The sequence below is a fragment of the Streptomyces sp. NPDC006552 genome, assembly GCF_040611655.1.
GTDB lineage: Bacteria > Actinomycetota > Actinomycetes > Streptomycetales > Streptomycetaceae > Streptomyces.
Window position 1 is genome coordinate 1 of the sequence record NZ_JBEXOS010000049.1, and the last position, 57,039, is coordinate 57,039.

50 protein-coding genes (1 of these 50 only partly in view) are annotated in these 57,039 nt (G+C 73.8%); 28 read left to right on the forward strand and 22 right to left on the reverse strand.

What is annotated here, in order from left to right:
* The 5 genes from ABZY33_RS25160 to ABZY33_RS25180 form a co-directional block, all read left to right on the forward strand.
* On the forward strand, window positions 1–1,095 hold a 1,095-nt coding region (locus ABZY33_RS25160), incomplete at its 5' end, for a GTP-binding protein (RefSeq protein WP_356493928.1).
* Window positions 1,096–1,321: 226 nt separating this feature from the next.
* The gene (locus tag ABZY33_RS25165) at window positions 1,322–2,434 is read left to right on the forward strand and encodes an aliphatic sulfonate ABC transporter substrate-binding protein (RefSeq protein WP_356493929.1); all 1,113 of its coding nucleotides are present in this window, start codon (window positions 1,322–1,324) and stop codon (window positions 2,432–2,434) included.
* Window positions 2,435–2,478: 44 nt separating this feature from the next.
* On the forward strand, window positions 2,479–3,270 hold the full coding sequence (locus ABZY33_RS25170) for an ABC transporter ATP-binding protein (RefSeq protein WP_356493930.1): 792 nt from the start codon (window positions 2,479–2,481) through the stop codon (window positions 3,268–3,270).
* Window positions 3,257–4,183, forward strand: a complete 927-nt coding sequence (locus ABZY33_RS25175) for an ABC transporter permease (protein ID WP_356493931.1) — start codon at window positions 3,257–3,259, stop codon at window positions 4,181–4,183. The genes ABZY33_RS25170 and ABZY33_RS25175 overlap by 14 nt, the downstream gene beginning before the upstream one ends.
* An 8-nt stretch (window positions 4,184–4,191) precedes the next feature.
* Window positions 4,192–4,932: a sirohydrochlorin chelatase gene (locus ABZY33_RS25180; protein ID WP_356493932.1), complete on the forward strand. Its 741-nt coding sequence runs from the start codon at window positions 4,192–4,194 to the stop codon at window positions 4,930–4,932.
* A gap of 13 nt (window positions 4,933–4,945) precedes the next feature.
* Here ABZY33_RS25180 and ABZY33_RS25185 read toward each other — a convergent pair whose 3' ends face one another.
* Entirely contained in the window at window positions 4,946–5,926 is a 981-nt protein-coding gene (locus tag ABZY33_RS25185; protein ID WP_356493933.1) for a DUF5937 family protein, read from the reverse strand.
* Window positions 5,927–5,999: 73 nt separating this feature from the next.
* On the opposite strand from ABZY33_RS25185, the gene ABZY33_RS25190 reads away from it, so the two are divergent.
* Window positions 6,000–7,280, forward strand: coding sequence for an MFS transporter (locus ABZY33_RS25190; protein ID WP_356493934.1), 1,281 nt, complete (start codon window positions 6,000–6,002; stop codon window positions 7,278–7,280).
* 13 nt (window positions 7,281–7,293) lie between these two features.
* Here ABZY33_RS25190 and ABZY33_RS25195 read toward each other — a convergent pair whose 3' ends face one another.
* Complete coding sequence (locus ABZY33_RS25195; RefSeq protein ID WP_356493935.1) at window positions 7,294–7,887, reverse strand: TIGR03086 family metal-binding protein; 594 nt, start codon at window positions 7,885–7,887, stop codon at window positions 7,294–7,296.
* A 93-nt stretch (window positions 7,888–7,980) separates the two neighbouring features.
* Between ABZY33_RS25195 and ABZY33_RS25200 the strand changes: the two genes are divergently transcribed.
* Entirely contained in the window at window positions 7,981–8,838 is an 858-nt protein-coding gene (locus ABZY33_RS25200) for an aldo/keto reductase (protein ID WP_356493936.1), read from the forward strand.
* Window positions 8,839–8,854: 16 nt separating this feature from the next.
* On the opposite strand, the gene ABZY33_RS25205 is transcribed toward ABZY33_RS25200, so the two are convergent.
* From ABZY33_RS25205 to mgt, 3 genes are all read right to left on the reverse strand, one after another.
* Window positions 8,855–9,409, reverse strand: a complete 555-nt coding sequence (locus ABZY33_RS25205) for a DUF1697 domain-containing protein (RefSeq protein ID WP_356493937.1) — start codon at window positions 9,407–9,409, stop codon at window positions 8,855–8,857.
* 74 nt (window positions 9,410–9,483) lie between these two features.
* Complete coding sequence (locus ABZY33_RS25210) at window positions 9,484–10,692, reverse strand: S8 family serine peptidase (RefSeq protein WP_356493938.1); 1,209 nt, start codon at window positions 10,690–10,692, stop codon at window positions 9,484–9,486.
* Window positions 10,693–10,953: 261 nt separating this feature from the next.
* On the reverse strand, window positions 10,954–12,177 hold the full coding sequence (gene mgt / locus ABZY33_RS25215; RefSeq protein ID WP_356493939.1) for a macrolide-inactivating glycosyltransferase: 1,224 nt from the start codon (window positions 12,175–12,177) through the stop codon (window positions 10,954–10,956).
* Between the two features lie 175 nt (window positions 12,178–12,352).
* Here mgt and ABZY33_RS25220 point away from each other — a divergent pair, with 175 nt between their 5' ends.
* Complete coding sequence (locus ABZY33_RS25220) at window positions 12,353–13,231, forward strand: aminoglycoside phosphotransferase family protein (protein ID WP_356493940.1); 879 nt, start codon at window positions 12,353–12,355, stop codon at window positions 13,229–13,231.
* Window positions 13,232–13,283: 52 nt separating this feature from the next.
* Here the strand turns inward: ABZY33_RS25220 and ABZY33_RS25225 are convergent, their stop codons facing one another.
* The 4 genes from ABZY33_RS25225 to ABZY33_RS25240 all read right to left on the reverse strand — a co-directional run bounded on the left by ABZY33_RS25225 (window position 13,284) and on the right by ABZY33_RS25240 (window position 17,686).
* Complete coding sequence (locus ABZY33_RS25225; protein WP_356493941.1) at window positions 13,284–14,024, reverse strand: 3'-5' exonuclease; 741 nt, start codon at window positions 14,022–14,024, stop codon at window positions 13,284–13,286.
* Between the two features lie 100 nt (window positions 14,025–14,124).
* Window positions 14,125–15,393 (reverse strand): SAV2148 family HEPN domain-containing protein, encoded by a 1,269-nt coding sequence (locus tag ABZY33_RS25230; RefSeq protein ID WP_356493942.1) that lies wholly within the window; start codon window positions 15,391–15,393, stop codon window positions 14,125–14,127.
* 114 nt (window positions 15,394–15,507) lie between these two features.
* Window positions 15,508–16,836, reverse strand: coding sequence for a copper amine oxidase (locus ABZY33_RS25235; protein ID WP_356493943.1), 1,329 nt, complete (start codon window positions 16,834–16,836; stop codon window positions 15,508–15,510).
* A 58-nt stretch (window positions 16,837–16,894) separates the two neighbouring features.
* A complete protein-coding gene (locus ABZY33_RS25240; RefSeq protein ID WP_356493944.1) occupies window positions 16,895–17,686 on the reverse strand; it encodes a Tat pathway signal sequence domain protein in 792 nt (263 codons plus the stop codon).
* A gap of 160 nt (window positions 17,687–17,846) precedes the next feature.
* Between ABZY33_RS25240 and glgX the strand changes: the two genes are divergently transcribed.
* Window positions 17,847–19,964 carry a glycogen debranching protein GlgX gene (gene glgX / locus ABZY33_RS25245; RefSeq protein ID WP_356493945.1) on the forward strand — a complete coding sequence of 706 codons (2,118 nt, stop codon included), beginning with the start codon at window positions 17,847–17,849 and terminating at the stop codon, window positions 19,962–19,964.
* Here glgX and ABZY33_RS25250 read toward each other — a convergent pair.
* Window positions 19,939–21,204: an MFS transporter gene (locus ABZY33_RS25250; RefSeq protein WP_356493946.1), complete on the reverse strand. Its 1,266-nt coding sequence runs from the start codon at window positions 21,202–21,204 to the stop codon at window positions 19,939–19,941. The genes glgX and ABZY33_RS25250 overlap by 26 nt on opposite strands.
* Window positions 21,205–21,285: 81 nt before the next feature.
* On the opposite strand from ABZY33_RS25250, the gene treY reads away from it, so the two are divergent.
* Both treY and ABZY33_RS25260 read left to right on the forward strand, forming a co-directional pair.
* Entirely contained in the window at window positions 21,286–23,697 is a 2,412-nt protein-coding gene (gene treY, locus ABZY33_RS25255; protein WP_356493947.1) for a malto-oligosyltrehalose synthase, read from the forward strand.
* A 158-nt stretch (window positions 23,698–23,855) separates the two neighbouring features.
* A complete protein-coding gene (locus ABZY33_RS25260) occupies window positions 23,856–25,097 on the forward strand; it encodes a M14 family zinc carboxypeptidase (protein ID WP_356493948.1) in 1,242 nt (413 codons plus the stop codon).
* 19 nt (window positions 25,098–25,116) lie between these two features.
* Here the strand turns inward: ABZY33_RS25260 and ABZY33_RS25265 are convergent, their stop codons facing one another.
* A complete protein-coding gene (locus ABZY33_RS25265) occupies window positions 25,117–25,668 on the reverse strand; it encodes a DUF1707 and FHA domain-containing protein (protein WP_356493949.1) in 552 nt (183 codons plus the stop codon).
* 182 nt (window positions 25,669–25,850) lie between these two features.
* Here ABZY33_RS25265 and treZ point away from each other — a divergent pair, with 182 nt between their 5' ends.
* Window positions 25,851–27,596 carry a malto-oligosyltrehalose trehalohydrolase gene (treZ, locus tag ABZY33_RS25270; protein WP_356493950.1) on the forward strand — a complete coding sequence of 582 codons (1,746 nt, stop codon included), beginning with the start codon at window positions 25,851–25,853 and terminating at the stop codon, window positions 27,594–27,596.
* Window positions 27,597–28,126: 530 nt separating this feature from the next.
* On the opposite strand, the gene ABZY33_RS25275 is transcribed toward treZ, so the two are convergent.
* Entirely contained in the window at window positions 28,127–29,251 is a 1,125-nt protein-coding gene (locus ABZY33_RS25275; RefSeq protein ID WP_356493951.1) for an aminopeptidase P family protein, read from the reverse strand.
* A gap of 260 nt (window positions 29,252–29,511) precedes the next feature.
* Here ABZY33_RS25275 and ABZY33_RS25280 point away from each other — a divergent pair, with 260 nt between their 5' ends.
* The gene (locus ABZY33_RS25280) at window positions 29,512–30,264 is read left to right on the forward strand and encodes a phosphodiesterase (protein ID WP_356493952.1); all 753 of its coding nucleotides are present in this window, start codon (window positions 29,512–29,514) and stop codon (window positions 30,262–30,264) included.
* A gap of 128 nt (window positions 30,265–30,392) precedes the next feature.
* On the opposite strand, the gene ABZY33_RS25285 is transcribed toward ABZY33_RS25280, so the two are convergent.
* From ABZY33_RS25285 to ABZY33_RS25300, 4 genes are all read right to left on the reverse strand, one after another.
* Window positions 30,393–31,034, reverse strand: a complete 642-nt coding sequence (locus ABZY33_RS25285) for a PDZ domain-containing protein (RefSeq protein WP_356493953.1) — start codon at window positions 31,032–31,034, stop codon at window positions 30,393–30,395.
* Between the two features lie 121 nt (window positions 31,035–31,155).
* A complete protein-coding gene (gene phsA, locus ABZY33_RS25290) occupies window positions 31,156–32,961 on the reverse strand; it encodes an O-aminophenol oxidase PhsA (protein WP_356493979.1) in 1,806 nt (601 codons plus the stop codon).
* 210 nt (window positions 32,962–33,171) lie between these two features.
* Window positions 33,172–35,412 (reverse strand): germacradienol/geosmin synthase Cyc2, encoded by a 2,241-nt coding sequence (gene cyc2, locus ABZY33_RS25295; protein ID WP_356493954.1) that lies wholly within the window; start codon window positions 35,410–35,412, stop codon window positions 33,172–33,174.
* 127 nt (window positions 35,413–35,539) lie between these two features.
* On the reverse strand, window positions 35,540–36,376 hold the full coding sequence (locus tag ABZY33_RS25300) for a pentapeptide repeat-containing protein (RefSeq protein ID WP_356493955.1): 837 nt from the start codon (window positions 36,374–36,376) through the stop codon (window positions 35,540–35,542).
* 104 nt (window positions 36,377–36,480) lie between these two features.
* Here ABZY33_RS25300 and ABZY33_RS25305 point away from each other — a divergent pair, with 104 nt between their 5' ends.
* A complete protein-coding gene (locus tag ABZY33_RS25305; protein ID WP_356493956.1) occupies window positions 36,481–37,263 on the forward strand; it encodes an alpha/beta hydrolase in 783 nt (260 codons plus the stop codon).
* Here ABZY33_RS25305 and msrB read toward each other — a convergent pair.
* The 4 genes from msrB to ABZY33_RS25325 form a co-directional block, all read right to left on the reverse strand.
* Complete coding sequence (gene msrB, locus ABZY33_RS25310) at window positions 37,260–37,667, reverse strand: peptide-methionine (R)-S-oxide reductase MsrB (RefSeq protein WP_356493957.1); 408 nt, start codon at window positions 37,665–37,667, stop codon at window positions 37,260–37,262. The genes ABZY33_RS25305 and msrB overlap by 4 nt on opposite strands.
* Before the next feature lie 14 nt (window positions 37,668–37,681).
* The gene (murC, locus tag ABZY33_RS25315) at window positions 37,682–39,088 is read right to left on the reverse strand and encodes a UDP-N-acetylmuramate--L-alanine ligase (protein ID WP_356493958.1); all 1,407 of its coding nucleotides are present in this window, start codon (window positions 39,086–39,088) and stop codon (window positions 37,682–37,684) included.
* Window positions 39,089–39,229: 141 nt separating this feature from the next.
* Complete coding sequence (locus ABZY33_RS25320) at window positions 39,230–39,703, reverse strand: indole-3-glycerol phosphate synthase (protein WP_356493959.1); 474 nt, start codon at window positions 39,701–39,703, stop codon at window positions 39,230–39,232.
* Between the two features lie 133 nt (window positions 39,704–39,836).
* Complete coding sequence (locus ABZY33_RS25325; protein WP_356493960.1) at window positions 39,837–40,658, reverse strand: pyrimidine reductase family protein; 822 nt, start codon at window positions 40,656–40,658, stop codon at window positions 39,837–39,839.
* Window positions 40,659–40,695: 37 nt separating this feature from the next.
* Here ABZY33_RS25325 and zapE point away from each other — a divergent pair, with 37 nt between their 5' ends.
* The 12 genes from zapE to ABZY33_RS25385 all read left to right on the forward strand — a co-directional run bounded on the left by zapE (window position 40,696) and on the right by ABZY33_RS25385 (window position 52,174).
* Window positions 40,696–41,811: a cell division protein ZapE gene (zapE, locus tag ABZY33_RS25330; RefSeq protein ID WP_356493961.1), complete on the forward strand. Its 1,116-nt coding sequence runs from the start codon at window positions 40,696–40,698 to the stop codon at window positions 41,809–41,811.
* Window positions 41,812–41,927: 116 nt separating this feature from the next.
* On the forward strand, window positions 41,928–43,304 hold the full coding sequence (locus ABZY33_RS25335) for an alkaline phosphatase PhoX (RefSeq protein ID WP_356493962.1): 1,377 nt from the start codon (window positions 41,928–41,930) through the stop codon (window positions 43,302–43,304).
* Window positions 43,305–43,407: 103 nt separating this feature from the next.
* Complete coding sequence (locus tag ABZY33_RS25340) at window positions 43,408–44,316, forward strand: ABC transporter substrate-binding protein (protein ID WP_356493963.1); 909 nt, start codon at window positions 43,408–43,410, stop codon at window positions 44,314–44,316.
* Between the two features lie 30 nt (window positions 44,317–44,346).
* A complete protein-coding gene (locus ABZY33_RS25345; RefSeq protein WP_356493980.1) occupies window positions 44,347–45,219 on the forward strand; it encodes a polysaccharide deacetylase family protein in 873 nt (290 codons plus the stop codon).
* Window positions 45,220–45,235: 16 nt separating this feature from the next.
* Window positions 45,236–45,382: a hypothetical protein gene (locus ABZY33_RS25350; protein WP_356493964.1), complete on the forward strand. Its 147-nt coding sequence runs from the start codon at window positions 45,236–45,238 to the stop codon at window positions 45,380–45,382.
* A 60-nt stretch (window positions 45,383–45,442) separates the two neighbouring features.
* Entirely contained in the window at window positions 45,443–46,219 is a 777-nt protein-coding gene (locus tag ABZY33_RS25355; protein ID WP_356493965.1) for a peptidyl-tRNA hydrolase, read from the forward strand.
* An 80-nt stretch (window positions 46,220–46,299) separates the two neighbouring features.
* Window positions 46,300–46,953: a TetR/AcrR family transcriptional regulator gene (locus ABZY33_RS25360; RefSeq protein WP_356493966.1), complete on the forward strand. Its 654-nt coding sequence runs from the start codon at window positions 46,300–46,302 to the stop codon at window positions 46,951–46,953.
* 105 nt (window positions 46,954–47,058) lie between these two features.
* Window positions 47,059–47,502: a hypothetical protein gene (locus ABZY33_RS25365; protein WP_356493967.1), complete on the forward strand. Its 444-nt coding sequence runs from the start codon at window positions 47,059–47,061 to the stop codon at window positions 47,500–47,502.
* Entirely contained in the window at window positions 47,499–48,122 is a 624-nt protein-coding gene (locus ABZY33_RS25370) for a TIGR03086 family metal-binding protein (RefSeq protein ID WP_356493968.1), read from the forward strand. Before ABZY33_RS25365 ends, ABZY33_RS25370 begins: the two co-directional genes overlap by 4 nt.
* Before the next feature lie 96 nt (window positions 48,123–48,218).
* Entirely contained in the window at window positions 48,219–49,535 is a 1,317-nt protein-coding gene (locus ABZY33_RS25375) for a DUF692 domain-containing protein (RefSeq protein ID WP_356493969.1), read from the forward strand.
* A gap of 142 nt (window positions 49,536–49,677) precedes the next feature.
* Entirely contained in the window at window positions 49,678–50,439 is a 762-nt protein-coding gene (locus ABZY33_RS25380) for a TIGR04222 domain-containing membrane protein (protein WP_356493970.1), read from the forward strand.
* Between the two features lie 145 nt (window positions 50,440–50,584).
* A complete protein-coding gene (locus ABZY33_RS25385; protein ID WP_356493971.1) occupies window positions 50,585–52,174 on the forward strand; it encodes an alpha/beta hydrolase in 1,590 nt (529 codons plus the stop codon).
* A gap of 62 nt (window positions 52,175–52,236) precedes the next feature.
* Here the strand turns inward: ABZY33_RS25385 and hemQ are convergent, their stop codons facing one another.
* Entirely contained in the window at window positions 52,237–52,974 is a 738-nt protein-coding gene (hemQ, locus tag ABZY33_RS25390) for a hydrogen peroxide-dependent heme synthase (protein WP_356493972.1), read from the reverse strand.
* A gap of 4 nt (window positions 52,975–52,978) precedes the next feature.
* Entirely contained in the window at window positions 52,979–54,574 is a 1,596-nt protein-coding gene (gene hemG / locus ABZY33_RS25395; RefSeq protein WP_356493973.1) for a protoporphyrinogen oxidase, read from the reverse strand.
* 143 nt (window positions 54,575–54,717) lie between these two features.
* Between hemG and ABZY33_RS25400 the strand changes: the two genes are divergently transcribed.
* Window positions 54,718–55,674, forward strand: coding sequence for a DUF4349 domain-containing protein (locus tag ABZY33_RS25400; RefSeq protein ID WP_356493974.1), 957 nt, complete (start codon window positions 54,718–54,720; stop codon window positions 55,672–55,674).
* A 28-nt stretch (window positions 55,675–55,702) separates the two neighbouring features.
* Window positions 55,703–57,039, forward strand: the 5' portion of a protein-coding gene (locus tag ABZY33_RS25405) for an FAD-dependent oxidoreductase (protein WP_356493975.1). 61 nt of this gene lie beyond the right edge of the window; 1,337 of the gene's 1,398 nt are visible here — the first part of the coding sequence; the start codon lies at window positions 55,703–55,705; its stop codon lies beyond the right edge, outside the window.

Below are 57,039 nucleotides of genomic sequence, written 5' to 3' on the forward strand. Positions count from 1 at the left end.
TACTTCGCCACCCCGCGCCGCCGCTTCATCCTCGCCGACACCCCCGGCCACGTGCAGTACACCCGGAACATGGTCACCGGCGCCTCCACCGCCGACCTCGCCGTGGTCCTCGTCGACGCCCGCAACGGCGTCATCGAGCAGACCCGCCGGCACGCGGCCGTCGCCGCCCTGCTGCGCGTGCCGCACGTCGTCCTCGCCGTCAACAAGATGGACCTCGTCGACTACCAGGAGAGCGCCTTCGCGGCGATCGCCGAGGAGTTCACCGCGTACGCGGGCCACCTCGGCGTCCCCGAGATCACCGCCATCCCGATCTCGGCGCTCGCCGGCGACAACGTCGTGGAGCCGTCCGCGAACATGGACTGGTACGGCGGCCCGACCGTCCTGGAGCACCTGGAGACGGTGCCGGTCAGCCACGACCTCACCGGCTGCCACGCCCGCCTGCCCGTGCAGTACGTGATCCGGCCGCAGACCGCGGAGCACCCCGACTACCGGGGGTACGCGGGCCAGATCGCCGCGGGCACCTTCCGCGTCGGCGAGCCCGTCACCGTGCTGCCGTCCGGGCGCACCTCGAAGGTCGCCGGGATCGACCTGCTGGGCCGGGCCGTCGACGTGGCGTGGACGCCGCAGTCCGTCACCCTCCTCCTGGAGGACGACATCGACGTCTCGCGCGGCGACCTGATCGTGCCGAGCGGTGACGCGCCGGCCACGTCGCAGGACATCGAGGCGACCGTCTGCCACGTCGCCGACGCCCCCCTCGCGGTCGGCCAGCGGGTGCTGCTCAAGCACACCACCCGCACCGTCAAGGCGATCGTCAAGGAGATCCCGTCGCGGCTCACGCTCGACGACCTCTCCCAGCACGCCGAGCCGGGGCAGCTCGTCGCCAACGACATCGGCCGCGTCAAGGTCCGCACCGCCGAGCCGCTCGCGCTCGACCGCTACGCGGACTCCCGGCGCACCGGCTCCTTCCTGCTGATCGACCCGGCGGACGGGACGACGCTCGCGGCGGGGATGGCCGGCGAGGCGTTCGCCGCCGCCGAGACGCCGGTCACCGCGGCCGTCGAGGCCGCCGGGGAAGACGCAGGCTGGGACTTCTGACATGAACTTCATCGACTACTACGGGACGTTCGCGAAGGAGGGCGGCCGCGTCGGCAGCGGCGCCCTCGGCAGCGGGCAGGGCGGGGTCGGGCGATGTGCGTGCTGACGTCCGCGCACTGCCTGCGCGCCCGCACCCCCCGCACCGTCCGTCGAAGACGGAGACCTGCCGACCTCCCGGCCACGCCCTGACCGCGTGACCGCCGGGCCGACGAGAGGAAAGCCTCCCGTGCCTGCCAACCGCTCCACCCTCGCCCGCCGCGGCCTCGCCGCCGTCGCCGCGCTGCCGCTCCTCGCGCTCGCCGCGACGGCCTGCGGCTACGGCTCCGACAGTGACGACAGCTCCCAGGAGCACGTCTCCGCCAAGGGCAAGGCCCTCTCCGCGGACACCGTCCGCATCGGTTACTTCGGGAACCTCACCCACGGCACCGCCCTCGTCGGCAACCAGAAGGGCTTCTTCCAGCAGGAGCTCAAGGGCACCCAGGCCAAGTACCAGGTCTTCAACGCGGGACCGTCCGAGATCGAGGCGCTCAACGGCGGCTCCATCGACATCGGCTGGATCGGCCCCTCCCCCGCCATCAACGGCTACACCAAGTCGCAGAGCAAGTCGCTGCGGATCATCGGCGGTTCGGCCTCCGGCGGCGTGAAGCTCGTCGTCGACCCGAAGAAGATCAAGTCCCTGGACGACGTCAAGGGCAAGAAGATCGCCACCCCCCAGCTCGGCAACACCCAGGACGTCGCGTTCCTGAACTGGATCGCGGAGCGGGGCTGGAAGGTCGACGCCGCCTCCGGCAAGGGCGACGTGTCCGTGGTCCGCACGGACAACAAGATCACCCCCGACGCCTACAAGTCGGGCTCCGTGGACGGCGCGTGGGTGCCCGAGCCCACCGCGTCCAAGCTGGTCGCCGAGGGCGGCAAGGTGCTGCTCGACGAGGCCGACCTGTGGCCCGGCAAGAAGTTCGTGATCACGAACATCATCGTGAAGCAGTCGTTCCTCAAGGAGCACCCGGACGTCGTCGAGGCCGTGCTGCGCGGCTCGGTGAAGACCAACGCGTGGATCAAGGCCCACCCGGACGAGGCGAAGGCCGCCGCCAACAAGCAGCTGGAGCAGGACTCCGGCAAGCCGCTGCCGGCGAACGTGCTCGACCCGGCGTGGAAGTCCATCGACTTCACCGACGACCCGCTGGCCTCGACCCTGAACTCCGAGGCGGACCACGCGGTGAAGGCGGGGCTGCTGCAGAAGCCCGACCTGGCCGGCATCTACGACCTGAAGCCGCTCAACAAGGTGCTCGCCGCCACCGGCGGCAGCAAGGTCGACGACGCCGGTCTCGGCGTCAAGTAACCCGCACCGAAGCCGAGTCCACAGCATCCCAGGAGGTGACGACCATGGCGACGACTCTCGCCAAGGCGGGTGACTCCGCCGCCGTGACGGGCGGCCGGACGGCCCGCATCGAGCACGTCTCGAAGTCCTTCGCCACACCGGCCGGCCCCCAGCTCGTCCTGGACGACATCACGCTCGATGTCGCGCCGGGCGAGTTCGTCACCCTCCTGGGGGCCTCCGGCTGCGGCAAGTCGACCCTGCTCAATCTGGTGGCCGGGCTCGACCGGCCGTCGGCGGGCACCATCGCGACGGACGGGCGCCCCGCCCTGATGTTCCAGGAGCACGCCCTGTTCCCGTGGCTGACCGCGGGCAAGAACATCGAACTGGCCCTGAAACTGCGGGGCGTGGCCAAGGCCGAGCGGCGCACCCGCGCCGAGGAGCTGCTCGACCTGGTCCGGCTGCACGGCGCGTACGGCAAGCGCGTGCACGAGCTGTCCGGTGGCATGCGCCAGCGGGTGGCGCTCGCGCGGGCCCTCGCCCAGGACGCCGGGCTGCTGCTGATGGACGAGCCGTTCGCGGCGCTCGACGCGATCACCCGCGACGTGCTCCACGACGAGCTGACCCGCATCTGGCGCGAGACGAACGTCTCCGTCCTGTTCGTCACGCACAACGTGCGCGAGGCGGTGCGGCTCGCCGAGCGGGTGGTGCTCCTGTCCTCACGGCCCGGCCGCATCGCCCATGAGTGGACGGTGGACATCCCGCAGCCGCGCCGCATCGAGGACGCCGAGGTGGCCGAGCTCTCCGTCGAGATCACCGAACAACTGCGTGGGGAGATCCGCCGCCATGGCAAGGACTGAACCGACGGCCACGGTCGAGGCGGCCGGGCCCGGCGGCCGGCCGGCGGTCGCCAAGGACGACCTGGCGGGCCTGGAGGCCGGGCTCGACGCGCTGGAGCGGGTCGACACCGGCCGGGTCCCGTTCCGCCGGACGTTCCGCGAGAAGATCCTGCCGCCGCTGACGGCGGTCCTCGTGGTGCTCGTGCTCTGGCAGGCGCTGGTCTCCTTCAAGGTCGTCGACGACCCGGCGAAGCTGCCCGCGCCGTCGGCGGTCTGGGACGAGGTGCGCACGGCCTGGCTCCAGGGCGAGCTGCTCGGCTACATCTGGACGAGCGTCTCGCGCGGCCTGCTCGGCTTCCTCTTCGCGCTGGTCATCGGCACACCGCTGGGCCTGCTCGTGGCGCGGGTGAAGTTCGTGCGCGCGGCGATCGGCCCGATCCTCTCCGGCCTCCAGTCGCTGCCCTCGGTGGCCTGGGTCCCGCCGGCCGTGCTGTGGCTGGGCCTGAACAACTCGATGATGTACGCGGTCATCCTGCTCGGCGCGGTCCCCTCGATCGCCAACGGTCTGGTCTCCGGCGTCGACCAGGTGCCGCCGCTGTTCCTGCGCGCGGGCCGCACTCTGGGGGCGACCGGGGTCCGGGGCCTGTGGCACGTGGTCCTGCCCGCGGCGCTGCCCGGGTATCTGGCCGGGCTCAAGCAGGGCTGGGCGTTCTCCTGGCGATCCCTGATGGCGGCGGAGATCATCGCGTCCTCGCCGGACCTGGGCGTCGGCCTCGGCCAGCTCCTGGAGAACGGCCGCAACGCCTCGTCCATGCCCCTGGTGTTCCTGGCGATCCTGCTCATCCTGATCGTCGGCATCGTCATCGACCTGCTGGTCTTCAGCCCGCTGGAGCGGCGCGTCCTGCGCGGCCGCGGCCTCCTCGTCAAGAACTGAGCCGTCCCATGCACACGCCCCCCGTCCTGCTGGTCATCGCCCACGGCAGCCGCGATCCGCGGCACGCCGCGACGGTGCACGCCCTCGTGCGCGAGGCGCGGGCACAGCGGCCGGGCGTGCGGGTGGAGACGGCCTTCCTGGACTTCAGCGTCCCCTCTGTACCAGGGGTGCTGGAGTCCCTGGCGGCGGAGGGCGTCCGCGATGTCGTCGCCCTGCCCCTCCTGCTGACCCGGGCGTTCCACGCGAAGTCCGACATCCCGTCGGTGCTGCGCGCGGCCCCGCCCTCGCTGCGCATCCGTCAGGCCGGCGTCCTCGGCCCGTCGCCGTTGCTGCTGACGGCGCTCGACCGGCGCCTGTACGAGGCCGGGCTGACCCCGGCCGACAAGCCCACGACCGGGGTCGTGCTGGCCTCGGCGGGCTCCTCCGACCCGGAGGCGATCGCAGTGATCGCTGATATCGCGCGGGAGTGGCGGCACACCGGTTGGTGCGCCGTGCGGCCTGCGTTCGCCTCCGCTCGCCTGCCCCGCACCGAGGACGCCGTCCGGGAGCTGCGCGCACTGGGCTGCGCCCGCGTCGCGGTCGCCCCCTACGTCCTGGCCCCCGGCCGCCTCCCCGACCGCATCGCACGGGGCGCGGCCGGCGCGGACGTCCTCTCCGCCGTGCTCGGCCCCGCGCCCGAGGTGGCGCGGGTGCTGTTGCGGCGCTATCAGGAGGCGCTGGTACGGGAGTTGGCGACGGCGAGCGCCTGAGGGACCGCCTGGTTCAGCCGCACAACCGCTCCCCCAGCTCGCTGCGCCGGTAGCGCACACTGCGTCCGCTCCGGGTGCGCAGCAGCAGCCCCGCGTCGTAGAGGATCGCGAGGTGCTGGCTGACCGCGCCGGGGGTGACCGCGAGTCGGTGGGCGAGTTCCGTGGTGGAGGCGGGGTCCGCCAGGAGGTGCAGGATGCGGGCGCGGGCCGGGCCGAGCAGGCGGGCCAGGGCCTCGTCGGAGACCGGGGGCGGGGTCTCGGAGATCGTGGCCCGGCCGCGCGCGGGGTAGGACAGGAGCGGGGGCAGGCCGGGGTCGATCATGGTGTGGGCGCCCAGGGCGAAGAGCGTGGGGACGAGGACGAGCCCCCGGCCGCCGATGCGGATGTCGGCCTCGGGCCACGGGTGCCGGTCGAACTTCTTGACCAGGGTGAGGACGTCACCGCTCCAGCTCAGCCGCGGGTCGAGGCTCGTGAAGAGGCCGCCCGCGCCCTCCTCGGCCAGAACCTTGCCGCGGTGGGCGAGGTCGGCCTCCAGGACGGCGTGCACCCGCGGCCACCAGTCCGGGGCCAGGCACGCGGACCAGTAGGCGTCCAGGGCGCCGACGATGCGGGCGAGGAAGGCGGCCGGGTCGGCGAGACCCTGGCGGACCAGGTCCGGCAGCGGAGCCGCGCCGTACGCGGCGGCGAACGCGGGGGCCAGCTCCCGCGGCGGGGTCCGGCCGAGCGCGGTGAGCTGCTGGGCGAAGCCGGGGCGCGGCCGGTCCGGACGCGGGGTGAGGAAGTCCGGGATCCACTGCCGCGGCGCGATGAGCGCGGTGAGCAGTTCGGTGTCCTGGCGCCGGAAGGCCGGGCCGAGGCGGCGCAGCCAGGGCCGCTGGTGCGGGTAGCGGGCCGGATCGCGCCAGCAGCGCAGCGAGTACACGGCTTCCTGGAGAGGCGAGTAGGCGAACGACGTCCGGGCCAGATCGCCGACGACGAACCGGAACTCGATCACCCCGGCCCCCTCACTGTTCAGCCGTACGCTAAAGGATTGTCGCAGCGGTCCGTCACCCCGGTTCCCTGTGGGTATGACCACTTCGCCGCCCCGGACACACTCCACCGCCGCCCCGGCCGCCACCCGGTTCGCCGGACTGCTGCCCGCCGGTCCGCTGCTGCTGCGGCTGTCGCTGCTCACGCTCCTCAACGCGTTCGGGCGCGGCCTGTTCTTCCCGGTCAGCGTCCTGTACTTCACCCGGGTCGTCGGGCTCGGCGCGACGCCGGTGGGGGTGGGCCTGACCGTCGCGGGCCTCTTCGGCATCGCGGCGGGGGTGCCCGCGGGCCGGGCCTCGGACCGGTGGGGGCGCCGGCCGGTGCTGACCGGGCTGTGGGTCGCGTGCGGGGTGGTACTGGCGGCGTACACGGTCGTCGGTTCGTACGCCGCGTTCCTGGCGACGGCGATCGGTTACGCCGCGCTGAGCCAGGCGAGCATGGGCGTGCGCAACGCGCTGTACGCCGATGTGCTGCCGGCGGGGACGCGGGTGGAGGGCCGGGCGCATCTGCGGATGGTGACCAACGTGGGGATGGGGCTGGGCGGCGCGTTCGGCGCGCTGGCGCTCCAGGTGGACAGCCGGGCCGGGTACACGGCGTTGATCCTCGCCGACGCGGTCGCGTTCGCCGTGTCCGGCATGCTCGTGCACCGGCTGCCGGACGGCGCGACGGCCCGGCCCGTCGCCGACGCGCCGCACGGGAACCGGCTGCGGGCGGTGCGCGATCTGCCGTATCTGGCGGTGACCTGCCTCAATGCCGTACTGGCCCTGCAGTACGGCCTGTTGGACGTCGGCCTGCCGCTGTGGATCGTGCAGCACACGCAGGCGCCGCGCTGGTCGGCAGCGGTGATCATGATCCTCAACTGCGCGCTGGTGGCCCTGCTCCAGGTGCGGGCCACGCGTGGGGTGGAGGATCTGCCGGGCGCGGTACGGGCGATGCGCCACTCGGGGCTGCTGCTCGCACTGGCGTGCGCGGTGTTCGCGTGCACGGCGGGGCTGTCACCGCTGTGGGGGCTCGTGGTCCTGCTGGTGGGCGCGGTGGTGCAGGTGTCGGCCGAGGTGCTGTCGGCAGCGGGCGGCTGGACCGTCGGGTACGGGCTGGCCGATGCCGGCGCGCAGGGCGTCTACCAGGGCGTGTTCCACTCCGGTCAGGCGGCGGCGACGATGGCCGCGCCGGCCCTGGTGACCGCGACGGCCATCGACCACGGGGCGGCGGGCTGGGCCGTGCTCGGGGTGCTGTTCGTCGCGGCCGGGCTCGGGGTCGGCCCCGCCGTGCGCCGGGCGCGGCGGGATGCCTGGCGGGGGGAGCCCCGCGCCGCCTGAATCCGGGGCCGGTTCACCGGGGTGTGCGGTGCGGGTCCCGTCCGCTCAGGGCGAGTGCCCGCTCGTACACCGGCGCGCCGGGCGCCACCTCGACGGGGGCGGCGAACCCCTCGTACTGCCGGTACAGCTCGGCGTTCTCCGCCACGACGTGGAGCAGCAGCGCCGCGGCGCCGTCCGTGACATGGAACTCCTGGCCGGTGGCGCGGGCCACGTCCCAGCCGTGCAGGACGAGTTCGGTCCACAGGAGGGCGGCGACCTCGGGCGCGGGCTGCGCCGCGTGCCCGAGGTCGATGGTTCCTTCCCAGGCGTCCGGCGCGGCCCAGGCGGCGACGGCCCGGTCGAGGCCGGCCGCGTACCGGGCGGCCCAGTCCGCCTCGGCGGTGACGTCCCGCTCGGTCAGCGCCGCGGGGAGTTGGAGCCGGCGGGCGCGGTGCTCCAGCCCGTGGGAGCTGTACGCCACCCAGTGGCTGACCAGGGTCCGCACCGTCCACTCCCCGCAGCCGGACGGCGCGTCGAGCCCCCCGGGTCCGACGCCGGCGGCGACGCGGGCCGCTTCGGCGGCGGCTTCGACGAGGTGCGGGTACACGGTGTCCATACGTTCTTCCATGGCCCCGACGCTAGGCCGCGGCCCGTCGCCTCTTCTTGAACGAACGCGACACCGCGCGCACCCGGCACGAGTGGCGTCGGCTACCGTCGCCGCATGACGCTCCCCGCCCCGCAGGAAACGTTCCGCATCGGCTCCGACCTGCCCGTACGCCGTCTCGGGTACGGGACCGTACGGCTGACCGGGCCCGGCTGCTGGGGTCCGCGGGGCAGCGACGCGGAGGCGATCGCGGTGGTGCGGCGGGCGGTGGAGCTGGGCGTGACGCTCATCGACACCGCCGACAACTACGGCCCGGACATCGCGGAGGAGCGCGTCGCCGCGGCCCTGCACCCGTACGCCGACGACTTGGTGATCGCCACGAAGGGCGGTGTCGTCCGGGACTCCGCCGAGAGCTGGCACGTCGAGGGGCGGCCCGAGCGGCTGCGTGCGATGTGCGAGGCGAGCCTGCGGCGGCTGCGGCTCGAGCGGATCGACCTGTACCAGTTGCACCGCCTCGACCCCGGGGTGCCGATGGCCGAACAGCTCGGCGCGCTCAAGGAGTTGCGGGACGCGGGCAAGATCCGGCACGTGGGCCTCGACTCGGTGACCGCCGCGCAGCTGCGGGCGGCTCTCGACCTCGACATCGTCCCGATCGTCTCGGTCCAGAACCGCTACAACGTCCTCGACCGCGCCTCCGAGCCGCTGCTCGCCCTCTGCGCGGAGCGCGGCATCGCGTTCCTGCCCTGGTTCCCCCTGGGCAACGGGACGCTCGCCGCCGACCCGGTGTGCGCGGACATCGCCACCGCGCACGGCGCGTCCCCGTCCCAGATCGCCCTGGCCTGGCTGCTCCACCACGCACCGGTGCTCTGCCCGACCCCGGGGACGGGGTCGCCCGCCCACCTGAGCGAGAACATGGGCGCTCAGGCGATCCGGCTGACACCGGGCGACCTGTCCCGGCTGGACGCGCTGGGGTGACTGACCGGGCAGCGGCTTACGCGCCCTCGGTCCACTCCACCAGCTTCACCACGGTGTTCCAGTTCCGGCTGGTCGCGATGAGCCCCTTGGTCAGCGCCGGCCGGTTCAGCTGAACGGCGAGTTTCGACGTGCCGAGCCCGGCGGGCGCGTAGAGGTACAGCGCGCGGTCCCCGAGCCGGAAGTCCTCCGGCGCGAACGCCGCCGCGTCCACGGCGGCGAACCGCTCCACCGGCACCGGCTCCGAGAAGTACGTGACATGCAGCTGCTTGCCCGCGAGGTCGGCGGCCGGGAACGGGCACGCGTCCCTGACCGCCTTCAGATACGTGTGCTCCCGGACGAGCACGTCGACCGGGAAGCCGAACTCCCCGGCGAGGGCGTCCGCGACCTCCCGTGCCAGCGACGCCTCGTCACCGCGGTCCGCCGCGAAGGTGACGTTGCCGCTCTGCAGATAGGTACGTACGTCGGTGAGGCCGAGCCCCTCGACCAGGGGCCGCAGCCGGGCCATGGGGACCTTCTTGTGGCCGCCGACGTTGATGCCGCGCAGCAGGGCCGCGTATCTCGTGATCGCCATCCGCACACGATAAGGCGGCCGCCGTGCCCCGTGGGGGCGGGCACGGCGGCCGCCGGTCAGGGAGGGCCGGGAGGCTACTCGACGATCTTCAGGAGCTTGTTCGCGGTGCCCGCGGAGGCGTTCGCGATGGCGTCAGGGGTAGCTCCGCCGGTGAGCGCCTCGGCGACGTCGGCCGGGGCCGCGTCGGGGTGGCCGCCGAGGTAGACGGCGGCGGCACCGACCACGTGCGGGGTCGCCATCGACGTACCGGAGATGGTGTGGGTGGCGTCGTCGCCGGTGTTCCAGTCGGAGGTGATGTCCGAGCCGGGGGCGTAGAGGTCGACGGCGGACCCGTAGTTGGAGAAGTCGGACTGCTCGTCGTCCTGGGTGGAGGAGGCGACCGTGATGGCCTCGGGGACGCGGGCCGGGCTGGAGGTGGCGGCGTCCGCCGACTCGTTGCCGGCCGCGACCGCGTAGGTGACGCCAGAGGCGATCGACTTCTGCACCGCCGCGTCGAGCGCTTCGTCGACGCCGCCGCCCAGCGACATGTTGGCGACCGAGGGTCCCTGGTGGTTCTTGGTCACCCAGTCGATACCGGCGACGACCTGCTCCGTGGTGCCCGAGCCCTCGTTGTCGAGGACGCGGACGGCGACGATCTTCGCCTTCTTGGCGACGCCGTGCGCGGTGCCCGCGATGGTGCCGGCCACGTGCGTGCCGTGCCCGTTGCCGTCGTCGGCGCTCTCGTCGTTGTCGACGGCGTCGAAGCCGTAGGAGGCGCGGCCGCCGAAGTCCTGGTGGCTGATGCGGACACCGGTGTCGATGACGTACGCGGTGGCGCCCCCGCCCGCGCTGTCCGGGTAGGTGTACTTCCCGTCGCCCGCGGTGGCTGTCTGGTCGATGCGGTCCAGGCCCCAGGAGGGCGGGTTGTCCTGGACGGCGTCGATGTGGAACTTCTTGTTCTGGACGACCTTGCCGACCGAGTCGTCGGCGGCGAGCTGCTTCGCCTCGGTCTGCGAGAGGCCGTTGACCGAGAAGCCGTTGACGGCGGAGCCGTAGTTCCGCCTGAAGGTGCCGCCGTAGCTCTTGGCCAGGTCCTTCTTGGCGGCGGCGGAGGTCTTGCGGTCGAGCAGCACGATGTAGCTGCCGGACACGGCGCCCTGGACGCCGAGGCCGTAGACCTTGCCCTGGGCGGGGGCCGCGGCGCCGGCGAAGCCGCCGGTGAAGACCGTCACGCCGACCGCCGTCGCCGCCGTGGCTATCGCCGCGGTCAGCTTCATGGTGCGGGCACGCTGGTGAACTGCCATGAAGAGGGGGCTCCTCGTGGTGATTGTGGGGGGATGAGTTCTACGCGCGTGGGGGCGCGTTTTCTCGTGCTGCCCCCGGCAATCTCCGGAAGATCTCCGGGGGTTGAGACGAAACCCTGACCGATTGACGCGACCAGATCAAGACCTACATACACCTGTGACTTGTTCAACAAGGTTCTGTAATAACAAAACGGACGGAGCGCCTGATAGGCGGTCCGTCCGTCGCTGCTCCGAGTCGGGCAAGGGGCGACCGTCGTCGTCCTAGCGGGCCGGCAGTTCGGCCTCGATGAGGTCGGCCGCCCGCCGCGTGCCGCCCTCGCCCGCCATCTCGTGCCGGATCGCGGCGAGGCGGCGCGCCACCTCCGGGTCGTCGACGAGGTCGAGGACCGCCGCGCGGAGCCGCTCGGCGGTCGCCTCCTCCATCGGGACGTGCCGGGCGACTCCGAGCCCCTCCAGCATGTCGGCGTTGCCGAACTGGTCGACGGCCTGCGGGACGGCGACCATGGGAGTGGCGGTGGCAAGACCTTCCTGACTGCCGCCCGCACCGGCGTGCGTGATGAACGCGTCCGCCTTCATCAGGACCGCCAACTGGGGTACCCACTGGTGCACTTCGACGTTGCCGGGCACGTCACCGAGATCCTCGGCCGTGACGTGCTTGCCGACCTGGAGCACGACGTGCCAGCCGGGCAGGTCCCCGAAGGCCGCGACACACGCGCGGTAGAAGCCGGGCTGCTTGGTGAAGGAGGAGCCGAGCGAGACGAGCAGCACGCGCTCGGCGCCGGCCGGGCGCTCCCAGTCACCCTGCGCGGACCGGTCGCCCTGGCAGGCCCCGACGAAGGTGTACGTCTTCTCGTCGACCCGGTCGGCGTGCGGCTGGAGCGCCCTGGGGATGAGCACGAGCGAGCGGTCGGGGCGTCCCCAGAACTCGTCGGCGGTCTTCGTCACCCCGTTCTCCCGGAGCCAGGCGGTGAACTGGGCGAAGTACGCCTGGCCGCGCGGGGTGCTGCGGGGCTCGGCCCACATCGGCTCGGCGACCTCCTCCTCGTACCCCTGCCAGGCCACGAGGTTGGGCGAGAGGGAGATCGCGGGGACGCCCCAGCGGTGGGCGAGGACACCGGCCGGGTACGAGGTGATGTCGTGCAGGACGAGGTCGGGCACGCCCGCACCGCCGTCCCCTTCGTAGGCTTCGATGAGCTGGGGCAGCGCCTGGATCGCGTCGTTCAGGAACGGCTCGACGTTGTCGAGGAGCGTGGTCCCCCAGGCCGCCGGGTCGTCGTCGGGGCCGGGCAGCGTGGTGCGGTAGCGGACCGGCTCGGCGCCGGTCTCGGCGACCTTCGCCGCGAAGAGGTGCGGGATCGCGTACGTGACGCGGTGCCCCCGGGCCACGAGCTCCCGGATCACCTCCAGGCTCGGGTTCACGTGCCCGTGGGCGGCGATGGAGAACATGGCGATATGGGCGGGGCGGCACGCTTTCTGGTTCGTCACGTCGCGAGACTAAGCGAGACGATACGTCTCGTGCAAGTCATTATCGGTCGCTGAGGCGTGGGGCGCCGCGAGCAACCGCAGGGGTGGACGGAGAGGCGAGGCGCAGGCGGGCCCGGACGGCATCAGCAGGGGTGGGAGACTGGCCGGGTACGGGCAGGGACGCGGGAGGTCAGTGATGGATGAAGGACGGGCACGGGACGTGCTGGCCCGGGCGGGGGTCGTGGCGCGGCCGGCGGACGGCGCCGAGCTGCTCGCGCTCGGGGAGAACGCGGTCTTCGCGGCGGGCGACCTCGTCGTCAAGGTGGGCCGCTCCACCGCGCTGGCGCCCGAACTGCTGGACCGGGCCCGCCGCGAACTGGCCGTCGCCGCCTACCTCGCCGAGCACGGTGTGCCGGCCGTACGGGCGGCGCGGGCCGAACCGCTGGTCGTCGACGGGCATCCGGTGACGGTGTGGCACCGCGTCCCCGCGTCGGTGCGGCCCGCCGAACCGCGCGACCTGGCACAGCTGTTGAAGCGCGTGCACGCGCTGCCCGCCCCGGCCGCCTTCCCGCTGCCCCGGCGGGAGTTGCTGGGCGGCGTCGAGCGCTGGCTGCGGCTCGCCGGCGACGCGATCGATCCGGCGGACGCGGCGTACCTGCGCGAGCGACGCGACGGGTTCGCCGCGGCGGCCGCCGCGCTGACCCCGCGGCTCGCCCCCGGCCCGATCCACGGGGACGCGCTGCCCCGCAATGTGCACATCGGGCCCGAAGGGCCGGTCCTCGTCGACCTGGAGACCTTCTCCTCGGACCTGCGCGAGCACGATCTGGTGGTCATGGCGCTGTCGCGGGACCGCTACGGGCTGCCCGCGGCGGCGTACGACGGGTTCGTCGCGGAGTACGGGTGGGACGTGCGGGAGTGGGAGGGGTGCGCGGTGCTGCGCGGGGCGCGGGAGACCGCGTCCTGTGCGTGGGTCGCGCAGCACGCGCCCGGCAACCCGGCCGCCCTGGCGGAGTTCCGGCGGCGGGTCGGCTCGCTGCGGGACGGGGACGCCTCGGTCCGGTGGTACCCGTTCTGAGCGCGGCCACCTCCCCGCCGCGCGCCCGGGGCGTCGCCCCGGGTCCCGGCCCTCAGACGCCGGACGGGCTGGACCGGTCGGCTCCGACGACGGCGCGTATCGGCCACGCCGGGTCCACCACCGCCTGGGCCTCTCCCTTCCCGCGCAGGAAGCGCTGGAAGTCCGCCGCCCACGCGGCGTACCACTCCACCTGACGGCGGTGCAGCTCCGCCGGGCCGAGGGAGGCGATCTTCGCGTGGCGGTCGCCTATCGCGCGGGCGAGCAGCGCCGCGGCCAGAGCGTCCGCGGAGGCGTCGTGCGCGGCGTCGAGCGGGACACCGTACTCGGTGCAGACCGCCTCCAGATTGCGCTTCCCGCGGCGGTAGCGGTCGGCGGTGCGGTCGATCGTGTACGGGTCGATGACCGGGGCCGGCTCCCGGCCGCCCAGCCGCTCGCGCAGTGACGGGCGCCCGTACCGGGCCAGTTCGGCGGAGAGCAGGGTCAGGTCGAACGCCGCGTTGTACGCGACCACGGGGACGCCCGTGCGCCAGTACCCGACCAGGACCTCGGCGAGGGCCTCGGCGACCCGGTCCGCCGGTTCGCCGTCCGCGCGCGCCCGCTCGGTGCTGATGCCGTGGACCGCGACGGCCTCGTCCGGAATCGGTACGCCGGGGTCGGCGAGCCACTGCCGGCGGCCCAGGACGGCGCCGTCCCTGACCTCGATGACGGCGCCGGTGACGATGCGCGCCTCGCGCGGATCGGTCCCCGTCGTCTCCAGATCGAAGCCGACCATCAGCTCCTGGTGCCAGGCCATGGCAGCCCCCTTCTCGTGGTGCGTTCCCCCAGTGACCACACCCTCGCACGCGCCACTGACAATCCGGTCCGGCCCCGGTCCCGGGCGGCCACGGCGCCCGCTACGAGACCGGCCGGGCGTCCGCCCAGGCCTGTTCGAACTCGTCCCGGTATGTCACGAACAGCCCGTTCTCGCCCGTCTCGGGCGAGCTGTTCGCCCGGACCACCCGGCCGCCGCCGCGCAGCACGAGGACCGGCGCCTCCATCCCCCGGGAGCGGCGCAGATAGGACTGGACGACCGCGACGCCGTCGGAGCCGTCGCCGTCGACGAGGTAGGCGGTGAAGCGGGGCGTCTCGTCGAAGACCTGGATCTCGAACGCGCCGGGGTCGCGGAGCCGGGTCCGTACCCGCCGCATGTGCAGGATGTTCATCTCGACGGCGCGGCTCAACTCGCCGCGCTTGAGCCCCAGTTCCCGCTCGCGCCGTTTCACCGAGCTGGACGCCGGGTTCAGGAAGAGGAGCCGGGTGCGGCACCCCGACTCGGCGAGCCGCATCAGGCGGCGTCCCGAGAAGTTCTGGACGAGCAGGTTCAGGCCTATCCCGATCGCGTCCAGGCGCCGGGCGCCGCCGAAAAGGTCCTCGGCCGGGAACTGCCGCAGCAGCCGGACACGGTCCGCGTGCACGCCCACCACGTCCGCGAACCGGTCGCCGACCAGGTGCTCGACGGCGTCGATCGGCAGCCGCCGGGCGGAGGGGACGTCGGAGCCCGCGCCGAGCATCTCCAGGAGGCGGGCGGAGGCGCGCTCGGCCTGGGCGAGGACCGTCTCGTTCAGGGCGCGGTTGCGGGAGACCACATTGCGGGTGACCTCCAGCTCGTCCAGGGCGAGCTCGACGTCGCGGCGGTCGTCGAAGTACGGCTCGAAGCACGGCCAGTGCTGCACCATCAGCTCCCGCAGCTGCGGGAGCGTGAGGAAGGAGAGCACGTTGTCGTCGGCCGGGTCCAGGAGATACCCCTTGCGGCGGCTGACCTCGCGTACGGCGACGGCCCGCTGCACCCACTCCTGCCCGGCGGGCCCCGCGGCGGCGACGACCCAGTCGTCGCCGTGCACGGGCGCGTAGACGGGCCGCAGCACGGCGGCGACCACGGCCCGCAGCCGCTGCTCCACCAGATTCAGCCAGATGTAGGCGCGCCCGGCTCGCTGGGCGCGCGTACGGACCTCGCGCCAGGCGTCGGCGCCCCAGTCCAGCTCCGGTCCGATCTGCGATCCCGCGTCCACGGGACGGGCCAGCGACACCGCTCCGGGCGGGATGTCCGTGGCGGCCGCCGCGGAACCCTCCTGACCCTCGTGACCGTCGCCACCAGGGGGCAGCTCAAGACCTCCCGAGCTCACCCGCTCCGCACCGCCTTCCGCTCCCCCGAGTCCGTCGGACACTCCCCCAGCAACGATCAAGGAAGGGTACTCCGGGAGCGGCGGGCGGTGCAGCCCGATGGGACGGAGAGTTTCTCAACTGCCGTTTCTGGGAACCCCGTTCTGGTCCGCCAGGTCGGCGGGAGTGAGCGGGCTCATAGCGGTCACGTCCCTGGGGGCCAGCGAGAAGCCCTGCCAGTGGACCGGCATGGGCTGCTGGTCCTCGTCCCGGGCGATGTGGTGGAACCCCACGTTGACCCAGGTGATCGGGTGCTTCAGCGTCTGGCCGCCGACCCACTTGTCCACGCTGGTCCCGCCGCAGTTCGCGGCCGGGTTGTTGCTCGCGTACTGCTCGCACTTCTTGTACTCGGTGAAGTACACGTCGTGCTTGGTGAAGGAGCGGCCGGGGAACGTGGTCGAGCGGCCGGGCACGAACTCGTAGGAGCGGGGGTGGCCGTCCTTGTTCTTGCCGGCGGTGGAGAGCACGCGCCACCAGCGCAGGTTCTTGACGTCCCCGGCGAGCTCCTTGGTGACGGGGATCCGGGTGGTCTTGGTGGTGGGCACGCCGTTCCCGCGGGGCGCGGTCACCTTGGAGTCGTACTGCTCGACCTTGCTCTTGTTCGAGCCGTCGAGGCCGAAGTCGAGCCGCCAGAAGACGTTGTGGCTGTGGCTCTCGGCGTAGGCGCTCGCTCCCTTGCCGATGGGCCAGCCGCGGCCGTCGGTGCCGTCGTAGTCGTACGGCGAGAGGCTGCCGGTGGCGCCGACGTTCGAGGTGATGGTGCCGTCGGAGGAGAAGCGCCACTCGGTGATGTACTCGTACCAGGACGCCTTGTTGACGGTGTAGACCAGCAGGTCCTTGCCCTGGGCGCTGTACAGCTTGCCGCTGCCGCCGGTCGAGGCGTCGTCGTTCAGGCGGTACGCGTGCCCGCGCGCACGCGTGGTGGCGCACAGCCCCTGCACGTTGCCGCGGTCGGGGACCTTGACGGTCTTGATGGTGCCGCCCGGGCACTCCGCCGGGCGCAGGTTCTGCAGTGCCTGACCGAAGTCGGTGCCCGTGATGTCGTCGTACTCGGCCTCCCCGTCGTCGTAGGGGACATGGACCTGCGCGAGGCGGGCACTGGTGAGGACACGGATCGGCTTGGGCTCGCTCTTCGGCTGGTAGCTCACGTCGTCCAGGACGAGACCGGAGAGGGTGTTGTAGTGCCAGCACATGCGCCAGGTGGTACCGCCGTCGAGGGTCTGCTCGATCTGGTACGCGGCGGAACAGGCGGGTGCGGCGGCGGCCGGCGCCCGGTCGGGGGCCGTGGGAGCGGCCGTGGCGGAAGGGGCGGTGGCGAGGACGGTGCCGAGCAGCGCGGTGACCGCGAGGCCCGAGAGGGCGGCGGCGGGCCGGGTGCGGGCGCGCCGGGCTCTGTTGACGTGCATACGGAAGGGCTCCCTTGTGCAGAAGGAGTACGTGGCGGAGTGGAGTGCGCGGCGCCGGTCAGGCGAGGCGGCCCACGGTGCGGTCGCTGAGGTCGACCACGAGGGCGCGGGTGTCGATCCAGGGGCCGCTGCGGACCTTGGCGATGACGCGCAGGCAGCGGTGGTCCCCGCAGGCGGTGAGCCCGGCGGGGACCTTCGTCACGGTCTCCTTGCGGAACACCATGCCGCTCAGCTCCAGCTGTCCGACGCCGGTGAGCGCCTTGCCGGTGGCGTCCCGGTAGTCGGCGCGCAGCCCCGCGCCGAGGTGGTCGGCTATCAAGAGCTGGGCCGCCTGCGCCAGTTCGTCCTGGCTGGGTGGTGGCTGCACACCCCGGTCGGTCCGGGTCTCCTCCACCTTGCCGGTGGCCAGGTTGACCGTCTTGGTGATGACGGCGTCGCTCTTGTAGTCGTAGGAGACGACGTCCGCGCGGCGCTGCGCCGCTGCCGCGCCGGTCAGGCGCGGGTCGATCTCCGTCAGGTTCGTCGACAGGTGCTGCGGGCCGCGGTCGCCCGCCACGTCCCTGGCATCCCTGCGCAGAGCGCTGTTCGCGACGGCCAGCTGCTCGGCCCGCTCCGTCTCGGCCTCGGTCAGCGGGTCACGGCCGATGCCCGTGGCGCCCTCCGCGGGCGCCGCCTCGACCTTCCCCGCGGGCGCCACCGCGTCCTGCTGCGCCGCTCCCGCCCTGGCCGCGTCCCCCGCGCCCCCTGCGCCGTCCGGCAGGCTCGCGCCCACCGCGACGGCGGCCCCGGTGACCGCGAGGGCCACCGTGGCCACCAGCTTCCCGAGATGGCGTCTTGCTAGCTCTCGCACATCTTCCCCCTGCTTCCCCGGCAGTCCCACGCGCGGGCATGCCGGATTTACGTGGTCGTCCTGTAAGAGGGGTCCAACTCGTGGGTGGTTCCGTCACTTTCGGGGAGAGACTCAACCGTGTCGCCCGGAGCACCGGGCCGGAAGTGGAAGAGTCGTCAGCATGCAGGTGTGGCCTGGACAGGCGTATCCACTCGGCGCCACGTACGACGGTGCCGGAACGAACTTCGCGGTCTTCTCGGAAGCCGCGGACCGTATCGAGTTGTGTCTTTTGCACGACGACGGCTCGGAGACCGCGGTCGAGCTGCGGGAGTCGGACGCGTTCGTCCGGCATGCCTACCTCCCGGGCATCATGCCCGGGCAGCGGTACGGCTACCGTGCGCACGGCCCCTACGAACCCGCGCGCGGGCTGCGCTGCAACTCGGCGAAGCTGCTCCTCGATCCCTACGCGCGCGCCATCAGCGGGCGTATCGACTGGACCGAGGCGGTGTACGGCTACCCGTTCGGGTCGCCGGACGAGCGCAACGACCTCGACTCGGCGCCGCACATGATGGCCTCGGTCGTGGTCAACCCGTACTTCGACTGGGGCGACGACCGCCCGCCGCGTACGGAGTACCACGAGACGGTGCTCTACGAGGCGCACGTCAAGGGCCTGACGATGCGCCACCCGGCGCTGCCGGAGGAGCTGCGCGGCACGTATGCGGCGCTGGCGCACCCGGCGATCATCGAGCACCTGACCGAACTGGGGGTCACGGCGCTGGAGCTGATGCCGGTCCACCAGTTCGTCAACGACCACCGGCTGGTCGAGATGGGCCTCAACAACTACTGGGGCTACAACACGATCGGCTTCTTCGCCCCGCACAACACGTATGCGTCCTGGGGCGACCGGGGCGAGCAGGTCCTGGAGTTCAAGTCGGCGGTGCGGGCGCTGCACCAGGCGGGCATCGAGGTCATCCTCGACGTCGTCTACAACCACACGGCGGAGGGCAACCACCTGGGCCCGACACTCTCCTACAAGGGCCTCGACAACGCCTCGTACTACCGGCTGACCGAGGATCCGCGCTACTACATGGACACCACGGGGACCGGGAACTCGCTGCTCATGCGGTCCCCGCACGTCCTCCAGATGATCATGGACTCGCTCCGCTACTGGGTGGAGGAGATGCACGTCGACGGGTTCCGTTTCGACCTGGCCGCCACGCTGGCGCGCCAGTTCCACGAGGTGGACCGGCTGTCGTCCTTCTTCGACCTGGTGCAGCAGGACCCGGTGGTCTCCCGGGTGAAGCTGATCGCGGAGCCGTGGGACGTCGGCGAGGGCGGCTACCAGGTGGGGAACTTCCCGCCGCTGTGGACCGAGTGGAACGGCAAGTACCGCGACACCGTACGGGACCTGTGGCGCGGGGAGCCGCGTACCCTCGCCGAGTTCGCGGGCCGGCTCACCGGGTCCTCCGACCTCTACCAGGACGACGGCCGCCGGCCGCTCGCCTCCATAAACTTCGTGACCTGCCACGACGGCTTCACCCTGCACGACCTGGTCGCGTACAACGACAAGCACAACGACGCCAACGGGGAGGAGAACCGAGACGGCGAGAGCCACAACCGGTCGTGGAACTGCGGCGCCGAGGGCGACACGGACGATCCCGAGGTGCTCGCCCTGCGGGCGCGCCAGATGCGCAACTTCGTCGCCACGCTGATGCTGTCGCAGGGCGTGCCGATGCTCAGCCACGGCGACGAGTTCGCCCGCACCCAGGGCGGCAACAACAACGCCTACTGCCAGGACAACGAGGTGGCGTGGTTGCGCTGGGCGGACCCGGACGAGGCGCCCGAGCCGTTCCTGGAGTTCACCCGCGCGATGGTGCGGCTCCGCCGTGACCACCCCGTCTTCCGCAGGCGCCGCTTCTTCCACGGCCGCCCCGTGGAGGGCACGCACCACGAGCTGACGGACATCGCCTGGTTCACTCCGGAGGGCGAGGAGATGACGCAGCACGACTGGGGCGAGGCGCAGGCCGGCGCTCTGTCGGTGTTCCTGAACGGCAACGCCATCTCCGAGCCGGGCCCGCGCGGCGAGCGCATCATGGACGACTCGTTCCTGCTGCTGTTCAACGCCTCCCCGGACGAGCTGGAGTTCGTGGTGCCGGTCGATCACGGCCGGCAGTGGGAGCCGGTCGTCGACACCGCGCTGCCGACCGGGCTGCCCTCGGGCGACACGCAGAAGGTGCAGGCGGGCGACCGGCTGCCGCTGATCGGCCGGAGCCTCACGGTGCTGCGACGGCCCGCGTAGCCCCCTGCGGGGCCCGTACGCGCAGCGCGACCAGGAAGGCCAGGGCCGCCGCCGCGCTGCCCACCGCGAACGCGGTGGCGGGCCCGTGGGCCTCGGCGAGCCGCCCCGCCACGGCGAGGGTGACCGCCTGCCCGCCGACGAACGCGCTCGCCGCGGCCGACATGCCCTCGGCGAGCCGTTCGCGCGGCACGGCACGCTCGGTGAGGCCGAAACCGGTGATCAGGTTCGGCGCGAACAGGGCGCCGAACACGGTCACGACGCCGTAGAGCAGCGGCATGGTGTGGGTGACGGTCAGCGGGAGGGAGAGCAGCGCGGCGGCGGCGGTGGCGACGCGCCAGCGGGCGGGCAGCGTAAAGCGTTCCGGCACCGCCGCCGTCGCCAGGCCGACGGCGGCGCTCATGACGCCCATGGCGGCGTAGACGAGGCCCGCCTGGTCCTCGTGGCCCAGCTCCTGGGTGAGCGCGGTGATGCCGGCGCCGCAGCCGCCCAGCAGGACGCCGAGCAGGACGAGGCCGACGCGTACGAGGCGCACCTGGCGCGGCATCGGGGCCCGCTCGCTCCGCGCGCGGGGGCGGGCACCGGCCGCGGCCCGCGGGACGGCCGCCGCCGTGGGGTGCAGCGCGAATCCGGTGCCGCAGACCGCGACCAGGAGGGCGGCCGCCCCGAACGCGTAGGCCGGATGGGCCACTACGGAGGCGAGGCCGATGAGGGCGGGACCGAGCACGAAGGAGAGTTCGTCCATGGTCGACTCCAGCGACAGGACGGCGTTCACCACCCGTTCGCCGGCGCCGTGGCCGGCTTCCGCGCGGCGCACCAGAGCGACCCCGCGGGCGCGGGCCAGCGGCCCGACGCCGGGGACGGTGGCGCCCGCCAGGACGCCGAGCGCGGCCAGCAAGGGCGTGGGCAGTCCGTACAGCGCGCCCAGCGTGTAGACGGCGATGGCGGCCGCGTTGAGCAGCGCGAAGGCAAGGACGACCGGGCGCTGGCCGCGCCGGTCGGCGAGGCGTCCCACGCACGGCCCCATGGCGACCTGGCCGAGCGCGAGGGCGCAGGCGACGGTGCCGCCGGTGGCGAGCGAGCCGCTGGTCCGGGTCACCAGCAGGACGCTGCCGAACTGGATCACCGCGACCGGCAGCCTCCCCAGGAAGGAGACGACCGGCAGGAGCCGGCCGGTCACGGCAATCACCTGGCGGTACGTGTCGAGGGTGCTGGGCGCCTTCGTGGTGGCTGAGCTGGTCATCGTGCGACGCTAGCGACGCGCGGCGCGCCGCCCGCATGCGGTGAACGCACGAAAGGCGGCGGTGGGGGTAAGTAGATTCGCATGACGCCTCTTGCCCCGACGGCCACCTACCGGCTCCAGCTGCAGCCCGATCTCGGCTTCGCCCAGGCCGCGGCCGCCGTCCCGTACCTGGCCTCCCTGGGGGTCTCCCACCTGCATCTGTCGCCGGTCCTGGAGGCCGTGCCCGGCTCGACGCACGGCTACGACGTGGTGGACTGCGCGCGCGTGCGCGACGAACTCGGCGGCGAGGACGGGCTGCGGGCGCTCGCCCGTACGGCGCGCGAGCACGGCCTCGGCCTCGTCGTGGACATCGTGCCCAACCACATGGCCGCGTCCGTCCGCCACAACCGACCGCTCTACGAAGTGCTGCGCGAGGGACCCTCGTCCCCGTATGCGCGCTGGTTCGACATCGACTGGGACGCGCAGGACGGCCGGGTGCTGCTGCCCCTCCTGGGCGGGCCCCTCGGTGACGAACTGCCCCACCTGAAGGTGGAGGGGGAGGTACTGCGCTACTACGACCACACGTTCCCGCTGCGCGAGGGCACCGCCGGACTGCCGCTCCCCCAGTTGCTGGACGCCCAGTGGTACCGCCTGGCCTGGTGGCGGCTGGCCAGGACGGAGCTGAACTACCGCCGCTTCTTCACCATCTCCGACCTGATCGGGGTCCGCGTGGAGGACCCCGAGGTCTTCGCCGCCACCCACGCCACCGTGCTGCGCCTGCTGCGGGAGGGCGTCGTCGACGGCCTGCGGATCGACCACCCGGACGGGCTCGCCGATCCGGGCGCCTACCTGCGGCGGCTGCACGAGGCGACGGGCGGCCGGTGGACCGTCGTCGAGAAGATCCTGGAGGACGGCGAGCACCTGCCCGCCGCCTGGCCGGTGGCCGGCACCACCGGGTACGACGCCCTGCGCCACATCGACGGCCTGTTCACCGACCCGGCCGGGGCCGACGAACTCCTCGGCCACTTCCGGCGGTTCACGGACGTCGGCGCCGACCTGGGCGGCGCGTGGGCGCCGACCGCCCGCCGCGCCGCCCACCGGGTCGTCGGCCACGAGCTGGCCACCGAGGTGGAGCGGCTGACCCGGGAGGCGGCCGCGCTGTGCGCCCGGGAGCCGGAGCTGCGCGACCACGCCCCCTGGGCGCTGCGCACGGCGCTGTGCGAGCTGCTGGTGCGCGTCCCGGTGTACCGGCCGTACGTGAGCGGGGGCGCCGATCCGGAGACGGTCCTGACCGCTTCCGCCGCCGCCGCCGCGAAAGCCGCGTTCACGGTGGCCGAGGAGGCCCGCGCCGTCGACGCCGTACGGGACCTGGCGCTCGGCCGGCGCGGTGACGGGCCCCGGTACGCGGCGTTCCGGGCGCGGTTCGCGCAGACCGCGTCGGCACTGCGGGCCAAGTCCGTCGAGGACAAGGCGTTCTACCGGTACACGCCGCTCCTGTCGGCCCTGGAGGTGGGCGGCTGCCCGCACGACCCGGCGGTCTCCGCCGAGTCGTTCCACGCGTACTGCGCACGGATGCAGCGCGACTGGCCGGCCACGTCGACCGTGCTGTCGACGCACGACACCAAGCGCAGCGCGGACGTCCGGGCGGGTGTCTCGGTCCTCACGCAGTGCCCCGGCCGGTGGGAGGAGCTGCTGTCCCGGGTGCGGGAGCGGACGGCGCACGACGGTACGGGTGCTCCCGGTCCGCAGCTGGCGTGGGCGGCCTGGCAGACCGTGGCCGGACTCGGCCCGGCGGAGCCGGAGCGGCTTCAGGGAGCACTGCTCAAGCACGCGCGCGAGGCGGGCCTCTTCACCACATGGACGGAGCAGGACGCCGCCTACGAGGACGCGGTGCGGGCCTTCGTGGCGTCCGGTCCGTGCGGCCCGCCCGGCGACGAGGTGCTGCGCTTCATGACGGACCTCGCCGTTCACGTACGGGCGAACATCCTCGGTGCCGCGCTGGTCCACCTGACCATGCCGGGCGTGCCGGACCTCTACCAGGGGACCGAGCACGAGTACCGCGCCTTGGTGGACCCGGACAACCGCGCTCCCGCCCGCTTCGACGCGCGCGAGCGCGGCCCGCTCTCCGAGGAGAAGGCGGCGCTCACCCGGGCGGCCCTGGGGCTGCGGCGGGAGCACCCGGAGTGGTTCGGCGGCGGGGCGACCTACGAACCGCTGGCCGCCACGGGTGCGGCCCGGGAGCACTGTGTGGCGTACGCGCGCTCGGGCCGGGTGGTCGCGGCGGCGACCCGGCTGTCGCTACGGCTGGACGAGGCGGGCGGGTGGCGGGGGACGACGCTCGGGCTGCCCGCGGGCGAGTGGACCGATGTCCTCGGCCCGGGGCAGCGGTTCAGCGGCGACGCGCGCGTGGCGGACCTCTTCGGCGAGCTGCCGGTGGCGCTGCTGGTCCGCACGGACTCCCCCGGCGCGGACGGCGGCGCGGACGGGCGGGAAGGGCTCCGGACGGCCGGCTGAACGCCTGGCGGGGCGGGCCGGGGCCGGTCACCGGACCGGCTCGCCCCGCGCGCGCGGAGCGCGGTCCGCACCGGCGGCGCGGCACGCTACGGGCCTTCTTGACAGGTGCCGCCGGGCGTGGGGTACTGCGGGTGCTGACGCCAGGAGCACCAACGGGGGTGAGTCATCTGACGGAGCAGCGCTACCCCACCTCGGCCGAACAGGCCCAGGCGGCGCGGGAGCTGGCGACTCACCGTCCTGACCTGTGCCGGCTACGCCAGGTCGGCACGTCGCGTGGGGGGCGCCCCCTGCACCTGCTGTCCGTCGGACACGACCGGCGCGCCGTCCTCGTCGTCGCGGGCGCGCACTCCAATGAGCCGACGGGCGGCTCGACCGTGCTCCACCTCGCCGAACGCGCTCTGCTGGAGCCGGGGTTGCTGGCGGACCGCTCCTGGCACTTCCTGCTGTGCGCGGACCCGGACGGCGCGTCGCTGCACCGCACCCCCGCCCCGCGCACGCTGCTCGACTACCACCGGCACTTCTTCCGCCCCGCGGGCCCCGAGCAGCCGGAGTGGGCGCCTTCGGTGCTGCCCCCCGACCGGCTGCCGCCGGAGACCACGACCCTGACCGGCGTCATCGACGACCTGCGGCCCTACCTCCAGGTCTCGCTGCACGGCACGGAACTGGGCGGCAGCTGGGTGCAGTTGACCCGGGACATACCGGGGCTCGCGGAGGCGTTCGCCAAGTCGGCCGCGGAACTGCACATACCGGTGGAGACCGGCGCGTCGGACGCGGCCGGGTGGCCGACGTCCGGGCCCGGCGTCCATGTGATGCCCGATCCGGACGTGCAGGCGGCCTTTCCCAGCCTGCCCGACGACGCCCGGCACTCCACCTGGCACCACGCGCACCGCTACGGCGGCTCCACGGCCATCGTGGAGGTGCCGATGTGGGCCAGCGACCTGGTCGACGATCCGGCGCCGCATCCGGCCCCCGAGCACGCCATGCGGCGCATCGCGGCGCGGCTGAGCGGGGACACCCGTCTCGTGGAGGTGATCCTCGCCGAGACGCTGCCCCGGCTGCCCGACACCACGGGGCCGCTGCTGCGGGCGGCCCGCTGGGCGCTGAGCCTGGTGCCGGGGCTCGCCGACGACTGGATGCGGCCGCCGCCCCCGGACGCGACGATGGCGTACGTGGGCAGCATCGACGCGTTCGCGCGGCGCCTGCCGCTGCGCGCGGCGGCGATGCTGCTGCGGGTCCTGGAGGAGGCCGGGGACCCGGCGGCGCCCGCCCTGGACGCGCTCGTCACCCGCTGGTGCGAGGTGTACGCGGACCGGTTCGGGGCGCGCTGGGTGCCGGTCGCCCACCAGATCGAGCACCAGGCCCGTACGACGATCGCGGCGGTCCGGTACGCCCGGGGCTGACCCCGGCCGGGGGACGCGGTCAGTCGGCGGAGAGCCGGAACGCCATGTGCCCGAAGGCGACCTGGTCGCCGTCCCGCACGACGGCGACGCCGATCACCCTGCGGCCGTTCACGGACGTGCCGTTGGTGGAGCCCAGGTCGCGCAGCACCCACAGGCCGCCCTGGCGGCTCAGCTCGGCGTGCACCCGGGAGACCGTGTCGTGGCTGAGCCGCAGCCCGTTGGCCGGGTCGCGGCCGATGCGCAGCGGGTAGGGCCGCTCCTGTGCGGGCAGCAGCAGCTTCGGCAGCCGCTCCACGGTCCAGGCCCTGCGCAGCCGCACGGTGAAACCGGAGACCGCGCCCACGGCGCCGAGCACCGCGCGCGACCACGGATTCTCGTGGCGCAGATCGGCGGTGAGCGCGTCGAGTTCGCCGGAGCTGCGGGCGGCGAACGCCAGCTCCATGCGGCGCACGAACGTGTCGTGCGAGAGCCGTCCGACCGCGGCGCCGTCCCTGAGCACCTTCAGCGCACGGTCCCGCTCGGCGTCGGACAGCCGCGCCGGGTACGTGTGGTGTTCAAAAGAGGACGTCACCCTTGTGATTGTCGGGCAGCGCGGCCGGGGTGTCCAGAAAGCGGCCCGGCCGGACCGACGTCACGGGCCGCGCGAAATCCCGACCCAGTAGTGGCGATTTCCCGGCGGAACGATCACTCCTGGCGCAGGATGGGAGGCGTCGTCACTGTCGGCAGACACCCGGCCACGAGGGGGAACCGTCCGTGCAATTCGAGGTGTGGGCACCACAGGCAGAGCAGGTCACGCTCCATTGCGACGGCGCCACGCGCGCGTTGCGGCGCGACCCGGACCGCGACGGCTGGTGGTCGGGGCAGGCCGAGGCGCAGGACGGCGCGCGGTACGGGTACGCGCTCGACGGCGGCCCGGTCCTGCCCGACCCCCGCTCGCTCCGCCAGCCGGACGGGCCCGACGGGCTCAGCGCGGTCGTCGACCACGACCGGTACGCGTGGCAGCACGAGTGGGCGGGCCGCGATCTGGCCGGAGCGGTCCTCTACGAGCTGCACGTGGGCACGTACACGCGGGAGGGCACGCTCGACGCGGCCGCCGAGCGCCTCGGCCACCTGGCCACTCTCGGGGTCACCCATGTCGAGCTGATGCCGCTGTGCCCCGTCCCGGGCCGGCACGGCTGGGGGTACGACGGCGTCAGCCTGTGGGCCGTGCACGAGCCGTACGGCGGCCCCGAGGCGCTGAAGCGCTTTGTCGACGCGGCGCACGGACTCGGGCTCGGCGTGGTGCTCGACGTCGTCCACAACCACCTGGGCCCGTCGGGCAACTACCTGCCCGCGTTCGGCCCGTACTTCACCGACACGCACCACACGCCGTGGGGCAGCGCCGTGAACCTGGACGCACCCGGCTCGGACGAGACGCGCGCCTATCTGCTGGGCAGCGCGCTGGCCTGGCTGCGCGACTACCGGCTCGACGGGCTGCGCCTCGACGCGATCCACGAGCTGCACGACCGGCGCGCCCTGCCCTTCCTGGAGGAGCTGTCGGCGGCCGTGGACGGGCTCGCTGAGCGCCTCGGCCGGCCGCTCTTCCTGATCGGCGAGTCCGATCTGGGCGACCCGCGCGTCGTCACGCCCCGCGGCGAGGGCGGTCTCGGCCTCCAGGCCCAGTGGAACGACGACGTCCACCACGCCGTGCACGCGGCCGTCTCCGGTGAAAGCAGCGGCTACTACGCCGACTTCGCCCGCGAACCGATGGCCGCCGTCGCCAAGACGCTGATGCACGGCTTCTTCCACGACGGCACGTACTCGTCCTTCCGGGGGCGCCACCACGGCCGGCCCCTTGACCGGACCCGCACCCCCGCGCACCGGCTGCTCGCCTATACGCAGACCCACGACCAGGTCGGCAACCGCGCGCAGGGCGACCGGCTCGCCGCCACCGTCTCGCCGGGGCTGCTCGCGTGTGCGGCGACGCTGGTCCTGACGAGTCCGTTCACGCCGATGCTCTTCATGGGCGAGGAGTGGGCGGCGAGCACCCCGTGGCAGTACTTCACCGACCACACCGATCCGGAGCTCGCCGAGGCCGTCCGCAAGGGCAGGCGGCGGGAGTTCGCGGCGCACGGCTGGTCCGAGCAGGACATTCCCGACCCGCAGGACCCCGCCACGCGCGAGCGGTCCTGTCTCGACTGGGCGGAGGCCGAGACGGGGGACCACGCGCGCGTACTGGCCTGGTACCGCGAGCTGATCGCCCTGCGGCACGCCCGCAGTGACCTCCAGGACGCGGATCTGGCGGCGGTCAAGGTGGCCTACGACGAGGAGGCCCGCTGGATCGCCTACCGGCGGGGGGATCTGCGGGTTGCGGTGAACCTCTCGCCCCGGCCGGTGTCCATTCCGCTGGGGCGGCCGGTGTCTCAGGTGCTGGTGGCTTGGGAGCCGGTGCGGTTGCCTCTGGCGGACGGGGTGTTGAGTGTGCCGGGTGAGTCGTGCGTGGTGGCTGTTGCGCCTTGAGGGGCCTCTGTATATGTACGGCTGCACGGGGCGCGGGGGGTGCGCAGTTCCCCGCGCCCCTGGGTGGTTGCTCGTCTGCGGCTCGGTGGGGGTTGGTCGCGCAGTTCCCCGCGCCCCTAGGTAATTGGTTGTCTGCGGCCCGGTGGGGGCTGAGCGCGCCGTTCCCCGCGCCCCTGGGCCGTTGGTTGTCTGCGGCCCGGTGGGGACTGGTTGCGCAGTTCCCCGCGCCCCTGGGTAGTTGGTTGTCTGCGGCCCGGTGGGAGCTGAGCGCGCCGTTCCCCGCGCCCCTAGGTAGTTGGTTGTCTGCGGCCCGGTGGGGGCTGAGCGCGCCGTTCCCCGCGCCCCTGGCGGGGGCGCTTCGGTGAGATGGCGCACGAAGTGCGCATCTCAGGGGCGCGGGGAACTGCGCGAGAACCCCCACCACCCGCAGCCGACCAACGGCCCAGGGGCGCGGGGAACTGCGCGACCAGCCACGACGCGAGGCGCACCCTCAAGACGGCTGCACCCGGCAGACGGGTCGGCATGGTCGCTCAGCCCACGATCGCCAGGTCCCGCGCGGTGGAGTTGAGGCGCCGGCCGCCGTCCTCGGTGACGGTGACGATGTCCTCGATCCGGACGCCGAAGCGGCCGGGCAGGTAGATACCGGGCTCCACCGAGAAGCACATGCCCGGCACGAGCGGCTGCTCCTCGCCCTCGATCATGTACGGCGGTTCGTGCGTGGTGACGCCGATGCCGTGGCCGGTGCGGTGGATGAAGTACTGGCCGTACCCGGCGTCGTCGATGACCGCGCGGGCGACGCGGTCGACGTCCTGGCAGGCGATCCCGGGCCGGACGGCGTCGCAGGCCGCGCTCTGGGCCTCGCGCACGACGGCGTGGACGCGGCGCTCCTCGTCGGTGGGTTCGCCGACGTGCACGGTGCGGGTGGTGTCGGAGCCGTAGCCGTGCTTGAGGCCGCCGAAGTCCAGGACGACCATGTCGCCGTCCTGGATGACGCGCTCGCCCGCCTCGTGGTGCGGGTTGGCGCCGTTCGGGCCGGAGCCGACGACCGTGAAATCGACCTGCGAGTGCCCGAACTGCCGCAGCAGCGCGGCGAGTTCGCGGGCGATGTCGCTCTCCTTGCGCCCGCCGAAGGCGACCTTCTTGATCTCCTCGTACGTGGCGTCGGCGGCGGCGCCGGCGGCCGCGAGCCGCTCCAGTTCGGCCGCGTCCTTGACGCCGCGCAGCATAGGCAGCGCCTCGGTCAGGGAGACGTACGAGGTGGCGGGCAGGGTGCGCTGGAGGCCGAGCAGATGCATGGCCCAGGCGTTGTCGCTGACGCCGAACCGGCCGTGCGCGTCGAGCAGCGGGGCGGTGATCTCGTACGGGTTCTTGCCGTCGGTCCAGTCGCGCAGGGTCAGCGCGGCGGCGCCCGCGGCCCCGGCGGCGTCCGGTGCCTCCAGTGTCGGCACGACGAGGGTCGGCTCCTGGTCCGCGGCGAGCACCAGGAGGGTGAGCCGCTCGGTGTCCACCGGCGCGTACCCGGTGAGCCAGACCAGGTCCGGTCCTGGCGCCACGAGCACCCCGGCGAGCCCGGCGTCGGCCGCGGACCCGGCGGCCCGTTCCATGCGGGCCCGGTAGTCGGCGGCGGTGAAGGGCGCGGGGGTGCCGGTCGTCATGGCCTGGCCTCCAGGTCGTGGGGCGGGATCGCGTCGGCCGAGCGGCGGGCGAGCGCGTACGGACAAGGACAAGGGTGATCGTATGGACAAGGGGGAGGGGAGGTCTACGGCAGCATCCTGCCCAGCCGCCCGCCCGGCCGTGAGTCCGCGTTCTTAATGGTCGGGCATTGCGGAACCATTACAGCCGGTGCTTTGATCGTCGTCACGCGTGCGGGCCCGGTCCCGCCCCGGCCGGTCACTTCCCGAAGGACATACTGCCCATGCTCGTGCTGGCCCAGATCAGCGATCTGCACCTGGACGGGACCCCCCGTGCCACCGAGCGCGCCCGGCGCGTCATGGACCACCTGCGCGCGCTGCCCGGGCCGGTGGACGCGCTCCTGGTCACCGGCGACATCGCGGACCACGGGAGCGAGCGGGAGTACGAGGAGGCGGCCGGGCTGCTCGGACTGCACGATCCGGCGACGCCGTTCCCCGTCCTGACCTGCCCCGGCAACCACGACAGCCGGCTCCCCTACCGCACGGCCCTGCTCCGCGAGCCGGCCGCCGCGGGGCCGGTCAACCGGGCGCACCGGGTCGGCGGCGCGGCCGTGCTGATGTGCGACTCCAGCATCCCCGGCGCGGACAAGGGCGCGCTCGACGACGAGACGTACGCCTGGATCGAGGAACAGCTCGACGCGCTCGGTGGTGAGACCCCCGCACTGCTCGCCTTCCACCATCCGCCGCTGGCCCTGCACCACCCGCTGCCCGACCGGTACCAGCTGGGCCGGCCCCAGGCGCTGGCCCGGCTGCTGGCGCGGCGGCCGGAGGTGGTGGCGGTGCTCACGGGCCACGCGCACACGCCGGCCGCCACGACCTTCGCCGGGCGGCCGCTGATCTCGGGGCCCGGCGTGACGTGGACGCTGCGGCTGCCCTGGGAGGGCGAGCAGGTCGCGGACCGGGAGGCGCCGGTGGGGCTCGCCTTCCACATCCTGGACGACGAGCAACGGCTGACGACGCACTTCCGTACGGTCTGAAACTCCGTACGGTCTGAACTCCATACGGTCTGAAACTCCGAACAGTCTGAACTCCATACGGTCCGAAACTCCGAACGGTATGAATTCCGTACGGTATGGACTCCGTACGGTCCGAACCGGGTCCCAGTTCAGGTCAGTACACCCGGCAGCGCCGACAACTGCTGCCGGGTGCCGCCGGCGTGACGCACCGTCATGGGCACACGGTGCCCCGGGCGGGCCTTGGCCACCAGGGTCGCCAGATCGCCCGCCGACGCGACCCGCTCCGCGCCCAGCCGCAGCAGGACGTCCCCGCGCACGAGTCCGGCCGCATAGCCGGGACCGGGGACGTGCACGGCGACGACGAGCGCACCGGGGCCGCCGGGCGCGTCGACCACCTCCACCCCGAGACTGCCCCGCAGGGCGGCCGGTGCCGCCGTGCCGCTGGGCCGTACGGCGGGTGGCGCGGCGGGCCGGGACGGAGCTTGCGGCGAGGTTCCGGCCGCCGTCTGCTGGCGCAGCTCGGCCAGCTTGCTCATGCCGATGACGGTGGCCCCGACCGTGCCGAGGCCCACCCCGGCCAGGACCAGGACGAGCGCGCAGGCGAGCCCGGACACCAGGCCGAGCAGCCGCCTGCCGCGGCGCCGCGCGGCGTGCGGACGGCGCACGGGCCGGGAGGCGCGGCCGGGCCGCCGCCCCGCCGGACCCGGCGGGGCGGCTTCGGTCGCGCCCCCGGGCTCCGGCGGAGCCGGCGTGCCCGGCATGGGTTTGGCTCGCAACGCGGTCTGTTCCATCGCCCGCCGCCTCCGGTCGCTCGGTGCAGGTACCGGGCACAGCCCTACCCGCCCCGCTCCCCCGCGACGAACCACGAACGAGTGAGAGTACGGCGGACCACCCGACTCCCCCGGTCGCCCGTCAGGCCGCGTGGCCCCCGTGGCCGCCGCCGTGCCCGGCCCCGTGGTCGAACTTGAGGGCCTCTTCCGGCAGCACGACGAACGGCCGCATCATGCCCATGTCCTCGTGTTCGAGAAGGTGGCAGTGGTACATGAACCGGCCGTACGCGCCGTCGAACCTGCCCATGACGCGCAGCATCTGCCCGGGCAGGGCACGGAAGACGTCCTTGTACCCCTGCTCGTTCGGCGGCAGCGGGACGACCGTGGCCGGGTCGTACCTGACCGGGTCGACCGTGCCGCCCACCGTCACGTCGAAGCCGGCGGCGTCGTACGTGTCGCGGCCGAGGATCTGGAAGTCGGCCAGATGGATGTGCATGGGGTGCACGACGGGCGGGTTCACCGCGAGGTTGAGGAAGCTCCACTGCTCGTAGCTGCCCTCGGCGACGGTGAAGCCGAGGCCGTCGTTGAAGGTCCGGGCGATCCGCCGGTACGTCTTCAAGGCGCCCTTGTCGTCGACGACTTGGATGACGCCCTCGGCGGGGAGCTGGACGGTGGCGGGGTCCTCGACCTCCGCCATCTCCCAGATCTCCGGGTGACCGCCGCCGCCCTTGGTCGCGGGCGAGGTCAGCACGACCAGCCGGTGCCCGTGCCCGATGTCGTGCGTCAGCTTCCGGAAGGAACCGGACACCACGGCGGGCAGCGTGAACGGGTCGGCGACGCAGTCGTCACCCACCCGGAACTCCAGCACGTGCGGATAGGGCACGTTGCCCGGCACGTCCGGCACGCCCGGCGCCTGGTTCGGCCCCTTGTTGACCAGGCGCACCCGCCGTCCGGCGAGCGCCCCGAAGTCGATGAGGAGGTCCATCCGCTCGGCCGGGGCTACGGTGAGCGCCGGCAGCGCCGCGTCGAAGTCGACCGGCACGGGGCGCGGCAGGAGCCCGCCGTCGCTGCCGATCTGGTGGAGCACGCCCGGCACCGGGCGGCCGTCCTCGTCGACCAGGACCAGATCGAAGATGCGCGCGTTCGAGGCGTTGACCAGGCGGAAGCGGTGCCAGGCCGGATCGACCTCGGCGTACGGCCAGATGCGTCCGTTGACCGTCGTGTACGGGCCGGTGAACGGCAGCGTCACGGGCTTGCCGGTCTCCGCGTTCTTCGGGTCGACGACGACCGTCTTGTGCAGCAGCCTTCCGTTGAGCGCGCCGTCGGCGTCGGTGTCCAGGTTCCGGTCGGCGAGGAGCAGCGGGATCTCGCGCTCGCCGCCGGGCAGTTGGAGCGCGTCCTCCTCGTCGTCGCGGATCAGGTACGTGCCGTAGAGCCCCGCCTGCACGTTCCACCGGGTGATATTCATGGCGTGGTCGTGGTACCACCACTGGACGGCCTGGTGGTCGTTCGGGTACTCGGCGAGCTGGGCGTCGCCGCTCCCCACCGCGTTGTCCGCCCAGCCGTCGTTGCCGCCGCCGGTCTGCGCGCCGTGCAGGTGGGTCACGGTCCAGGCGGGCAGGGCGGCCACGTCCGCGCTGGGCGGCACGGAGTCGCGGCCCGGGCGCGTGCTCGGGTTCGGTGCCGCGACCGGCACCTCCACCGCCGTCACCGGGTACTCGCTGCCCTTCGGGATGCGGTTCGTCCAGGCGATCCGGACCCGCTGTCCGCGGCGCACCTCGATGGTCGGGCCCGGCACGCAGCCGTCGTAGCCCCACATCAGGGTCGGCGGGAGCTGCGGGTGCAGCCGCTGCCACGTGGGCCGCAGCGCGATCTCCGTCTCCGTGCGGACGTCGTCGGTGCCGGGCCGCAGCACCGGCGGCACGGTCAGCGGCGCGACGTACGGCACCAGCTCCCCCGGCCCGGTGGTCCGGCTGCGGCCCCGGCCGCGCGCCGCCGCGAGCGAGGCGAGCGGCGCGCCCGCCGTGTCCGGCGTGTCCGACGGATCTGGTGCGTCCGCTGCTTGCGTGTTGTGTTCGATGGTCTCGGTCAAGGTAAGAACACCCCCGTGTGTTCTCGTCATGTCCCCGTGAGGGCAGCCGGTCTCCGGCCGTCTGCCCTAAGAGATGCCGAGCGCGCCGGACAGGTTGCCTGAAGGCCGCATTCCGGACGCGGAGGGTTCGGGGACGGGCCGGGGGCCGGGGGCCGAGGGGATACGGTCCGGTACGAAGCCGTGGGCGCGGCTCGCCAGATAACCGGCGCGGTAACGGTCCACGTTCCGGTGCCAGTTGAGGATGCCGGCCAGCCAGTTCCGCAACTCCTCGACATAGCCGTCCAGGACGGCGCGGGCCTCGCTGCGGAGCTTGAAGTCCTCGTAGAGCACCGGGAGTTCGTGCGCGACGATGTGCTCGAACTGGCGCAGGCGCTGCGTCATCAGGTCGTGCACGATGCCCAGTGCCCGCGGGTAGTCGATGCCGAAGAAGTTCTGCACGACGAGGATCGCGTTGTGGATCTCCCCCTCGTACTCGATCTCCTTCTGGTACGAGAACACGTCGTTGATCAGCATGCCGTAGTCGATGGCCGCGTTCTCCAGGGCCCGGACGGGGCCCGAGCGGTACACCTCGCGCGGTACGGCGGGGCCGTGGCCCATCCGGCACAGGCTCATGGTCAGGTCGGAGCCGAAGGTGGCGCGCCGCATCTCCAGGTAGTCGACGGGGTCGGGGATGCGGTTCTGGAGCTGGTTCAGCACCTCCCACACCCAGCTCTCCGTCATGACGTCCACCGACGCGCGCAGCTCGGCCCGCTGACGCCGCGACATGCCCGCGGTGGTGCGCGCCCACAGGTCGATGAGGCCGCGCTCCATGGCGTTGGCCGGGGGCGGGACGGTCTCGTCCGCCAGGGGCATGCAGGCCGATAGGCGCGCGGTGCAGTGCCGGGCGGCGGCGAGGTCGCGCCGGTGCCCGAAGACCAGCGGGTAGTAGTCGTCCCCGTACGTGCCCCAGGCGAGCCATCGCGCGCTCAGGTCGAGGGCCTCGGGCGTACCGTCCGGGTCGAGTCCGGCGGAGCAGAGCGCCAGGTCGGCCGCGGCGAGCCGGTCCTCGTCCCAGACGCCTTCGGAGAGCATGCCCATCCGCTGCGTCCAGGGCACGAGGTTCTCTCGCGCGCGCTCGAGCGCCGGATTCAGCCGCAGCTCGAAGGGGAGCGCGAAGTCCGGCAGCAGGGACGGCCCGGTCTTCTGGAACGGCACGTGCGTGTAGGCCCGCAGCCGTTCCGCCCCCACCGAGTCGAGCAGGGCGCGCACGTCGGCGGAGGCGGTGCCGGGGCCGGTCGGGCCGTGCAGCGGTGAGCGCTCCTCGACCGCCCCCTCGTTCATGTACCGGCTGGAGCGCAGGTGCCACTCGTGGCCGCCGGACTGCCAGTCCTGGAGCCCGCGCGTGTACGCGGCGACGGCCGCGACCTCGTCCGGCGTCAGCCCCGCGTCCACGGCGAGCGCGGGCACCTCGGTGAACGCGGTGTGCTCGAACTGGTGCAGCCGCGAGGTGAGCACGGAGTTGACGATCTCCGCCGCCTCCTGGGTCGTACAGCCGAAGAAGGTCTCCAGCACCAGGACGCCGTTGGAGAGTTCGCCCTCGTCCTGGACCTCGCGCTCGTAGGAGAAGAGGTCGTTGCGCAGGTGCACGGCGTCGGAGAACGTCTCCATCAGCACGCGCAGCGGGCGTGACCGGGCGACGGAGGCGGGGACCTCGGCGGTCGCGTACTCCACGAGCCCCGCGGACCAGGGCGCCCCGCCGACCTTCCGGCGCATCTCGATGTACTCGACGGGGTTGGCGATGCGTCCCTCGTTGATGTTGGAGAGTTCCCACATCGACTCGTTGAGGAGGTGCTCGGTGGCCTCGGCGAAGCGGCGGCGCCAGTCGGCGGACATCGCGGGCACCGTGCGCCGCCACAGGTCGGCGAGGCCCGCCTCGACGGGGTTCTCCGGCTCGGGGACCGCGGTGGCGAGGTCCATGGGCATGAACAGCGGCAGCCGCGCGAGGTGGGCCCGGCCCGCCTCCCGGTCGTTCGTGCGCTTGAACATGTCGAGGAAGTGGTCGTCGAAGAAGAAGACCCAGACGTACCAGTCGGTGACCAGGGAGAGGGCGGGGCCGTCGCAGTCGGGGTGCGTGTACGCGCACAGCAGTCCGTAGTCGTGGGCGTCGAGATCGCGTTGCTCCCAGACGCCGCTGCCCTCCAGCATGCCCATGGCGCGGGCCCACTCGCCGGAGTGGGCCCGCGCCTCGTCGAGGTGCGGGTTGAGCCGCGCCTGGTACGGCATGTAGAAGCGCGGCAGCTGGAAGGGGTGTGAGGACTGCTCAGTCATGTGCGCGGACCTACCCGTGCCGCTCCCCGGTCATCCGCCGGGCGGCCCGTGATCGTCCCATCGCGTGAACGACGACGGAACCGGCCCCGCGCGGGGCGAAACCCTGCTCACGCGCCGGGCGCGAGGGTCACGCCACCCAGTGCGCGGGCCGGGTCAGCCCCGGCGGCAGCTTGGTGGCCGCGTCGCCGCGGGCCGCGTTGACCTGGGCCTGGGTGAGGAAGACGGCCCCGGTGAGATCGGCGCCGGCGAGCCGCGCGTCCCGCAGGTCCGCCCCGATCAGGTCGGCCGCGCGCAGGTCGGCGCCGGTCAGGTCGGCGGCGACGAGGAGCGCCCCGCGCAGGGTGGCGCCGCGCAGGTCGGCGGCGCGCAGCCGGGCGCCGACCAGGTCCGCGCCGCGGTGGTTCTTCTTGCGGCCGGGCACCTTGGCGCGCACCAGGTCGCTCGCCTTCAGCAGCAGGGTGTTCACCTCAGCGCGGATCGCGGGCACGTCGGCCCCGAGCAGGGCGTCGGCGTCCGCGCGGGTGAGTCGCTCGATGGCGTCGAGCGCGCGCCGGGCCTCGGCGTGCACGGGCCCGGCCGCGGGCAGCCGGAGCACCTCGGTCAGGTACCAGAGCAGTTCGTGCAGTTGCCGCATGGCGGGGAAGACCTCGTACATCGCCCGCGCGGTCCCGGGGCGCTCGCGCCAGCTGACACCCTCGAAGGTGACCTGTGAGATCTTCTGGCCGGCGCCGAAGCAGTCGAAGACGGTGCAGCCCTTGTAGCCCTCGTCGCGCAGCTTCGTGTGGATGCCGCAGCGGAAGTCGTCCTGGAGGTTGTGGCAGGGGCTGCCCGCGCTCTTGTTCCGCGCGAAGTCCTGCGACTTGGCGAACGGCAGCGCGACGCAGCACAGCCCGAAGCAGTCGCCGCAGTCGGCGCGCAGATCCGGGCGGTCGGGCACGGCGGGGGAGGCATCGGGCGCAGTCACGCCCCCATTGTCGCCGATCGCCCGGGCAGGCCCCCTTGTGGCGGACGCGGGGCCGCGCCACCGTGGACGCAACCCCCCGCCCCGCCCCATCCCCGGGAGTCGACGTGGTCTCCACCTATCCGCTGCCCCATGAGCTGCACGGAGACGGCCCGCACAAGGTGATCGCGGTGCACGGCTGGTTCGCCGACCGGTCGGCGTACGCCCCGGTCGTCGCGGACCTGGACCGGTTCTCCTTCACGTACGCGCTGGTGGACCTGCGCGGCTACGGGGAGGCGAAGGAGACTCCGGGGGCGTACACGACGGCGGAGGGCGCGGCCGACGTGCTGGCGCTCGCGGACCGGCTCGGCTGGGAGCGCTTCTCCCTCATCGGGCACTCGATGGGGGCGAGCGTGGCGCAGCGGGTCCTGGCATCGGCCGGGCACCGGGTGCGGCGGATCGTGGGCGTCTCACCGGTCCCGGCGTCGGGGCTGGCGCTGCCGCCGCGACAGTGGGAGCTGTTCGCGACGGCGGACACCGAGCCGGCGCACCGCCGCACCATCCTCGACCTCACCACCGGCGGGGTCCGCCCGGACGCGTGGCTGGACCGGATGGTGGCGCGGTCCCTGGCGTGCAGCGACGCCAAGGCGTTCCGCGCCTGGCTCGACTCGTGGACCGGCGACGACTTCCACCGCGACCTGGACGGCTGCGGAACGCCCGCGCTCGCGGTGACCGGCCGGCTCGACCCGGCGCTGCCGGCGGAGCTGATCCGCGCCACGTGGCTGCACTGGTTCCCCCGCGGCGAACTGGTCGACCTGCCGGTCTGCGGCCACTACGCGATGGACGAGGCGCCGCTCGCGCTGATCCGGGTGGTGGAGGACTTCCTCCGGGCGGACCGGCCCGCCGTCTAGCCCGCGTCCGGCTCCAGGCGCAGCGACACCGAGTTGATGCAGTACCGCTGGTCGGTCGGGGTCGCGTAGCCCTCGCCCTCGAAGACGTGGCCGAGGTGCGAGCCGCACCGCGCGCAGCGGACCTCGGTGCGGACCATGCCGTGCGAGCGGTCCTCGATCAGTTCGACGGCGGCGGAGTCCTTCGGGTCGTAGAAGGAGGGCCAGCCGCAGTGGGACTCGAACTTCTCGGTGGAGGTGAACAGCTCGGCGCCGCACGCCCGGCAGCCGTAGACGCCCTTGGTCTTGGTGTCGGTGTACTCACCGGTGAAGGCGGGCTCGGTGCCGGCCTGGCGCAGTACCGCGTACTCCGCCGGGTTCAGCTCCGCGCGCCACTGCTCGTCCGGCTTCTCGACGTCGTACGACATGGAGACACTCCCTTTCAGCGCTGTGCGAGGTGGTCCAGGATGCGCGGGCCGAGGTCCGTGACGTCGCCCGCGCCCATGGTGAGAACGAGATCACCGGGCTTGGCCATTCCCGCGACGGCCTCGACCGCCGCCGTCTTGTCCTGGGCCGGCTGCACGTCGGCGCCCGCGGCGCGGGCCGCGTCGACGATCAGGGCGCTGGTGATGCCGGGGATCGGGTCCTCGCGGGCCGGGTAGATGTCGAGGACGACCGAGGCGTCCGCGAGCTTCAGGGCCTCGCCCATCTCGCGGCCCAGCTCCTGGGTGCGGGAGAAGAGGTGCGGCTGGAAGAGGACCAGCAGCCGGGAGTCGTCGGCCGCGGCGCGCATCGCCTCCAGGTCGGCCGTCATCTCCGTGGGGTGGTGGGCGTAGGAGTCGATGACCTGTACGCCGTTCGCCTCGCCCTTGAGCTGGAGGCGGCGCTTGACACCCGTGTACGACTTGATCGCGCCGGCCAGGTTCCGGGAGGGGATGCCGAGCGCGACGCCCGCGGCGAGCGCGGCGACCGCGTTGTGCGCGTAGTGGCGGCCGGGGACCGAGACGGTGAAGGTGAGCAGTTTGCCGTCGAGGAGGACCGTCACCTCGCTGGTCAGGCCGCGCGGCGTGACCTTGTGGATGCGGATGTCCGCGCCACTCGACTCGCCGTAGGTGACCACCTTGAGGGAGGTGGTGTCGCGGATGCGGCGGGTCAGCTCGACCGCGCCGGGCTGGTCGGCGGCGATGACCAGGGTGCCGCCGGGGACGATCTTCGAGGTGAAGATCTCGAAGGAGTCGTAGATCTCGTCCATCGACGCGTAGTTGGCGTGGTGGTCGAGTTCGACGTTGAGGATGATCGCGACTTCGGGGCGGTACTTGTGGAAGCTGCGGTCGGACTCGTCGGCCTCGGCGACGAAGATGTCGCCCGCGCCGTGCAGCGCGTTCGAGCCGGGGGCGTCCAGGTCGCCGCCGATCGCGTACGAGGGGTCGAGGCCGAGCGAGGAGAGCGCCACGGCCAGCATCGACGTGGTCGTGGTCTTGCCGTGGGTGCCGGCCACCGCGATGGGGCGCAGACCGTCCATGAGGGCGGCGAGCGCGTCGGAGCGGTGCACGACGGGGATGCCGAGTTCGGCGGCGCGGCGCAGCTCGGGGTTGTCCTCGCGGATCGCGGAGGAGACGACGACGCAGGTGGCCTCGGGCGACAGGTGCGCGGCGTCGTGCCCGATGTGGACCGTGGCGCCGAGCGCGCGCAGCGCCTCGGCCGTGGCGGACTCCCGCGCGTCGCTGCCCGCGACCCGCGCGCCGCGCTGGGCGAGGATCTTGGCGATGCCCGACATTCCGGCGCCGCCGATGCCGATGAAGTGGGGTCGGTCCATGGCGGCGGTAGAAGTGGGCAGGCCGGGTGCCATACGTGTCTCTCCCCTGGGGTTCTTCGGGTGCTGCGGTCCGCGGTCACGGCGACCGCGGGCGGGGGCCAGCCTATGGCCTCCGTCCCGCCCGTCCCGCATCCGCGCCCGCGTCCCGTCCGGCCGCGGCGGGAGCGCCCGGCGTCACGCCTTGCTGTGCGAGAACAGCTTCAGCACCGGCACGCCCACCTTGTGCCGGGCGCGCGAGGCCCAGTCGCGGTGGAAGAACTCCTCGACGTAGTGCGGGTCGGTCAGGACGATCACCTCGTCGGCCCGGACCTCGTCGACGAGCGCCTTGAGCGCGTCGAGCGGGTGGTTCTCGATGAGCCGGCCCTCGGCGGCGCAGCCGGCCTGGTGCAGCGCGGTGAGGGAGACGCCGAGCGCCTGCTCCGCGGGGGCCCTGGCCTCGTCCCCCTCGGGCACCTCGTCCTCGCGGGCCGCCTCGTCCAGCTCGCCCAGGGCGACATCGTCGACGGCCCGCAGCAGGCGGTCCGCCTGGTCGCCGCGGGGCTGGAGCAGGACGTGGAAGGAGACCTCCTCGTCGCCGTGGAGGGTGGTGACGAACTCCACGTCGGCGGAGGTCAGAGCCTTCTCGATCATCAATACGCTCGTGAACACGACGGGCGCCCTTCTTCTGCTGCCGCGGGCCGTCCTGCATCCGGCCCTGGGGTCCTGCGGAAACCATCCTGCCCCGTGCCCGCACGGGGGTCCGCAGGATTTAGTCTGCCCAGCGAGGGCTAAACGGAACGGGTCATTCCACTCCGTGTCGGGGCCGACGGTACCGGGAGAAGAGGAAACCGTCCTCCTCCAGCAGCGACGCCAGCTCGAACCGGGCCGGCAGGGCGAGCCCCGGCCCCCCGGCGATGCGCTGCGCGCTCCCCGACGTGAGCAGCGGCGACAGCGTCAGACAGAGCTCGTCGAGCACCTGTGCCGCCACGAACTGGCCCAGGAGCCGCGGCCCGCCCTCGGTGAGCAGCCGCGTCAGCCCCCGCTCGGCGAGCGCCGCCACCGCCCGCTCCGGCTCCACCCCGGTGCCCTCCCCCGCGATCAGCACCTCGGCCCCGGCCGCGCGCGCCGCCGCCATCCGCTCCGCCGGCGCGGCCGCACCGGTGAGGACGTAGGTCGGGACCAGCGGCTCGGTGAAGAGCGGCAGCGTGAAGTCGAGGTCGAGGCGGGCGCTGAGCACCGCGATGGAGGGGGCGGGGCCCTGCCCGGCCGCCTCGCGGCGCGCGGCGAAGCCGTCCCGGGCGCGGGCCGGCCGGTACCCCTCCTGGCGGACCGTCTCGGCGCCGACCACCACGGCGTCCGCGAGCGCCCGCAGCGTGCCGAAGATCCGCATGTCGGCGGGGCTGGAGATGGGCTGGGAGCGGCCGTCGTGCTGGGCGGCGCCGTCGAGCGTGGAGACCATGTTGGCGCGCAGCCAGACCGGCGCCGCCGACCGGTCCGGATAGCCGTAGGCGGCGGCGAGCTCGTCGAGGCTCCACTCCCGGCCCGGGGGCCCCGCGGCCGCGTCCCGGCCCTCCCGGCCCTCGTGATCTGCTGTTTCGTACGTCACAGGGAACAGGCGTCGCATGACGAGCAGTGTGGCACGGCCACTAAGCTGGTGAGTTGTGTCGTCCTCCCCCGTAGCCCCCGGCTCCCGCCCGACGGGCAGCAGCCCCATAGCCGAAGCGGCGCCCCCGTCGCTGTGCGCCCGCGAACCGCACGTCCCCGCGGAGCGCCTGGTCGCCGAGATGGTGCCGCCGCCGCGGTTCAGCGCCGCCCGGTTCGACACGTACATTCCGGACCCGGACCAGCCGAGCCAGACACAGGCCGTGCAGGTCCTCAGCTCCTTCGCCGCCGGGCTCGGCGGGGCGGGGGCCGGCGGCGCGGGCAAGAAGCGGGGCCTGTTCGGCTTCGGGAAGAAGGCCGCCGCCCCGGCCGGTCCGCGCGGCGTCTATCTGGACGGCGGGTACGGCGTCGGCAAGACCCACCTCCTCGCCTCCCTGTGGCACGCCACCCCGGCCGCGCCCGAGCGGAAGGCGTTCGGCACGTTCGTCGAGCTGACGAACCTGGTCGGTGCCCTCGGCTTCCAGCAGACCGTGCGCACACTGAGCGAACACCGGCTGCTGTGCATCGACGAGTTCGAGCTCGACGACCCGGGCGACACCGTCCTCGTCTCCACGCTGCTGGGCCGGCTGGTCGAGGCGGGTGTCGCGCTCGCCGCCACCTCGAACACGCTCCCCGGCAAGCTCGGCGAGGGGCGGTTCGCCGCCGCGGACTTCCTCCGCGAGATCCAGGGCCTGTCCGCCCACTTCCGGCCGGTGCGTATCGACGGCGAGGACTACCGGCACCGCGGCCTGCCCGAGGCGCCCGCGCCGTTCTCGGACGAGCAGGTCACCGAGGCCGCGTACGCCACCGAGGGCGCCTCGCTCGACGCCTTCCCGCAGCTGCTCGACCACCTGGCCCGGGTGCACCCGAGCCGGTACGGCGCGCTGACGGACGAGCTGAGCGCGGTCTGCCTGACCGGCGTCTGCGCCGTGCCCGACCAGTCCACCGCCCTGCGCCTGGTGGTCCTCGCCGACCGGCTCTACGACCGGGAGATCCCGGTGCTCGCCTCGGGGCAGCCGTTCGACGGCCTGTTCAGCGAGGAGATGCTGAACGGCGGTTACCGGAAGAAGTACTTCCGGGCGATCTCGCGCCTCACCGCGCTGGCCCGCGACGCCAAGGAGCTCGTCCGGCCGTAGCCGCGCGCGCCGCCGGCGGCGCGGCCCGCCGACGCTCCGCGCCTGGTTCCCGCGCCACGGCGCAGGTGATAGACACACCGGGTCACAGTTCCTGTCCGCCAGCAGGAGGTTGCCCCATGTCCGAGACACGGCTGTCCGCGACACGACGTCAGATGCTCGCCCGTTCCGGCGCGTTGGGGGTGGGCATCGCCTTCGCCGGTTCCCTCTCCGAGCTGTTCGCGGGCTCCGCGGCCGCGCACGGCCGCGCCGGCTACGGCCCCCTGGTCCCCGATCCGGCCGGCCTGCTCGATCTGCCGAAAGGTTTCCGCTACCGGGTGCTCTCCCGTGAGGGCGACCCGCTGCGCTCCGGTGAGGGGCCGGTGCCCAGCAACCACGACGGCATGGCCGCCTTCGCCGGCCGGCAGGGCCGCGTCCACCTCGTGCGCAACCACGAGAACCGCGTCACCGGCAAGATCGCGGTCCCGACCGTCGACGGGCTCACCTACGACCCGATGGGCAAGGGCGGCTGTACGGCGCTCACCGTCGACCGGCACGGCGAGGTGCTCACCGAGCGGGTCGCCATCGCCGGTACGGCCGTCAACTGCGCGGGCGGCCACACCCCCTGGGGCACCTGGCTGACCTGCGAGGAGACCGAGGACCGGGCCGGCACGAACGGGTACACCAAGGACCACGGCTTCATCTTCGAGGTCGATCCCGTCGATCCGCACCGCTCGGGGGCGGTACCGCTCACCGCCATGGGCCGCTTCCAGCACGAGGCGATCGCCGTCGACCCGCGGCGCGGCGTCGTCTACGAGACCGAGGACGCGTTCGACAAGCCGTTCGGCCTCTTCTACCGGTTCCTGCCGCAGAAGCCGCACGGCGGTCTCGGCTCGCTGCGCGCGGGCGGCCGGCTCCAGGCGATGCGGGTGCCCGGCGTGCCCGACCTGTCGGTGGTCCAGGAGACCGGGGCGACCTTCACGGGCATCGAGTGGGCCGACGTCCCCGATCCGCTCGCCGCCGGGACCCCCATCCGCAACCAGGACTTCGGGCCGCGGGGCATCACCCATGCCCAGAAGCTGGAGGGGTGCTACTGGGGCGGGTCGTGCGTGTACTTCGTGTCGTCGTACGCGCGCAGCCGGGAGGGGTCCGCCGCCGACCACTACGGGCAGATCTGGCGCTACGACCCGGCGGCGCGCCGGCTCACCCTGGTCATCGTCTTCGGCCCCGGCACGGACGTGCAGCTGCCCGGCGAGGAGCCCGACAACATCTGCCTCGCGCCCAGCGGCGGCCTGATGGTGTGCGAGGACGGCGAGGGCGCGCAGCACGTCTTCGGCGTGACCAGGAAGGGCGAGGTGTACGCGATGGCGCGGGGCCGGCAGAACATCGGGACGCGGGAGGAGCCCGCCTGGGGCGAGTTCGCCGGGGTCACGTTCGCGCCGGACGGCGAGACCATGTACGTGAACTGCTACACGCCGGGGACGACGTTCGCGGTGACCGGCCCCTGGCACCGCTGACGCGGTCCTGACGACGCCGCCCGGACCGGCCGGCCGGGGCCCGTGGCCCAGCTGACCGGTTTCGGGCGGCGTGGTGCGCGGCCGCCCTGGGCAGGGTCCCGGCATGGACGAACGACCGCACACCGCATGGGAGTTCACCGACGACCGCGGCCACCGCGCCGCGGCGCCCCGGGCGCCGCGGCGGGTAGTCGCCTACATACAAGCCGCCGCGAGCCTGTGGGACCTCGGGATACGCCCGGTGGGGATCTTCGGCTCGTACCACGACGGGGAGAGCCCCGATCTCGCCAAGGCCGGGGCGTTGCCCCTGGATGACGTCGCATACCTGGGGGCCGGGGCGGGGCTCGGGCTCGACGACGTGCTCGCGGCGCGGCCGGATCTCGTCGTGGCACTGACGTACGGCGGCGGGCAGGTGTACGGGGTCGAGCCGGACGTGGCGAAACATCTGGAGGAGCACGTCCCGGTCGTCGTGCTCGACGTGGGGCAGGGCCGGAGCCTGTCCGCCGTACGGGAGCGGATGGCGGAGCTGGGCCGATCGCTCGGCGCGGTACAAGAGCCGTCGGCGCTGCGGGAACTGGCTCGGGCGGAACAGGAGTTGACCGCCGCGGCCGCAGCGGCGAGCAGGGTGCGGGTGCTGGCGCTCTCGCCCGGCGGGCCGGACACCGTGCACCTCGCGCGGCCCGCGAAGTGGCCCGACCTGAGCGCCCTGACCGGGCTCGGGGTGCGCACCGTGGAGCCGCCCGAGGGGCCCGGCGCGAACTGGTCCACCGGCTCCTGGGCCGACGCGGCCGCGCTGGCGCCGGACGTGGTCCTGGTGGACGCCCGGGCCAACGCGGCGCCGCCGGAGCAGTACGCGGACGACGCGCGCTGGGCGGCCGTGGCCGAGCGGGCCGTGGTGCTGCCGTGGAACCCGGAGCTCGCGGCCGGCGCCACCGCGCACGCGGCGTTCTTCGCCCAGGTGGCGGAGGTGCTGCGACAGCGAGGGGGTGACAGCCCTCCCCGCCTGCCCGATTAATCCCATTTTCCGGATTATCGTCACGGCGTGATCCGCACCTCTCGCCACGTCCTCCACCGCACCGCACTGACCTGCGCCCTGGCCGCCCTCGCCGTCGGCGCCGCCGCCTGCTCCGACGGCGGCGCCGCGCCCCCGCACCCCGGGCGGACGCACCGGCCCGCCGCGAGCCGGCCGGCCGCCGCGCCGACGGAGCCGCCCACGCTCGCCCCGGGCCCTGCCGGGCTGACCCCGGTCTTCACGAGCGCCCCGCGGGCCCGGGGCCGCACCGTCGCGCTCACCTTCGACGCCGACATGACCGCCGACGAGGGCGCCCGCGCCGCTTCCGGCGAGCACTTCGACAACCCGCCGCTCATCGCGGCCCTGCGGTCGCTGCGGGTGCCGGCCACCGTCTTCATGACCGGGCGCTGGGCCGAGCAGTACCCGGCGCAGGCCAGGGACATCGGCGCGGACCCGCTCTTCGAGGTCGCCAACCACTCCTACAGCCACTACGCCTTCACCGGTGACTGCTACGGGCTGCCCACCGTGGCGCCCGGACGGATGCGGGCCGACGTCGAGCGGGCGTTCGCCGCGTTCCGCGCGGCGGGGGTCGCCCACGTGGTGCCGTACTTCCGCTTCCCGGGCGGCTGTTACGACCGGCGGGCACTGCGGGCCCTCGCCCCGGCCGCCGTCACCGCCGTGCAGTGGTCCGTGGTGAGCGGTGACGCGTTCGCGACGGACGCGGGCGCGGTGACGCGGCAGGTCCTCGACGGGGTCCGGCCGGGGTCGGTCGTCGTCCTGCACTGCACCCGCAGTGCGGCGCCGACGACGGAGCGGGTGGTCCGGGCCGTGGTGCCGGCGCTGCGCGCGAAGGGCTTCCGGTTCGTCCGGGTCTCCGCACTGCTCGGGGCGGCCGGCCGGGCGTGACCGTACGCTGGCCGGCATGGAGAACACCGAGGAGGCAGGGGCCGAGGTCGCCGCGTGCGTGCTGTGCCGCCGGCCCACCGAGTATCCCGAGTCCACCAAGGGCGTGACGCTCTGCCCGGTCTGCGAGTGGCAGGAAGCGCAGCGCCAGGCCTGTTCCGGCTGAGCGGTCACCGGCGGGACGCGAGGGCGCGGGGGCGGGCCGGGCTGCTGGCAGACTGGACGGGTGACCAGCGACGACACCCCTACGCCCCGGACCTCCTCCCCGGCGGCGGCCGAGGCCGACAGCCCGTTCCGTGAGACGCGCACCGCGCGCGACGAGGCACCGCAGTTCGTGCTGCCGCTCGTGGTGCGCATCGAGCGGGCCGACCCGCCGGCCCGCACGGACGCCCTGGAGACGGCGGCGCGGGCGGTGCTCGTACTGCTGTCCGACGAGCGGGCGCTCGGCGAGGGCGCGTGGGCCGCCGCCGTGCGGGACTGGCAGGACGCCCGGATCCGCAAGGTGGTGCGGCGGGCGCGGGGCGCGGAGTGGCGCCGCGCGCAGACCCTCGACGGCATCACGGTCACCGGACGCGGCGGCGCCGAGGTGCGCGTCTTCCCGCCGGTGCCGCTCGACGGCTGGCCCAAGGACCTGGCGAAGCTCCAGGTCTCCGGCACGGACCTGGACGACCCCGCGCCGCCGCCCGCCCCGGACCCCGCCGCGCCGGTGCTGTGGCTCAACCCCGGGCTGGAGATGACGGCGGGCAAGGCGATGGCGCAGGCCGGGCACGGCGCGCAGCTGGCCTGGTGGGAGCTGTCCGGCGCGGAGCGCAAGGAGTGGCGGGAGGCGGGCTTCCCGCTCGCGGTACGGACGGCCGACCCCGCCCGCTGGGAGCCGCTGACCCGGGCCGGGCTGCCGGTGGTGCGGGACGCCGGATTCACGGAGATCGCGCCGGGGTCGTGCACGGTGGTGGCGGAGGGCGCCCGCGAGGGAACCCTCCTGTCGGGTCTCGGCCAGGCGTGAGGGACTGACGCGAACGGGTGCGAGGCCGGGGGCGGCCGGTGCTGGCCGGCGGTCACTCCTCCGTGCCGCATCATGGACCCATGACCGAGGCGGGGAGTGCGGTGGACGGCAGGGTCGCGCGGGGGAACGAGACCCGGCGGCTCGTGCTGCGCCGCACCGTCGGCATCGCCTCGGTGGAAGGTCTCGACGCCCTCTCCATCGGGCGGCTCGCGACAGAGCTGAAGCTCAGCAAGAGCGGCGTGTTCGCCCTGTTCGGCTCCAAGGAGGAGTTGCAGCTCGCGACCGTGCGCGCCGCCGCCCGCATTTACGAGGAGACGGTCGTGCGGCCGGTCCTGGAGTCCGTTCCCGCCGGGGTGGACCGGCTGTGGCGGCTGTGCGGAAGCTGGCTGGAGTACTCGCGGGGGCGCGTCTTCCCCGGCGGCTGCTTCTTCTACGGGGTCCTCGCCGAGTACGACGCCCGCGAGGGCGCGGTCCACGACGCGCTGGCCCGGGCGCAGCGGAGCTGGGTCGGGCTCGTCGAGCGGTGTGCCGAGGAGGCGCGCGACGTCGGTGAGCTGCGCCGGGACGCCGATGTGCAGCAGCTCGCCTTCGAGTTGATCGCCCTGATGGAGATGGCGAACGCGCAGTCGGTGATGCATGGCGAGCAGGACGTGTACCGGCGGGCCGAGGTGGGCATCGCCGCGCGGCTGGGCTGCCTGGTCACCGAGCCCCGGCTCAAGCCCCGTATCACATAGGGCTGTCGGGGCCCGGCGGCCCCTTGTTCCGCCCGTCCGTGAATCGTGCGCGGCGAACTTCGCCAAATTTCAGCACGATCGTTCGTTTAGTTTTATGGTCGGGAGATGACACCGAGAATCCTGCGCGCCCCCTGGCGGCCGGGCCCGGCCCTGGACCACGCCACCGCCCCCTGCTGGATCAGCGTCACCGAGTTCACCGCCGACGGACACCTGCGGGCGGCGGCCGTCGCCGTCAACGGCACGCGCCTGCGCCGCCGTTGGCCGCGGACGGCCGGGTCCGTCGGCATGTGGTTGTGGGCGGACCCGCCGCGCCGCCGCTCGGGCTCCGTCTCCGTGTGGACCGACGAGGAGCCGCTCACCGGCTTCGTCCGGCGCCCCGACCACGCCCGCATCGTCCGCGCCTTCCGCGGGCACGGCACGATGCGGGCCACCGGCTGGGCGGTGCCGGACTTCGACGCCGGGTCCGTCTGGGCCACCGCCCATGACCTCCTCACCGCGGCGACGCCGTGGCCGGCCGCCGCCGCACGTGCGGGAAAGGCACCCCGATGACCGATCTGATCGCCCTGGACCGCCTCGCCGTCCTGGAGTCGGTACGCCTCCTCGGCCTGGCCGCCGATGCGGACCTGGAGCGGGACACACCCTGCGTGGGCTGGACGCTGCGCCGGCTCGCCGCCCATATGACAGCCCAGCACCGCGGTTTCGCGGCCGCCGCGCGCGGCGAGGGTGACGGCCCCGCGCCGTGGCGGGAGACGACGGACACCGCGGACCCCGCCGGGGCGCACCGTGCCGCCGCGCGCGACCTGCTCGACGCGTTCACCCAACCCGGTGTGCCGGCGCGCGAGTTCGCGCTGCCGGGACTGCGTGGGGGCCCCGGGCCCGGCGGCGGCTGGCCGGGGCGGTTCGCCGTCGGGTTCCACCTCGTGGACTACGCCGTCCACGCCTGGGACGTGGCCGTGACGCTCGGCGCCCGTGTCGAGCTGCCCGCGCCGGTCGTGACCGCGGCTCTGGCCGTCGCCCGGCAGGTGCCCGCGGACCCCGGGCTCCGCGGCCCCGGCGCCGCTTTCGGGCCGCCGGTCCAGGCCCCCGGGGCGGCCTCGGACTTCGCCAGGATGCTGACGCTGCTGGGGCGCGACCCCGGCCGGTGGCCCGGCGGGGAACCTCAAATGTAGCTCTGAACGTCCCTACCGCGGGGTTCGCCCGGCGCCGCGGGGGCGATGACAACAGCACGCCGTGGCGCTCCGGCACGGCAGAGGAGGGGGACGGCCATGCAGCGACTGGCACCGTTGGGCACCGGGATCGGCTGGCGGCCCGAGATCGCCGGCGTCGTCGAGAACATGCCGGGCATCGACTGGGTCGAGGCCGTCGCCGAGAACCTCTGCCCCGGGCACCTGCCCGACTCCCTGCTGCGGCTGCGCGAGCGCGGCGTCACCGTCGTGCCGCACGGCGTCTCGCTCGGCCTCGGCGGGGCGGAGCGGCCGGCCGGGCACCGGCTCGCGGAGCTGGCCGCGCGCGCCGAGGCGCTGGGATCGCCGCTGGTCACCGAGCACATCGCGTTCGTACGGGCCGGCGGTGAGCGCACGGCGTCGCCGCTCCTCGAAGCGGGGCACCTGCTGCCCGTGCCGCGCACCCGGGACGCGCTCGACGTGCTGTGCGAGAACGTCCGGATCGCGCAGGACGCGCTGCCCGTGCCGCTGGCCGTGGAGAACATCGCGGCCCTGTTCGGCTGGCCCGGCGAGGAGCTGACCGAGGGACAGTTCCTGTCCGAGCTGGTCGAGCGCACCGGCGTCCGGCTGCTGATCGACGTGGCGAACCTGTACACCAATTTCGTGAACCGGGGCGAGGACCCGGCCGCGGCCCTGGACGAACTGCCCGTCGAGGCCATCGCGTACGTCCATGTCGCGGGCGGGTTCGAGCGGGACGGCGTCTGGCACGACAGCCACGCCCACCCGGTGCCGGAGGCGGTCCTCGCCGTCCTGGCCGATCTGGCCTCGCGGGTGACGCCGCCGGGCGTCCTGCTGGAGCGGGACGACAACTTCCCGCCCGACGGGACGGAACTGGAGCGGGAGGTCGCGCGGATCAGGGAGACCGTGGCCGCCGCCCCCGCGCCCGCTCCGGCGGTGCCTGCGCGGACGGCGCCTCGGGCCGGGCGGACGGCGCCGGCCGGGGAGGCGGTGCGCGGCCGGGTCGCGCTCGGCCAGGCCGCCCTGCTCTCCTCCCTCGTCGCGGGCACCCCGGCCCCGGAGGGGTTCGACCGTGCGCGGCTCGCCGTACAGAGCCGGGCCCTCGCGGCGAAGCGGGCCGGCGTCGTCGCCAAGGTGGCGCCCGAACTGCCGGCCGCCCTCGGCCACGCGGCGTACCGGACCGCGTTCCTGGCGTACGCGCAGCGGCGGCCGATGACGGACGGGTACCGGCGCGACGCGCTCGACTTCGCCGAGGACCTGCTGATCGGGCAGCGCCTCGACGACCCGCTCGTCCGCAGGCAGGTGACCGACTGGTGGCTGGAGCGCTCGGGTCCCAGCTCGCTGGTGGGCCGCCCGGTGGCGAAGGCCCTGCGGGCGGCCCGGTTCGCGCTGCGCCGGTGACGGCGGGCCACCGGCGCCCCGGCCCCCTGCTCCGGACCGACCCCGGCGGCGCTACAAACGGAACGTCGCGTACCGGTCACCGTCTGTCCGCATACTGAACAGCCCATGGCGCCCTGCGAGGACCTGTCATAGAAAACACCGCATGTTCTGGGTCCTGTTCCTCGTCCTCGCCTGCGCCGCCGCGGGGCTGTCCTGCGGCCGGCTCTGCCTCGCCGCCGCCCGCGCCGCCGACGCCGAACGCGCCCTGGACACCGCCGTCCCCGGGCACGAACTGTCGCTGTACGAGACGGCGTTCCTCTCCGGGGGCCCGGCCCGGGTCGTGGACGTGACCCTCGTGTCGATGGCCCGCAGCAGCCGCCTGCTGCTCGCGCACACCGGCTGGGCGACGGTCGTCGACCCCGAGGGCAGGGACGAGATGGAGCGTGCGGTGATCGGCGCGATCGGCCCCGCGGGACAGTCACCGATCGCCCCGCTGCGCACGGCGACGGCCGCGGGCGACGCCGTGCGCGCACTCGCCGACCGGCTGGTGGCGGCCGGGCTCGCGGTGCCGGACACGGCCCGCGCGGCGGTCGCCGGGGCGGCGCGCCAGGTGCGCGCGGCGACCGTCGCCGTGGTGGGCCTGGGCGCGGCGGCCGTTCTTCTGCCGGGCCGGACGGCCGGGGAACAGCCGCCGGTGGCGCTCTGGTTCGCGCTGCCGCTCGTGCTCACCCTGAGCTGCCTGGCGCTCGTCCGCATCGAGATCCACCCGCACACCCGCTGGGCCGCGCCGGCCGGACAGCGTCTGCTCGCGGCGGTGCCCGCGGGCGCGGCGGGCCTGCACGCCGTCGCCGTACGCGGCGTGCGCGCGGTGGACGACCCGGCGCTGCGGGCCGCCTTCGCCGGCCGCGCCGCCGTCGGCGGCTGACCGGGTCCGCGGAGCGCCGGCGCAATCCCGGCCCCGACACGGCGATCCGGTGCTTTACATCCTCAACCCCCGCCCCAAGTATCCCTTTTGACCCCGGGCTCTGACCGCGAGCCGCACCGGTTCGGGAGCCCGTCGAAAGGGACGCATGCGCGCGACCAGAACAGCATCCGCCCTCCGCGCCGCCGCCGGAGCACTGCTCCTGGCGGCTCTCGGGACGGCCCCCGCGGACGGCGCGAGCGCCCCCCGCGACCTCGGCGGACCGGAGGCGCCGGGCACGGCGGTCGCCGCGCGGCGGGCCGCCGCCGCGGGGATCCGCTTCGCCGCCTGCCCGGCGGTGGAGCACCTGCCCGCGCCCGTCACCTGCGGCACCGTGTCCGTGCCGCTGGACTACGCCCGGCCGCGCGGCAAGCAGATCAGACTGACCGTCAGCCGCGTCAAGGCGGCGGGCGAGCACGCCGGGAAGCGGGTCGCGCGGCAGGGCGCCCTCGTCTTCAACCCGGGCGGGCCCGGCGGGAACGGCATGTACTTCCCGCTGGTGCGCACGGTGCCCGAATGGGAGCGCCTCGGCGCCGCCTACGACCTCGTGGGCTATGCGCCGCGCGGTGTCGGCCGCTCCGCGCCCCTCTCGTGCCGGGACCCCAGGCAACTCGGCACCCGTCCCACACCGGCGCCGACCCACCCCTCGGAGTCGTACAAGAAGGAGCGCATCGCGCAGGCGAAGGCGTACGCGCGCGGGTGCGCGCGCCGCAACCCCGACCTGCGGCACTTCACGACCCTGAACAACGCCCGGGACCTGGACGTCCTGCGGGCCGCGCTCGGCGAGCGGAAGCTCACGTACCTGGGCGCCTCCTACGGGACGTACATCGGGGCCGTGTACGCGCAGTTGTTCCCCTCGCATGTGCGGCGGATGGTCTTCGACTCGGCGGTCGACCCGGACCCGAGTCACGTCTGGTACGTCGTCAATCTGGAGCAGTCGGCCGCGTTCGAGCGCCGCTGGGCCGACTTCCGGGCGTGGGTCGCCAAGCACGACGCCACCTACCACCTGGGCGGGACGCCCGAGAAGGTGCAGCGTTCCTACGAGCGCGCGAGCGCGGAGCTGGCGCGCGAGCCGGCCGGCGGCAAGGTCGGCCCCGGGCAGCTGCAGAACGCGTATCTGCAAGTGGGGTACGGCGACGACTACTGGCCGGTGCGGGCCCAGGCCCTGTCGGCGTATCTGGCGGGTGATCCCGAGCCGCTGATCAAACAGGCGGCGCCGAACCCGCGGGCCGCCGCCGCGAGCGAGAACAGCACCGCGGTCTACACGGCGGTCGAGTGCAACGACGCGCCCTGGCCGACCGACTTCCGCACCTGGGACCGCGACACGACGCGGCTCGCGCGCACCGCGCCGTTCGAGGCGTGGGACAACACCTGGGCGAACCTGCCGTGCGCGTACTGGTCCGCGCCGCGGCAGCGGCCGCTCGACGTCCGGACTCGGCCCGGCGCGCTGCCGCCCACGCTGGTCCTGGCCGCCGAACGCGACGCGGCCACGCCGTACGCGGGAGCGCGGGAACTCCATCGGCGAGTCGCCGGCTCGGTGCTCGTGACGGAGCGCCGGGCGGGTACGCACGGGGTCGCCGGGGGCGCCAACGCCTGTATGAACGGGTACTTCTACGCCTACGTGCTGGAAGGAGCGGTGCCGGCGCGGCGGGCCGCCGCCTGCGCCCCGCACGCGGAGCCGACGGCGCTGGCTCCCTGAGCCCGGGGCGTGCCCCTCCCGGGGCGGGGCCCCGCGACCCCCGCCCCAGGACCCCGAACCGGCTAGGCCAGCCCCGCCACCAGGTCGGCCACCGACTTGCGGCGCCCGGTGTAGAACGGGACCTCCTCACGCACGTGCCGCCGCGCCTCGGACCCGCGCAGGTGACGCATGAGGTCGACGATGCGGTACAGCTCGTCGGCCTCGAAGGCGAGCAGCCACTCGTAGTCGCCGAGGGAGAACGAGGCGACCGTGTTGGCGCGCACGTCCGGGTAGCCGCGGGCCATCTTGCCGTGGTCGGCGAGCATCTTGCGGCGCTCGTCGTCGTCGAGCAGGTACCACTCGTAGGAGCGCACGAAGGGGTAGACCGAGACGTAGTCGCGGGGCGTCTCGTCGGCCAGGAACGCCGGGATGTGCGAGCGGTTGAACTCGGCGGGGCGGTGCAGCGCCATGTTCGACCAGACCGGGTCGAGGGCGCGGCCCAGCTTCGTGCGGCGGAAGAGGTTGTACGCCTCCTGAAGCTGGTCGGCGGTCTCCGCGTGCCACCAGATCATGAGATCGGCGTCGGCGCGCAGACCGGAGACGTCGTAGGTGCCCCGGACGGTGACGTCCTTGGCGGCCAGCTGGTCGAACAGCTCCTGGACCTCGTCGGCGTAACCGGCCCGCGCGGTGCCCTCGGGCAGCACGTCCTTCAGCTTGAAGACCGACCAGAGGGTGTAGCGGATGACCTCGTTCAGGTCCTTGGCCAGCTTGCCCTTGTTCGGGATCCGCGCCGGGTCGGTGGTAGGGGTGTCGTCGCTCATGTCCCTATTCTCCTGCGCCGCCGTGCAGGCTCTGCACCGGGTTCGCCTTCAGCTCCTCGCGGGCGCCGCCGTCGCCGCGCAGTTCGTCGGCGGCGGCGTACGCGCTCGCGATGCACGCGGGGATGCCGACGCCGTCGTACGCGGCGCCGCAGACGGTGAGGCCGGGCAGGTGCGTGAGGTGTTCGCGGACGCGCGCGACGCGGTCCGCGTGGCCGACGGGGTACTGGGGCAGGCCGTCCTGCCAGCGCGTGACGTGAGCGGCGACCGGGGCCGCGCTGTGGCCGGTGGCGGCGCGCAGGTCGTGGCGGGCGGCGTCGACGAGGTCGGCGTCGTCGCGGGCGAGGTCCTTCTCGTCGCCGTAGCGGCCGACCGAGGTCCGCACGACGCGCAGGTCCGGGTCGTCGGCGCCGATCCAGCCCCATTTGTGGGAGGCGAAGGTGGCGGCCTTGATGGTGTGGCCGTCGACGGGCGGGACCAGGAAGCCGCTGCCCTCGGGCAGCCGCGCCTCGCTGGTGCGGAACGCCATGGTGATCAGCGCCATCGAGGCGTAGTCGATGCCGCGCAGCTCCTGGGAGGCGAGCGGTGAGGCGGTACGCAGCAGGCTCGCCGCGGCGGGGGCGGGCAGCGCGATGACGACCTGGTCGGCGGTGCAGGTGCGGCCCTGTTCGGTGACGACACGCCAGACGGGCTCGGGCGCGGCGGGCGCCGGCACGGACCGGCCGGACGGACGGGCGTCGGTGCGGCGCGGCGCCTCGGTGCCGCCACGGGCCCGCAGGGTGATGGCCCGCTCCCCCGTCAGGATCGTGCCGCCCCGCGCGCGCACCGCGTCGGCCACCGCCGCGGGCAGGGTGCCGATGCCGCCCTTGATGCCCATGAAGACCGGGCCGGGCTGCTGGTGCTGGGCGGTGCGGGCCTGGATCGCGCGGACCGCCGCCGTCAGGGACGTGTGGCGGCGGGCCTCCTCGAAGAGCTGGGGCACCGCGCTGCGCAGCGAGATGCGGTAGGCGTCGCCCGCGTAGACGCCGCCGAGGAGCGGTTCGACGAGGCGGTCGACGACCTCGCGGCCGAGGCGGGCCGCGACGAACTCGCCGACGGCCACGTCCTCGCCCAGTTCCACGGGCGGCAGGTCGGCCTCCTGCTCGACGCGCTTGAGACCCTCGTCGGAGAGGACCCCGGCGAGCGCGTCGGCGGTGCCGGGGACGCCCATGACGTGGCCTTTGGGCATCGGGTGCAGGACGGAGCGGGTCCAGAGCGAGGCGGTCGCGGTGGACGGCGGCTCGAGCCGCTCGGCGAGGCCCACCTCGCGGGCCAGGCCCACCGCTTCGGGGCGGCGGGCCAGCATCGACTCCGCGCCGAGGTCGACGCGGACCCCGGCGATCTCCCCGGCGCGCAGCTTGCCGCCGAGCCGGTCGGACGCCTCCAGGACGGTCACCTCGACCCGCTCGTCCGGCCCGGCGGAGGCGAGCAGCCGGTAGGCCGCCGCGAGGCCCGCGATGCCGCCGCCGATGACGAGGATCTTGCGGTGTCTCGCCTCCCCCGGGCCCTCGCTCCCGCCCGGCCGGGAGCGGCCGCTGTCCGTACCTGTGTCCGTTTCGCGCATCCCCCCACTCTGTCAGACCGGACGCCGCCTCTTGCCGAGTCCCGAACGTGACCGGTTCGAGGCCGTGCGGCAACCACCGCAGTGGCCCCGCGCGCGTCGAAGGAGACGTCCGCTTGTCCGCGAGGTCCCGTGGGGGTACGACCATGCACACGTTCCGACCGAACCGTCCGAGTCCCCGGCCGCGGCCCGCGCGGCTCTGCGCCGTGCTGCTGTGCGCCGCGACGCTCGCGCTCGCGGGCTGTTCGAGCGGGGGCGGCGACAGCGGCGACCAGAAGAGCGACGCGGGAGCCGCCTCCCGGCCGGACGCGGGCGCGGCGGCCGACAGTGGCCGGGCCGGCGCCGCGTCCGGCGCGAAGAAGCCGCCGAAGCTCACCGGGGTCCACATCATCCGCACGGCCTCCCTCTCCGTCCGGGTCACGGACGTCCCCGCCGCGCTCGCCGACGCGCGCGCGGCCGCCGAGGAGGCGGGCGGCATCGTCGGCGACGAGACGACGGACCGGGACGGCCGGGGCCACGAGCGCTCCCGGCTCACCCTGCGGGTGCCGCAGGAGGCGTACCAGGACGTGCTGGACCGGCTCTCGGGCGCGGGGCGGCTGCTGGAACGGAACGTGAGCGCGAAGGACGTCACCGACCAGGTCGTCGACGTGGACAGCCGGGTCGCCTCCCAGCGGGCGAGCGTGGCCCGGGTGCGCGAACTCATGGACCGGGCCACGAAACTGAGCGATGTGGTGGCGCTGGAAGGGGAGTTGGGCGGCCGCGAGGCGGAGCTGGAGTCGCTGCTCGCGCAACAGGCGTCGCTCAAGGACCGTACGGCGCTCGCGACGATCACCCTGCGGCTCTCCGAGACACCCGCGAAGGCGGCCGGCGACAAGGACGACGAGGCGGGGTTCCAGGACGCGCTGGCGGGCGGCTGGGACGCCTTCGTGACCGTGCTGAAGTGGGTGGCGATGGTACTCGCGGCCGTGCTGCCGTTCGCCGCGGTCGCGGCGCTGCTCGGGTTCCTGTGGCTGCGGCTCGTGCGTCCCCGGCTGGCGCGGCGCGGCCGGGGCGGGCCCGCGCGGCCGGTCTCCGCACCTCAGGGACCCGACGCGCGGGACTGACGCGCGCGGCCGACGTAGCGTTGCGCCCATGAGCACAAATGAGTCTGCGCGCGAACGTCTCGTGGTCGTCGGCGGCGACGCGGCCGGCATGGCGGCCGCGTCGGGCGCCCGGCGGCTGCGCGGTCCGGACGAGCTGGAGATCGTGGCCTTCGAGCGGGGGGACTTCACGTCGTACTCGGCGTGCGGCATCCCTTACTGGGTGGGCGGCCAGGTCGGCGGCCGGGACGAGTTGATCGCGCGCTCGCCCGCGGAGCACCGGGAACGCGCCATCGATCTGCGGATGCGCACCGAGGTCGTCCGGATCGACGTCGAGGGGCGCCGGGTCCGGGCCCGGTCCGTGGACGGCGGAGAGGAGTCGTGGGTCGGGTACGACAAGCTGGTGATCGCGACCGGCGCCCGGCCGCTGCGGCCCGATCTGCCGGGCATGGACGCGGCCGGCGTGCACGGCGTGCAGACCCTCGGCGACGGACAGGCGCTGATCGACACGTTGCGCACGACCGAGGGGCGCAGGGCCGTCGTGGTCGGCGCCGGGTACATCGGCGTGGAGATGGCCGAGGCGCTGCTGCACCGCGGGTACGAGGTGACCGTCGTCAACCGCGGGGCCGAGCCGATGTCGACGCTCGACCCGGACATGGGCCGCCTGGTGCACGAGGCGATGGCCGGCATGGGCATCACGCTGGTGAACGACGCCGAGGTGACCCGGATCCTCACCGGGGACGACGGGCGGGTGCGGGCCGTCGCGACCCAGGACGCCGAATACCCGGCGGACATCGTGGTGCTGGGCATCGGCGTGCGGCCGGAGACGGCGCTCGCGCGCGACGCGGGGCTGCCGCTGGGTGACAACGGCGGGCTGCTGACGGACCTGGGCATGCGGGTGCGCGGCCATGACGACATCTGGGCCGGCGGCGACTGCGTCGAGGTCCTCGACCTGGTCTCGGGCCGCGAGCGGCACATCGCGCTCGGCACCCACGCGAACAAGCACGGGCAGGTCATCGGGGCCAACGTGGGCGGCGGTTACGCCACCTTCCCCGGCGTCGTGGGGACCGCGGTGAGCAAGGTCTGCGACCTGGAGATCGCGCGTACGGGGCTGCGCGAGAAGGACGCGCTCCGCGCCGGGCTCCAGTTCGTGTCGGTGACGGTCGAGTCGACGAGCCGGGCGGGGTACTACCCGGGGGCGGCGCAGATGACGGTGAAGATGACGGCCGAGCGGCGCACCGGGAAGCTGCTCGGTGTGCAGATCGTGGGGCGCGAGGGCGCGGCCAAGCGGGTCGACGTGGCGGCCGTCGCGCTGACGGCCGGGATGACGGTGGAGCAGATGACGGCGCTGGACCTCGGGTACGCGCCGCCGTTCTCACCGGTGTGGGA

Bases quoted from the DNA above. Each gene is read 5' to 3' on its own strand.
- ABZY33_RS25280 (WP_356493952.1), top strand. From the start codon at position 29,512: ATGCTCGTGCTGGCCCAGATCAGCGATCTGCACCTGGACGGGACCCCC.
- ABZY33_RS25235 (WP_356493943.1), bottom strand. From the start codon at position 16,836: ATGCACGTCAACAGAGCCCGGCGCGCCCGCACCCGGCCCGCCGCCGCC.
- ABZY33_RS25180 (WP_356493932.1), top strand. From the start codon at position 4,192: ATGCACACGCCCCCCGTCCTGCTGGTCATCGCCCACGGCAGCCGCGAT.
- ABZY33_RS25200 (WP_356493936.1), top strand. From the start codon at position 7,981: ATGACGCTCCCCGCCCCGCAGGAAACGTTCCGCATCGGCTCCGACCTG.
- ABZY33_RS25375 (WP_356493969.1), top strand. From the start codon at position 48,219: ATGCAGCGACTGGCACCGTTGGGCACCGGGATCGGCTGGCGGCCCGAG.
- ABZY33_RS25380 (WP_356493970.1), top strand. From the start codon at position 49,678: ATGTTCTGGGTCCTGTTCCTCGTCCTCGCCTGCGCCGCCGCGGGGCTG.
- ABZY33_RS25285 (WP_356493953.1), bottom strand. From the start codon at position 31,034: ATGGAACAGACCGCGTTGCGAGCCAAACCCATGCCGGGCACGCCGGCT.
- ABZY33_RS25205 (WP_356493937.1), bottom strand. From the start codon at position 9,409: ATGGCGATCACGAGATACGCGGCCCTGCTGCGCGGCATCAACGTCGGC.
- treY (WP_356493947.1), top strand. From the start codon at position 21,286: ATGACGCCTCTTGCCCCGACGGCCACCTACCGGCTCCAGCTGCAGCCC.
- ABZY33_RS25175 (WP_356493931.1), top strand. From the start codon at position 3,257: ATGGCAAGGACTGAACCGACGGCCACGGTCGAGGCGGCCGGGCCCGGC.
- murC (WP_356493958.1), bottom strand. From the start codon at position 39,088: ATGGCACCCGGCCTGCCCACTTCTACCGCCGCCATGGACCGACCCCAC.
- ABZY33_RS25385 (WP_356493971.1), top strand. From the start codon at position 50,585: ATGCGCGCGACCAGAACAGCATCCGCCCTCCGCGCCGCCGCCGGAGCA.
- ABZY33_RS25340 (WP_356493963.1), top strand. From the start codon at position 43,408: ATGGACGAACGACCGCACACCGCATGGGAGTTCACCGACGACCGCGGC.
- ABZY33_RS25325 (WP_356493960.1), bottom strand. From the start codon at position 40,658: ATGCGACGCCTGTTCCCTGTGACGTACGAAACAGCAGATCACGAGGGC.
- ABZY33_RS25250 (WP_356493946.1), bottom strand. From the start codon at position 21,204: ATGACCAGCTCAGCCACCACGAAGGCGCCCAGCACCCTCGACACGTAC.
- ABZY33_RS25360 (WP_356493966.1), top strand. From the start codon at position 46,300: ATGACCGAGGCGGGGAGTGCGGTGGACGGCAGGGTCGCGCGGGGGAAC.
- hemG (WP_356493973.1), bottom strand. From the start codon at position 54,574: ATGCGCGAAACGGACACAGGTACGGACAGCGGCCGCTCCCGGCCGGGC.
- ABZY33_RS25195 (WP_356493935.1), bottom strand. From the start codon at position 7,887: ATGGAAGAACGTATGGACACCGTGTACCCGCACCTCGTCGAAGCCGCC.
- ABZY33_RS25370 (WP_356493968.1), top strand. From the start codon at position 47,499: ATGACCGATCTGATCGCCCTGGACCGCCTCGCCGTCCTGGAGTCGGTA.
- ABZY33_RS25350 (WP_356493964.1), top strand. From the start codon at position 45,236: ATGGAGAACACCGAGGAGGCAGGGGCCGAGGTCGCCGCGTGCGTGCTG.
- cyc2 (WP_356493954.1), bottom strand. From the start codon at position 35,412: ATGACTGAGCAGTCCTCACACCCCTTCCAGCTGCCGCGCTTCTACATG.
- ABZY33_RS25400 (WP_356493974.1), top strand. From the start codon at position 54,718: ATGCACACGTTCCGACCGAACCGTCCGAGTCCCCGGCCGCGGCCCGCG.
- hemQ (WP_356493972.1), bottom strand. From the start codon at position 52,974: ATGAGCGACGACACCCCTACCACCGACCCGGCGCGGATCCCGAACAAG.
- ABZY33_RS25335 (WP_356493962.1), top strand. From the start codon at position 41,928: ATGTCCGAGACACGGCTGTCCGCGACACGACGTCAGATGCTCGCCCGT.
- ABZY33_RS25220 (WP_356493940.1), top strand. From the start codon at position 12,353: ATGGATGAAGGACGGGCACGGGACGTGCTGGCCCGGGCGGGGGTCGTG.
- ABZY33_RS25365 (WP_356493967.1), top strand. From the start codon at position 47,059: ATGACACCGAGAATCCTGCGCGCCCCCTGGCGGCCGGGCCCGGCCCTG.
- ABZY33_RS25190 (WP_356493934.1), top strand. From the start codon at position 6,000: ATGACCACTTCGCCGCCCCGGACACACTCCACCGCCGCCCCGGCCGCC.
- ABZY33_RS25210 (WP_356493938.1), bottom strand. From the start codon at position 10,692: ATGGCAGTTCACCAGCGTGCCCGCACCATGAAGCTGACCGCGGCGATA.
- ABZY33_RS25170 (WP_356493930.1), top strand. From the start codon at position 2,479: ATGGCGACGACTCTCGCCAAGGCGGGTGACTCCGCCGCCGTGACGGGC.
- glgX (WP_356493945.1), top strand. From the start codon at position 17,847: ATGCAGGTGTGGCCTGGACAGGCGTATCCACTCGGCGCCACGTACGAC.
- msrB (WP_356493957.1), bottom strand. From the start codon at position 37,667: ATGTCGTACGACGTCGAGAAGCCGGACGAGCAGTGGCGCGCGGAGCTG.
- ABZY33_RS25275 (WP_356493951.1), bottom strand. From the start codon at position 29,251: ATGACGACCGGCACCCCCGCGCCCTTCACCGCCGCCGACTACCGGGCC.
- ABZY33_RS25225 (WP_356493941.1), bottom strand. From the start codon at position 14,024: ATGGCCTGGCACCAGGAGCTGATGGTCGGCTTCGATCTGGAGACGACG.